The 56,742-nt window shown below is 64.5% G+C and carries 51 protein-coding genes and 1 tRNA gene (1 of these 52 only partly in view); 25 read left to right on the forward strand and 27 right to left on the reverse strand.

The genetic code is table 11. From position 1 onward, the window contains the following. Positions 1–119 precede the first annotated feature (119 nt). Positions 120–196: transfer RNA gene (locus ACODR8_RS13220), tRNA-Arg, on the forward strand. A 10-nt stretch (positions 197–206) separates the two neighbouring features. On the opposite strand, the gene ACODR8_RS13225 is transcribed toward ACODR8_RS13220, so the two are convergent. From ACODR8_RS13225 to ACODR8_RS13270, 10 genes are all read right to left on the reverse strand, one after another. After that, entirely contained in the window at positions 207–1,658 is a 1,452-nt protein-coding gene (locus tag ACODR8_RS13225) for a cobyric acid synthase (protein ID WP_489007676.1), read from the reverse strand. 41 nt (positions 1,659–1,699) lie between these two features. Beyond that, positions 1,700–3,316, reverse strand: coding sequence for a pilus assembly protein TadG-related protein (locus ACODR8_RS13230; protein ID WP_489007677.1), 1,617 nt, complete (start codon positions 3,314–3,316; stop codon positions 1,700–1,702). Next, complete coding sequence (locus ACODR8_RS13235) at positions 3,313–3,750, reverse strand: TadE/TadG family type IV pilus assembly protein (RefSeq protein WP_489007678.1); 438 nt, start codon at positions 3,748–3,750, stop codon at positions 3,313–3,315. Before ACODR8_RS13235 ends, ACODR8_RS13230 begins: the two co-directional genes overlap by 4 nt. 167 nt (positions 3,751–3,917) lie before the next feature. Further along, positions 3,918–4,817, reverse strand: coding sequence for a PAS domain-containing protein (locus tag ACODR8_RS13240; RefSeq protein ID WP_489007679.1), 900 nt, complete (start codon positions 4,815–4,817; stop codon positions 3,918–3,920). 284 nt (positions 4,818–5,101) lie between these two features. After that, a complete protein-coding gene (locus tag ACODR8_RS13245) occupies positions 5,102–5,323 on the reverse strand; it encodes a hypothetical protein (RefSeq protein ID WP_489007680.1) in 222 nt (73 codons plus the stop codon). 30 nt (positions 5,324–5,353) lie between these two features. Beyond that, positions 5,354–6,613 (reverse strand): N-succinylarginine dihydrolase, encoded by a 1,260-nt coding sequence (locus tag ACODR8_RS13250; RefSeq protein ID WP_489007681.1) that lies wholly within the window; start codon positions 6,611–6,613, stop codon positions 5,354–5,356. Next, positions 6,610–7,629, reverse strand: a complete 1,020-nt coding sequence (locus tag ACODR8_RS13255) for an arginine N-succinyltransferase (protein ID WP_489007682.1) — start codon at positions 7,627–7,629, stop codon at positions 6,610–6,612. The genes ACODR8_RS13250 and ACODR8_RS13255 overlap by 4 nt, the downstream gene beginning before the upstream one ends. Then, the gene (locus ACODR8_RS13260) at positions 7,626–8,852 is read right to left on the reverse strand and encodes a hydrolase (RefSeq protein ID WP_489007683.1); all 1,227 of its coding nucleotides are present in this window, start codon (positions 8,850–8,852) and stop codon (positions 7,626–7,628) included. The genes ACODR8_RS13255 and ACODR8_RS13260 overlap by 4 nt, the downstream gene beginning before the upstream one ends. A gap of 96 nt (positions 8,853–8,948) precedes the next feature. Next, on the reverse strand, positions 8,949–9,848 hold the full coding sequence (locus tag ACODR8_RS13265) for a DUF481 domain-containing protein (protein WP_489007684.1): 900 nt from the start codon (positions 9,846–9,848) through the stop codon (positions 8,949–8,951). Between the two features lie 55 nt (positions 9,849–9,903). Continuing rightward, the gene (locus ACODR8_RS13270; RefSeq protein ID WP_489007685.1) at positions 9,904–10,389 is read right to left on the reverse strand and encodes an RNA pyrophosphohydrolase; all 486 of its coding nucleotides are present in this window, start codon (positions 10,387–10,389) and stop codon (positions 9,904–9,906) included. A gap of 217 nt (positions 10,390–10,606) precedes the next feature. Between ACODR8_RS13270 and ACODR8_RS13275 the strand changes: the two genes are divergently transcribed. Together ACODR8_RS13275 and ACODR8_RS13280 are read left to right on the forward strand one after the other, a co-directional pair. Continuing rightward, entirely contained in the window at positions 10,607–11,983 is a 1,377-nt protein-coding gene (locus ACODR8_RS13275) for a cryptochrome/photolyase family protein (protein ID WP_489007686.1), read from the forward strand. 36 nt (positions 11,984–12,019) lie between these two features. Next, positions 12,020–13,285: a class I SAM-dependent methyltransferase gene (locus ACODR8_RS13280; RefSeq protein ID WP_489007687.1), complete on the forward strand. Its 1,266-nt coding sequence runs from the start codon at positions 12,020–12,022 to the stop codon at positions 13,283–13,285. A gap of 87 nt (positions 13,286–13,372) precedes the next feature. Here ACODR8_RS13280 and ACODR8_RS13285 read toward each other — a convergent pair whose 3' ends face one another. The 3 genes from ACODR8_RS13285 to chrA form a co-directional block, all read right to left on the reverse strand. Beyond that, positions 13,373–14,089 carry an SDR family NAD(P)-dependent oxidoreductase gene (locus ACODR8_RS13285; protein ID WP_489007688.1) on the reverse strand — a complete coding sequence of 239 codons (717 nt, stop codon included), beginning with the start codon at positions 14,087–14,089 and terminating at the stop codon, positions 13,373–13,375. Between the two features lie 178 nt (positions 14,090–14,267). After that, a complete protein-coding gene (gene purF, locus ACODR8_RS13290) occupies positions 14,268–15,746 on the reverse strand; it encodes an amidophosphoribosyltransferase (RefSeq protein ID WP_489007689.1) in 1,479 nt (492 codons plus the stop codon). A gap of 147 nt (positions 15,747–15,893) precedes the next feature. After that, entirely contained in the window at positions 15,894–17,090 is a 1,197-nt protein-coding gene (chrA, locus tag ACODR8_RS13295; protein WP_489007690.1) for a chromate efflux transporter, read from the reverse strand. Positions 17,091–17,323: 233 nt separating this feature from the next. Here chrA and ccmC point away from each other — a divergent pair, with 233 nt between their 5' ends. The 8 genes from ccmC (at position 17,324) to ACODR8_RS13335 (ending at position 24,324) form a co-directional block, all read left to right on the forward strand. After that, positions 17,324–18,052 (forward strand): heme ABC transporter permease CcmC, encoded by a 729-nt coding sequence (gene ccmC, locus ACODR8_RS13300; RefSeq protein WP_489007691.1) that lies wholly within the window; start codon positions 17,324–17,326, stop codon positions 18,050–18,052. 4 nt (positions 18,053–18,056) lie between these two features. Then, positions 18,057–18,188, forward strand: coding sequence for a hypothetical protein (locus ACODR8_RS13305; RefSeq protein WP_489007692.1), 132 nt, complete (start codon positions 18,057–18,059; stop codon positions 18,186–18,188). Continuing rightward, entirely contained in the window at positions 18,185–18,631 is a 447-nt protein-coding gene (gene ccmE / locus ACODR8_RS13310) for a cytochrome c maturation protein CcmE (RefSeq protein ID WP_489007693.1), read from the forward strand. Before ACODR8_RS13305 ends, ccmE begins: the two co-directional genes overlap by 4 nt. Positions 18,632–18,767: 136 nt before the next feature. Then, entirely contained in the window at positions 18,768–20,693 is a 1,926-nt protein-coding gene (locus ACODR8_RS13315) for a heme lyase CcmF/NrfE family subunit (protein ID WP_489007694.1), read from the forward strand. After that, positions 20,690–21,217: a redoxin family protein gene (locus ACODR8_RS13320; protein WP_489007695.1), complete on the forward strand. Its 528-nt coding sequence runs from the start codon at positions 20,690–20,692 to the stop codon at positions 21,215–21,217. The genes ACODR8_RS13315 and ACODR8_RS13320 overlap by 4 nt, the downstream gene beginning before the upstream one ends. Then, positions 21,214–21,624 (forward strand): cytochrome c-type biogenesis protein, encoded by a 411-nt coding sequence (locus ACODR8_RS13325; RefSeq protein WP_489007696.1) that lies wholly within the window; start codon positions 21,214–21,216, stop codon positions 21,622–21,624. Before ACODR8_RS13320 ends, ACODR8_RS13325 begins: the two co-directional genes overlap by 4 nt. After that, positions 21,621–22,262 (forward strand): tetratricopeptide repeat protein, encoded by a 642-nt coding sequence (locus ACODR8_RS13330; protein ID WP_489007697.1) that lies wholly within the window; start codon positions 21,621–21,623, stop codon positions 22,260–22,262. Before ACODR8_RS13325 ends, ACODR8_RS13330 begins: the two co-directional genes overlap by 4 nt. Before the next feature lie 130 nt (positions 22,263–22,392). After that, the gene (locus ACODR8_RS13335) at positions 22,393–24,324 is read left to right on the forward strand and encodes a potassium transporter Kup (RefSeq protein ID WP_489007698.1); all 1,932 of its coding nucleotides are present in this window, start codon (positions 22,393–22,395) and stop codon (positions 24,322–24,324) included. 41 nt (positions 24,325–24,365) lie between these two features. On the opposite strand, the gene ACODR8_RS13340 is transcribed toward ACODR8_RS13335, so the two are convergent. Beyond that, a complete protein-coding gene (locus ACODR8_RS13340) occupies positions 24,366–24,839 on the reverse strand; it encodes an Hsp20 family protein (protein WP_182913916.1) in 474 nt (157 codons plus the stop codon). Between the two features lie 521 nt (positions 24,840–25,360). Between ACODR8_RS13340 and ACODR8_RS13345 the strand changes: the two genes are divergently transcribed. The 3 genes from ACODR8_RS13345 (at position 25,361) to dnaE (ending at position 30,882) form a co-directional block, all read left to right on the forward strand. Beyond that, the gene (locus tag ACODR8_RS13345) at positions 25,361–26,611 is read left to right on the forward strand and encodes a lipoprotein-releasing ABC transporter permease subunit (protein WP_119745916.1); all 1,251 of its coding nucleotides are present in this window, start codon (positions 25,361–25,363) and stop codon (positions 26,609–26,611) included. Then, on the forward strand, positions 26,604–27,275 hold the full coding sequence (locus ACODR8_RS13350) for an ABC transporter ATP-binding protein (protein ID WP_119745914.1): 672 nt from the start codon (positions 26,604–26,606) through the stop codon (positions 27,273–27,275). Before ACODR8_RS13345 ends, ACODR8_RS13350 begins: the two co-directional genes overlap by 8 nt. A gap of 73 nt (positions 27,276–27,348) precedes the next feature. Continuing rightward, positions 27,349–30,882, forward strand: a complete 3,534-nt coding sequence (gene dnaE, locus ACODR8_RS13355) for a DNA polymerase III subunit alpha (protein ID WP_489007699.1) — start codon at positions 27,349–27,351, stop codon at positions 30,880–30,882. A gap of 3 nt (positions 30,883–30,885) precedes the next feature. Here dnaE and ACODR8_RS13360 read toward each other — a convergent pair whose 3' ends face one another. From ACODR8_RS13360 to ACODR8_RS13375, 4 genes are read right to left on the reverse strand one after another with little or no spacing between them, the layout of a single operon-like run. Next, positions 30,886–31,953, reverse strand: a complete 1,068-nt coding sequence (locus ACODR8_RS13360; RefSeq protein ID WP_489007700.1) for a PA0069 family radical SAM protein — start codon at positions 31,951–31,953, stop codon at positions 30,886–30,888. A 48-nt stretch (positions 31,954–32,001) separates the two neighbouring features. Further along, the gene (gene moaB, locus ACODR8_RS13365; RefSeq protein ID WP_489007701.1) at positions 32,002–32,529 is read right to left on the reverse strand and encodes a molybdenum cofactor biosynthesis protein B; all 528 of its coding nucleotides are present in this window, start codon (positions 32,527–32,529) and stop codon (positions 32,002–32,004) included. Then, positions 32,529–34,310, reverse strand: coding sequence for a lytic transglycosylase domain-containing protein (locus tag ACODR8_RS13370; RefSeq protein ID WP_489007702.1), 1,782 nt, complete (start codon positions 34,308–34,310; stop codon positions 32,529–32,531). The genes moaB and ACODR8_RS13370 overlap by 1 nt, the downstream gene beginning before the upstream one ends. Continuing rightward, entirely contained in the window at positions 34,307–35,038 is a 732-nt protein-coding gene (locus ACODR8_RS13375) for a uracil-DNA glycosylase family protein (protein ID WP_489007703.1), read from the reverse strand. The genes ACODR8_RS13370 and ACODR8_RS13375 overlap by 4 nt, the downstream gene beginning before the upstream one ends. Positions 35,039–35,166: 128 nt before the next feature. On the opposite strand from ACODR8_RS13375, the gene ACODR8_RS13380 reads away from it, so the two are divergent. The 7 genes from ACODR8_RS13380 to ACODR8_RS13410 are packed head-to-tail and all read left to right on the forward strand — an operon-like array spanning position 35,167 to position 42,982. After that, the gene (locus ACODR8_RS13380) at positions 35,167–36,819 is read left to right on the forward strand and encodes an electron transfer flavoprotein-ubiquinone oxidoreductase (protein ID WP_489007704.1); all 1,653 of its coding nucleotides are present in this window, start codon (positions 35,167–35,169) and stop codon (positions 36,817–36,819) included. Positions 36,820–36,838: 19 nt separating this feature from the next. Further along, a complete protein-coding gene (locus tag ACODR8_RS13385; protein ID WP_489007770.1) occupies positions 36,839–38,458 on the forward strand; it encodes a tetratricopeptide repeat protein in 1,620 nt (539 codons plus the stop codon). Beyond that, a complete protein-coding gene (locus tag ACODR8_RS13390) occupies positions 38,445–39,320 on the forward strand; it encodes a 4-(cytidine 5'-diphospho)-2-C-methyl-D-erythritol kinase (RefSeq protein ID WP_489007705.1) in 876 nt (291 codons plus the stop codon). The genes ACODR8_RS13385 and ACODR8_RS13390 overlap by 14 nt, the downstream gene beginning before the upstream one ends. Next, positions 39,317–40,033: an N-formylglutamate amidohydrolase gene (locus ACODR8_RS13395; protein ID WP_489007706.1), complete on the forward strand. Its 717-nt coding sequence runs from the start codon at positions 39,317–39,319 to the stop codon at positions 40,031–40,033. The genes ACODR8_RS13390 and ACODR8_RS13395 overlap by 4 nt, the downstream gene beginning before the upstream one ends. Continuing rightward, a complete protein-coding gene (locus ACODR8_RS13400; protein WP_489007707.1) occupies positions 40,030–40,398 on the forward strand; it encodes a hypothetical protein in 369 nt (122 codons plus the stop codon). Before ACODR8_RS13395 ends, ACODR8_RS13400 begins: the two co-directional genes overlap by 4 nt. Continuing rightward, positions 40,395–41,780, forward strand: a complete 1,386-nt coding sequence (locus ACODR8_RS13405; protein WP_489007708.1) for an NAD(P)H-hydrate dehydratase — start codon at positions 40,395–40,397, stop codon at positions 41,778–41,780. The genes ACODR8_RS13400 and ACODR8_RS13405 overlap by 4 nt, the downstream gene beginning before the upstream one ends. Further along, complete coding sequence (locus tag ACODR8_RS13410) at positions 41,777–42,982, forward strand: class I SAM-dependent RNA methyltransferase (protein WP_489007709.1); 1,206 nt, start codon at positions 41,777–41,779, stop codon at positions 42,980–42,982. The genes ACODR8_RS13405 and ACODR8_RS13410 overlap by 4 nt, the downstream gene beginning before the upstream one ends. Before the next feature lie 329 nt (positions 42,983–43,311). Here ACODR8_RS13410 and ACODR8_RS13415 read toward each other — a convergent pair whose 3' ends face one another. The 3 genes from ACODR8_RS13415 to ACODR8_RS13425 all read right to left on the reverse strand — a co-directional run bounded on the left by ACODR8_RS13415 (position 43,312) and on the right by ACODR8_RS13425 (position 47,135). Further along, complete coding sequence (locus ACODR8_RS13415; protein ID WP_489007710.1) at positions 43,312–44,502, reverse strand: type III PLP-dependent enzyme; 1,191 nt, start codon at positions 44,500–44,502, stop codon at positions 43,312–43,314. 150 nt (positions 44,503–44,652) lie between these two features. Further along, positions 44,653–45,825 (reverse strand): carboxynorspermidine decarboxylase, encoded by a 1,173-nt coding sequence (locus ACODR8_RS13420; RefSeq protein WP_489007711.1) that lies wholly within the window; start codon positions 45,823–45,825, stop codon positions 44,653–44,655. A gap of 104 nt (positions 45,826–45,929) precedes the next feature. After that, positions 45,930–47,135 carry a saccharopine dehydrogenase family protein gene (locus tag ACODR8_RS13425; protein WP_489007712.1) on the reverse strand — a complete coding sequence of 402 codons (1,206 nt, stop codon included), beginning with the start codon at positions 47,133–47,135 and terminating at the stop codon, positions 45,930–45,932. A gap of 203 nt (positions 47,136–47,338) precedes the next feature. Between ACODR8_RS13425 and ACODR8_RS13430 the strand changes: the two genes are divergently transcribed. Then, complete coding sequence (locus ACODR8_RS13430; RefSeq protein ID WP_489007713.1) at positions 47,339–47,902, forward strand: fasciclin domain-containing protein; 564 nt, start codon at positions 47,339–47,341, stop codon at positions 47,900–47,902. 73 nt (positions 47,903–47,975) lie between these two features. Here ACODR8_RS13430 and ACODR8_RS13435 read toward each other — a convergent pair whose 3' ends face one another. From ACODR8_RS13435 to ACODR8_RS13445, 3 genes are all read right to left on the reverse strand, one after another. Next, the gene (locus ACODR8_RS13435) at positions 47,976–48,323 is read right to left on the reverse strand and encodes a GFA family protein (protein ID WP_489007714.1); all 348 of its coding nucleotides are present in this window, start codon (positions 48,321–48,323) and stop codon (positions 47,976–47,978) included. 458 nt (positions 48,324–48,781) lie between these two features. After that, a complete protein-coding gene (locus ACODR8_RS13440) occupies positions 48,782–50,365 on the reverse strand; it encodes a cisplatin damage response ATP-dependent DNA ligase (RefSeq protein WP_489007715.1) in 1,584 nt (527 codons plus the stop codon). Between the two features lie 127 nt (positions 50,366–50,492). After that, positions 50,493–51,488, reverse strand: coding sequence for a ligase-associated DNA damage response exonuclease (locus ACODR8_RS13445; RefSeq protein ID WP_489007716.1), 996 nt, complete (start codon positions 51,486–51,488; stop codon positions 50,493–50,495). A 149-nt stretch (positions 51,489–51,637) separates the two neighbouring features. On the opposite strand from ACODR8_RS13445, the gene ACODR8_RS13450 reads away from it, so the two are divergent. Beyond that, a complete protein-coding gene (locus ACODR8_RS13450) occupies positions 51,638–52,870 on the forward strand; it encodes a BtaA family protein (RefSeq protein WP_489007717.1) in 1,233 nt (410 codons plus the stop codon). Beyond that, positions 52,867–53,535, forward strand: a complete 669-nt coding sequence (locus ACODR8_RS13455) for a class I SAM-dependent methyltransferase (RefSeq protein WP_489007718.1) — start codon at positions 52,867–52,869, stop codon at positions 53,533–53,535. The genes ACODR8_RS13450 and ACODR8_RS13455 overlap by 4 nt, the downstream gene beginning before the upstream one ends. A gap of 59 nt (positions 53,536–53,594) precedes the next feature. Here ACODR8_RS13455 and hemA read toward each other — a convergent pair whose 3' ends face one another. From hemA to ACODR8_RS13470, 3 genes are all read right to left on the reverse strand, one after another. After that, complete coding sequence (gene hemA, locus ACODR8_RS13460) at positions 53,595–54,821, reverse strand: 5-aminolevulinate synthase (protein ID WP_217674892.1); 1,227 nt, start codon at positions 54,819–54,821, stop codon at positions 53,595–53,597. A 140-nt stretch (positions 54,822–54,961) separates the two neighbouring features. Continuing rightward, complete coding sequence (gene murI, locus ACODR8_RS13465) at positions 54,962–55,765, reverse strand: glutamate racemase (RefSeq protein ID WP_489007719.1); 804 nt, start codon at positions 55,763–55,765, stop codon at positions 54,962–54,964. Positions 55,766–55,816: 51 nt separating this feature from the next. Beyond that, complete coding sequence (locus ACODR8_RS13470; protein ID WP_489007720.1) at positions 55,817–56,266, reverse strand: hypothetical protein; 450 nt, start codon at positions 56,264–56,266, stop codon at positions 55,817–55,819. A 151-nt stretch (positions 56,267–56,417) separates the two neighbouring features. Here ACODR8_RS13470 and plsY point away from each other — a divergent pair, with 151 nt between their 5' ends. Beyond that, positions 56,418–56,742, forward strand: the 5' portion of a protein-coding gene (gene plsY / locus ACODR8_RS13475; RefSeq protein ID WP_489007721.1) for a glycerol-3-phosphate 1-O-acyltransferase PlsY. It continues 275 nt past the right edge of the window; the window shows 325 of its 600 coding nt (coding positions 1–325); the start codon lies at positions 56,418–56,420; its stop codon lies beyond the right edge, outside the window.

Below are 56,742 nucleotides of genomic sequence, written 5' to 3' on the forward strand. Positions count from 1 at the left end.
TCAGCTGGATAGAGCATCAGACTACGAATCTGAGGGTCGGGCGTTCGAATCGCTCTGGGTGCACCAACATTTTGAAGGACGTCCAGTCCGGCTTTACGCCAGGCTTGTATCCTTCCAGCGCACCCGTAGCTCAGCTGGATAGAGCATCAGACTACGAATCTGAGGGTCGGGCGTTCGAATCGCTCCGGGTGCACCACTCCCTGAATCTAAGACAGCGCCATCGCGACCATCGCGTCGATATCGGCATGTTGCTCCAGGAGCGCCGCAACCTCATCCAGCGCATCCTCCACCGTCTGTCCATAATCGGCCAGTGCCGACTGCCCGCCCAGCCGCCGCAACAATGCATCGCGCAGCGGTGCGCTGGCCAGCAACCCATGGACATAACTCCCCAGCACCAGCCCGTCGCGGCTGATCGCCCCATCGGCCCGGTTGCCGTCCAGCACCGCAAAGGGCCGCACGCAGTCCCCCCCGCTGGTCGCGCCCATATGCATCTCATAACCGCTGAAGTCCGCGCCCAGGCCATGCCCCTGCACCAGATCCAGCGCCTTGCCCGCCGACAACAGCGTGTCCACCTCCAGCAGCCCAAGACCCGCTACCCCGCCCGGCGCTCCCTCCAGCCCTTCGGGATCGCTGATCGTCCGCCCCAACATCTGATATCCGCCGCAAATTCCCAGCACCGCGCCGCCGCGCCGGTGATGCGCGCGAATGTCGATGTCCCACCCTTGCGCCACCATCGCGCGCATGTCCGCAATCGTCGCCTTCGACCCCGGCAGGATCACCAGCGCCGCATCGGCCGGGATCACCTGACCCGGCCCGATCATCCGCAACTCGACCGACGGCTCCAGCTTCAGCGGATCGAGATCATCGAAGTTGGAGATGCGCGGCAGCACCGGGCAGGCGATGACCAGCGGCGCATCGGCGGACGGCGCGCGCCGCTCCAGCACGACGGCGTCCTCGCTCGGCAGTCGCGCGACCGCATCCAGCCAGGGCACCACCCCCATGCCACGCCAGCCCGACAGCGCGGCAATCTGCGCATAGCCATCCTCGAACAGGGCCGGATCGCCGCGAAACTTGTTGATCAGGAAGCCCTTGATCATCGCCGCGTCCTCCGGGTCGATCACCGTGCGCGTGCCGACCACCGCCGCGATCACGCCGCCCCGGTCGATGTCGCCAACCAGCACGACCGGCACATTCGCCGCCCGCGCAAAGCCCATATTGGCGATGTCCCCCGCGCGTAGGTTGATCTCGGCGGGCGATCCCGCCCCCTCGACCACCACAATATCGCACTGCGCCTTGAGCCGCCCATAGCTTTCTAAAACCGCGCCCAGCAATTGCCCGCGCGCGCTACGGAAATTGCCCGACCCCAGCGTTCCGCGCACCTGACCATGGACGATCAGCTGCGACGTCCGGTCCGCCTGCGGCTTCAACAGCACCGGGTTCATGTCCGTATGCAGCGGCACGCCGCACGCAATCGCCTGCAATGCCTGCGCCCGGCCAATCTCCCCGCCGTCGCTCGTCACCGCTGCGTTATTCGACATATTCTGCGGCTTGAATGGCCGCACCCTATATCCCCGCCGCACCAGCGCCCGGCACAGTCCGGCGACCAGCACCGATTTGCCCACGTCCGATCCGGTTCCCTGTAGCATGATAGCGCCCATGGCTCCCGCTCCTGACGGCACTGTGCCGTCAGCGCAAGCCGTCAGGCGACGATCGCCGCCATCCCGCATCGCATCTGATGCACCCGCACATCGGCATAGCCCAGTTGCACCCCCAGCGTCGCCGTCACGCTCGCCAATATCCCATCCAGCAAGGGTGCGGTCGTCGCCAGCAGCGTGCCGATGGCAGGCACCAGCGGGCTGAGGCTTAGATTGATGCCCAGCACGGACACCTGCACCTGCGTCCGGCTGGCAAGGCTCGCGGCCAGTCCCTGCGTCAGGTCGTTGGTGCTGACCCGCTTGGCTGTCTGCGCGCTGATCTCCGTGGGCGAAAAATGTACGTTCTGCGGCTGCACACCCCCCAGCGCAACATTCGCATAGCCCGTTACTTTCGTGCCTAGCACTTGCGCCAGCACAGCCGGGCGCGGATTGGCTGGAGCGTTGAAATTGGTCAGCGCCTGCACATCGACATCCGCCAGCGCCGCTGTGCCGATCGACGGCGTCACTGCCAGCGTCACGCCGCGACCCGCCGATCCTGCCGTACAGTCGATGGCCGACAGCCGCGCCTCTGCTGCTGCCAGTTCGACGTAAAGCGGGATACGCACCGACGCGATACCCGACAGCGCCGTCGCCACATTGCTTTCCAGATAGAGGCGGGTCTGCGCCGTGCGCAGCACGACCGACTTGTCCGCTGTCACGCTCAGCAGGGGGGAGCGCGCCTGTCCCTCGCCCATTATGAGCTTGAGGCGCGTGGATGTCAGACCCGGCACGGTCAAGTGCAAATCCATCGGCACCGATGTCCCCGACGGCGGGCTCAGGATCATGCGCAGCATCGAAAAGGCGTCCAGCAACACATTGGGTTGCCCGGTTGCGCTGGCCGCGCCCCGCATCGGGCCAAGATCGATGATATCACTCAACCGCACCGATCGACCCGCGACCTGTCCCGCAATGGCCAACAGCACCGCCGCGCTCTGATTGCCGCCTGCGCTGTCGGCCATCGCGCCGATCACATCGGACAGCGGGATTTCGCTGTCGAACAGCGCGCCATAAGCCTCGCCATCTCGCCCCGTCCGCACCCGCAGTGCGTCGGCGACGCCCAACAGGTCCAGGTTCAGGCTCGCCAGCCCCTGGCTGTCCATCACCGACAGGTTGAGCTGCGTCCCGGCCAGGCTCGACAGCAGCATATTGGGCAGCCCGCCACTGACCGCGGCAAGCCCGGTGCCGAGCGAGAAAGCGGCCGCATCCTGGCGCGCCGCAATCGCCCGCGCGCGCAGGTCGATGCCATCGCGCCCGACCAGCAGCCGGCCAAAGAAGAGTGGTGTGCGCCGTTCCAGTTCGACCCGCATCGCCCCGCCTTCGCCTGCAACGAAGCGATCGGCCACCGGCACAGCGCTATCGGCCCGGTAGCTGCCGCCCTCCAAGCCGACCAGTGCGACACCGCCGACCCCGCTTTGCCCCACCAGCTGTTCCGCTGCGCTGCGCCCGCCACCGACAGCCGCCAGCGCCGCCGCATCGGCAATGCCCTGCAATTGCCGCTTGGCCAGATAGACCGACCCCAGATCGACCGCGACCGTCGCCGCGCCGGCCAGCATGAACAGCGATCCCGCCAGGATCAGGCTGATGCCGCCGCGCGCATCGCGCATCACGCCGCGCTCGGTCACGGCACCGCGATCCGTATAACGGCGCTGCGCTGGAGCGTCGTGGCGGCAAGGGGAATAGGGGTGGCCGCAAAGATCGGCGCGTTGCTAAGATTATAGCTCAGCGTTACCCGATAATAGCCGCCGCTCTCTTCCGTGCCGATGCTGATCGTCTGCGCGGCTGGTGCGGGGAAGGCGGCGCGGCTGGCGGCAATGCTCTGGTCTACCAGGGCGCGTCGTTCGGTTGCGTCCAGGCCCGCCACTGCCGCCCGCGCTGCATCATTGGCCGCCTGTTGCAGGCTGTGGGCGGTCATGAACCAGCTGCCATAGATTAATATGCCAAACAGCAGGCTGATCAGCAGCGGCAGGGCAAAGGCCGCCTCAACCAGGGTACTGCCCCCGTCATGACGGAGCAGGGAGGCGATCGGCCGGAACCGGGGGGAGGGGCTTTGGCGCATAAGGACAACATAGCGTCGCACGCTCAACAGCCGGTTTGATCGGCCTGCGGCGGATAGTACGCAATTCGCGCATATCTCCGCCCCGCCGATCCGCCGCATCAATCGATCCTGATCCACTCTCTCCGAATCGGACCATGAATTTGCGTAAAAGCCGCACCGACCGCGGCTTACGCGCCCTGTATCGCCGCCACACGCTGGCCCGTCATCACGATCACCGCGCCCTCAGTCCCGTAGGTGCCATGGAGTTGCGCGATCGCCGCCTCGACCGGCATCACTGCCCCACCATTGGTCAGCAGCCGCGTCGCCACCCGCCGGTCGCCTTCTCCGCGCAGCACCCGCTCCAATTGCTCGCGAAAATGCGGCCGCGCCGATACTTCCACGACGTCGGGCAGGCACACACTCGACAGCCTCTCTTCGGGCAGGCCGATCATCGTGCAGAATGTCTCGTCGGCAATCTCGATGAACCCGCGAGTCGATACCCGCACATAGCCCACCCCGCCATGCACGCTCATGGCTTTCAGGATCGCGGACTTGACGTCGGCCAGCCGGTGACGGCGCATGTCCGCAGTAATGTCGCGCAGCAGCAGGGCGATGCCGTCGCCGAACGGGAATGTTTCGAAATGCAGCCAGTTGTCGCTGCGAAAGGGGGAGGGGATGTCCGCCGCGCTGGCTTCACCCGACGCCAGGCTGTGGCGGATATGCGCTTCTGTCAGCGCACCGGCAAATTCCGGCAGCGCCTCCCATAGCAACCGCCCTTCCAGATGCCGGTCCCACCTTTTGGTCATCGCCAGCGCTACGCCGTTGACATAATCGATGCTCAGGTCGCTGCGGCACAGGATCAGCCCCTGATGGATATGGTTGGCCAGGTCGCGCATCCGGTCCGGCGCTGGCGCGGGACCATCGCTCACACCCAGACTGCGGAAACTCTCCACCCCCATGAAGATATGCGTCTCGCGACCATGATGGGTGATCATCACCGGTTCCCGCGCGCCGACCTCCCGCCAATGCGCGAAATTGCGTACCAGTTCAGCGGCGGCAACGCTTTGCCCGCGACGGTCATCCAGCATGGCTCCATGGCTCCCTCTTCCTGTGAGGAAGCCAGGATACAGTGCCGGATCAAAAGGTGAATCGACAGACCACTCCGTTTCGGAGGGAAGCGCGATTTAGGGCCGATCGACATTCAGATGATGACGAGCCGAGCCGCAGGCCACCGCAGGTAAAATGGTGGTTTTCCGTGACCCTTGAAACGAGTCACGCGCCTCGTTTCAACGCAGCCTACTAAAAGTAGGTGAGCACCGGAAGCGCGGGAAACCGCCATTTGCAGGCCGTCAGGGCTGAATGTCGATTGGGCCTAGCTGCCGTAGGCGCGCTGATAGTCCAGCGCGTCGAGCATCTTGCCTCCCGCCATGAACACCGCGCCGGTGCAGGCCAGCGCCAGCAACTGCCCGCCAAAGCCGGGATATTGCTGCATATAGACGAGGCCGCGCTCCGCCGCGCCCAGAGCGAGCGCGTAGATGATCAGGAACGCCTCAAACTTGGTCTTTATGGTGAAAAGGCGTTTGATGCGTTCCATTATGATCCCACTTGGCGTTGCGGCCCGCCGCTATGGGATTAGATCGCCTGAAAGCTGCAAATGGTCAACAAGGGTTAACCATGATTGTTCGATCCGCGCGATCAGCCGGGTGTCGGACAGGTCGTCGGGCGCGATCTGTTCGGGCCAATAGTCAGTGACGATCCGCGCGATCGCGTCCAGCTTGCCCTCATCCATCAGGAAGCGCGGGTCGATCGTCGCCGGGTCGGCCACGACCCGCAATCGCAGGCAGGCGGGGCCGCCACCATTGGCCATGGACTGGCGCACATCTACTGGCACCAGTCGCCGGATCGGCCCGTTGCCCGCCACCATCTGCTCCAGCCATTGCCACACAGCCGGGGTCTCCTGCGCCTCGGTGGGCAGGATCAGCGCCATGCCGCCATCGGGCAGCGTCACCAGTTGCGCATTGAACAGATAGGATTTGATCGCATCGGCCAGGCTGACGGCGCTGGCTGGCACCTCGACAATCTCGACCCCCGGCATCGCCGCACGCAGATCGGCATAAAAGCCTGCCTTGTCGGCAAAGGCCAGTTCATGCGCGAACAGCACCCGCTCATTGGCGACCGCCACGACGTCATTGTGAAACGCCCCCGCCGCAATCGCCTCTACGGACTGTTCGACAAACAAGGTGCGCGCCGGGTCCAGCCCATGCAGCCGCGCCACCGCCTTGCTTGCCTCAAGATGTTGGCGCGCGGGGAAGGGGCCACCCGACCGGCCATAGACGAATATCTCCACCCCCGCCGCGCCATGATGGTCGCACAGCCGCATATGATTGGCCGCGCCCTCGTCGCCAAAGGGCGCAGGCACCGGCGCATGGACCGCAAAGGCGCGCGGATCGGAAAAGGCGACCCGCAACTGCGCCAGCGTCTGCGGCCATTCATGGCTGCGATGCGGCATGGTGACGAGGTTCGCGACGGTCAGATGGGTACGCCCGTCCGCCGTATCACTGGCGGGCGATACCGTCGCCGCATTGGCCGCCCACATGGAGGACGCCGACATCGCCGCCGCCCGGATATGCGGCTCGGCAGCGCCAATATCCGTTCCCAACTGCGCCAGCCACGTCCCGTCGGGCCGCCATTGCGGCAGGAACAGCCCCTGGGCCAGCCCCAGCCGGATATTGCCGCGCATCTTCTCGATACCCTGCAACGCCGCCGCACGCGGATAGGCAACCGCCCCCGCATTGCGTGACGAGGCAAGATTGCCCAAACTCAGCCCTGCATAATTATGGCTCGGCCCGATCAGGCCGTCGAAGTTGATCTCGGTAACGCTCATGCCCGTCCCGCCATGGTGAAGCTCTGCCCCGGTTCCAGATGCAGCCGTGCCGCGCTCGCCGCGTCCAGCGACACCGCGCCATCCTCATCCTCGACCACAAAGCCATAGGTGCAACGATAGTCGGCCAGCGTGCCGGTCGACACCAGCATCTTGACGCCGCCCTTTTCATGGCAGGATGACAAAGTGACGTCACGCGCCGCCGCGATCGTTTTGAGCTGGTCGATCTGCCCCACCATCGTCGGCCCGCCGTCGAAAATATCGACGTAGCCCGCATTGATGAACCCCTCCGTCTCCAGCATCCGCATAGCGGCGCGGCCATTGGGGTGGGGCAGGCCGATGACGGCGCGGGCGCTGTCGGTCAGCATCGCGGTATAGATAGGCGTCTTGGGCATCAGGTCGGCGATGAACTGGTTGCCGTTCACCGCATTGAACTCGTCCGCCTCCTGAAAATTCATCCCAAAGAAACGCCCGGCCAGCCCGTCCCAGAAGGGCGATCCACCCGCCTCGTCGATCACGCCCCGCAATTCCGCAATGATCCGGTCGCCAAAACGCGCCCGATGCCCACGAATATAAAGGTAGCGGCTGCGCGCCAGCAACAGCCCCAGCCCCTCGGCCCGCTCGCGCGGATGCAGAAACAGCCCGCCCACCTCGGTCGATCCTTCCAGATCGGTGGTCAGCGACAGCATCTGCGCCCGGAACGTCCGCGCCAGTTCCCGGCTATGCTGGGTCAACACCCCCAGCCGATAGGAATAAAAGGGCCAGCTCTGCCCCACGGTCGAGAAAATCTGGCAGGTGCCGCGCACCTGGCCCGTCTCGGTATTCTCCAGCACCAGCACGATCAGCTCGTCCTTGATGCCCTCGCCCGTGCGGGTCAGCGCCGCCTGCGTCCGCTCCAGCTTGGCTGACAGCGCCTTGCGATCGGGCGGCAGGTTGGTGAAGCCGCCACCGGTCAGCTTGGCCATCTCGTACAATGTCTGCAAATCGTCCGCGCGCGCGGTGCGCATGATGAAGCTCAAGCTATCATCCCCTCTCTTTTATATTGTCCCTGCGCGATCCGCAGCAGCGCCAGCGCGGACAGCTGCGCCCGTTCAGCCAGGCTGTCGGTCAGCAGAAATTCCGCGTCGCTATGGATGCTCCCGCCGCGCGCGCCCATCGTATCGACCACCGGCACGCCGCACGCCGCGATATTATTGCCGTCGCACACCCCGCCTGTATCGCGCCAGCCGATCGGCAGCCCCAGTTCCGCGCCGCATCGCCGTACCAGATCGAACAGCGCCAGCGCCTTGGCATCCATGGGCTTGGGCCGACGGCCAAAGCCACCATGGCAATGCAGGCTGACATCATGGTCGCGCGCCACATCCGCTATCGTCCGGTCCAGCAGCGCCCGCGCAGCGACCTCGTCGGCTGGCGTCGTCGGCCGGAAATTCACCCGCAACACCGCATGATCGGGCACGACATTATTCGGCCCGCCGCCGTCAATCTTCGCCGGATTGCAGGAAAAGCCCTTACCGCTCGCCGCCTTCAGCCGCAGCGCCAGATCCGCCGCTGCCAACAGCGCATTGCGCCCATCATCCGGGTTCCGTCCGGCATGGGCGCTGCGCCCGGTGACGGTGATGGAAAAATTGCCGCTCCCCGCCCGCGCACCTGCCAGCGTGCCGTCCGGCAACGCGGGTTCATAGGTGAAGGCGGCCAGCTTGCCCGCCGCCGCCTGCCGCAGCAGTGCGGCAGACGAGGGGCTGCCCACTTCCTCGTCGCTGTTGATGACGACATCATAGCCCAGCCTTGCCGCTTCGCCTGACGTCTCGAACGCGCAAAGCGCCGCCAGCATCACCGCCAGCCCGCCCTTCATGTCGGCCACCCCCGGCCCGTTCAGCACCCCCGGCTCTAGCCAGCGCAGCGTCTGGAACGGATGATCGATCCCGAACACTGTATCCATATGCCCGGTCAGCAGCAGCCGCACCGGGGCATCCGGCCTAACCGACAGATGCAGGTGCCGACCGGACTCAATGCTGTTGATCCGCCCATCGGCCGCGACCGTCTCGACCGGCGCGGCCTCCACCAGCCGCAATTCGCCCGGCAGCACGGCAAAAGCATCCGCCAGCAACCCGGCCATCACGCCCAGCCCGTCCAGATTGCGCGATCCGCTGTTCACCGCGGCCCAGGCCTGTACCTGCGCCAGCATCGGCGCATCCGCTGCATGGTCCAGCACTGATTGATCGAGCGATGATAAAAGCGTCATCCCGCCGGGTCTATCAGACCCCGCGCCGCGCCTCCACCCCTGTGACAGCGTAGTCATTCTCCACGGAGGTAGGCGTCATTCCAACTCTATTGGCCGCTAAAAATCATAACTCAACGTCACCCGGCTGAGCGTGTTGAAATTGCGCGACGACAGCAACGTTTCCGACTCATACTGAACGTTGTAAGACAGCGCCGCCGACCAGCGCGTCGCTACCTTCGTCTCCATCGACGTCAGTGCATTAAGCGAATAAACGTCGCTTTCGGCATAGCCCGCCGCGGTCTGTTTGAAGGTCAAAGTCGGACTGGCGCGCCAGGCCAGCGCCATCGACCCACGCGCGCCCAGCTTGGTTTCCCGCACCCCGATCAGATATTTGGCGTGCCGCACCGATGGGCCGATATCGACCAGCAGGTCCACCGGCTTGCTCACGATCAGCTTGTAACCCACCCCGACCGATGCGGTGTAGCGCTCATCATAGCCGATCGACGTATCCCGCTCGAACTGCGCCAGCCCATAGGCAAAGCCGCGCGGGTCGAACTGGAACTTCGGCTCATAGCCCGCAAAATAGCGTTCGCGCGACGTCACGCCATTGGCCCGGCGATAATCGGCAGCGGCGCTCAGCTTGTGCGACCATTGGATGCCGTTGCGGGTGGCGGTGGCCGACGCGCTGATGCCGATTTCGCTGGTGGACCCCGTCGATCGAAACCCGCCTGCCTCGACCCGCCCGGTCCATAATTCGGTAAAGCGCGCCTCGCGAATCACCGTGTCATGGGTGGCCTTGGTCCGCTCTTTCCAGCTATTGACCAGCCGCTGTATCTCGTCCGCCGACCCCGGATTGGTCTGGCGGGCTATCTTCGCCACGGTCGCGATATCCGTCTCATTGCCATTGGCGATCGCCGCCTCCAGCATCTCCCGCACCGAAGGCGGCAGCAACGCCGGATCGGCGGCATAGGCCGGAACAGAAAACAGCAGGGCGAAGGGGATCAAACAAGCGCGCATGATCAGTGTCATAGCCGCAAGACAGCGAAGGTTAAGCCCCTAAGCGACGGATCGCTCAGATAAGCGCCCTGAACTCCTGCAAAATGTCACGATACAGCTTGCGCTTGAACGGCACGATCAGCTCCGGCAGCGTTTCCGGGTCGGTCCAGCGCCATTCGCGAAATTCGGGATGCTTGGTCTGGATGTCGATATGCTCATCCTGCCCCAGAAAGCGGGCGAGGAACCAGAACTGGCGCTGGCCGCGATATTTGCCGCCCCACAGCTTGCCGACCAGTTCGGGCGGCAGGTCGTAGAAATGCTCGTCCCTGGCGGTCGCGATGATCTTCACATGATCGCTGACGATGCCGGTTTCCTCGTGCAATTCGCGCAGCGCGGCATCCTTCGCCTCTTCGCCTTCGTCGATCCCGCCCTGCGGCATTTGCCAGGCCTCCACGACATTATCCAGCCGCTGGCCGACGAAAACCTTGCCATCCATATTGACCAGCATGATGCCGACGCAAGGCCGGTATCCGCGTTCCTGTTCTTCGGGCGTCGAAGCCATTTTGTCCCCTGATCACGCTATCCAGACAGCGACATACCCCCCGGAGCCGCCGACATCGTTCCTGTTTATCGCGCCAAGGATAGGGTGGGTGGCAGCATCCGTCCATTGATCGAATCACCTTTGGACGGATTTGACCGCCACAAATATGGCCACCTGCCTTGGCAAGATGCTTTATCGGTCGCTTGGAACCGGTCCCGTCTGGCGGCATTGCAGCACAATGACCACACCCGTCCTGCTCTGGCTCCGCCAGGATCTTCGCCTGACCGATCAGGCTGCCCTGCTGGCGGCCATCGAAGCAGGGCCAGTGATCCCCATCTATATCCTGGACGATGACACGCCGCGCCAATGGGCGATGGGCGGGGCGTCACGCTGGTGGCTGCACCATAGCCTGTCGCGACTGGACGAAAGCCTCCGTGCGAAGGGATCGCGGCTCATTCTACGGCGCGGCAAGTCGGCGGAGATATTGCCGCAGATCGCGGCCCAGGTCGGTGCCGGCAGCGTCCATGCCCTCCATCATTATGAACCCTGGTGGCGCAACGCGGAAAGGGCGGTGGCCAAGACGCTCGACCTGCACCTCCATGACGGCGGCCTGCTGCTGCCGCCGGGCGCGGTGCGGACCGGGGGAGGGGGCATGTATCGCATCTACACGCCCTTTTCCCGCGCGGTGATGACCCACATGCCGCCGCCTGCGCCGCGCCCTGCGCCCGACCATATTCCCGCACCAGCGTCATGGCCCGACAGCGATTCGCTGGACGATTGGGGACTACTGCCGACCAGCCCCGACTGGGCGACCGGCTTTGGGCAGGACTGGACACCGGGGGAGGCGGGGGCGCAGGCCAATCTTGCCGACTTCCGGGACGAATCGCGCGACTATGCCACCGCCCGCAATCTGCCCTCGCTCGAGGGAACTTCGCGCCTCTCGCCCCACCTCCATTTCGGCGAAATCTCCCCCGCGACCGTCTGGCATCAGGTCATGGGTTCGGACGAAGGCACGACAACCTTCCTTAAAGAGCTGATCTGGCGCGATTATGCCCACAACCAGATCGTCGAATTTCCGACCTACGGCTCCGCCAACGCCCGCGGTGAATTTGATGCGCTGCCATGGCGCGACCTGCGGGAGGCCAAGGCTGACTTCACCGCCTGGCAACAGGGGCGCACCGGCTACCCCATCGTTGACGCGGGAATGCGCCAGCTCTGGACCACAGGCTGGATGCACAACCGCGTCCGCATGATCGCCGCCAGCTTCCTGATCAAACATCTGCTGATCGACTGGCGTCATGGCGCGCGCTGGTTCTGGGACACGCTGGTCGATGCCAGCTACGCCAATAACAGCGTCAACTGGCAATGGGTCGCGGGCAGCGGGGTGGACGCCAACATGTTCGTCCGAATCATGGCCCCGCTGGTCCAGTCGGAAAAATTCGACGCCGCCGCCTATATTCGCGAATGGGTGCCGGAACTCGCCGACCTGTCCGACGCCCATATCCATGATCCTGACGCCTATGGCGTCCGCCCGCGCGCCTATCCGGCAAAGATCATCGGCCATCGCGAAGGCCGGGAGCGCGCGCTGGCCGCCTATCGCCACGCCAAGGGGTGATTGCAGCGCGGCGCAGCTTGATGCAAGATTGACGTCATGAATGCAGTCGATCCCCGGCGCGGCAAGCGCCCCCTGTCCGTGCGGCGTCCGCCGCGATCGGGGGCCGTCAGCGCGTTCGCGCGCATGATCGGCCCGCAATTCCACCGCCTGCTCGATCGGATCGACAGTGGACTGCATCATGGCGCGATCGACGCGACCCTGCCGGACGGCACTCGCAGGCTGCTGGGCGGCCGTGCGCCGGGGCCGGAATGTGAGGTGCATCTGCTCCACTGGCGCGCGCTGCTGCGGCTGGCGACCGGCGGCTCATCCGGCTGGTATCGCGCCTGGGCGGCGGGCGAATGGACCAGCCCCGATCCGGTGCCGCTCTTCGCGCTGTTCATGAAGAACGCCGTCGCGCTGGGCAAAGCCGCTCGCCCGCGCGGCCCGGCCCGCTGGGCTGGACGCCTGACCCACTGGGCGCGCCGCAACAGCCGCCGCGGATCGCGCCACAATATCGCCTTCCATTATGATCTGGGCAATGATTTCTATCGACTCTGGCTCGACCAGAATATGCATTATTCCAGTGCCTTGTTTCTGGACCCTGACAGCCGGATCGAAAGCCTGGAGCAGGCGCAGAGGCGCAAGGTCGATGCGATTCTCGACCGGCTGGACCTGACCGATGGCGCATCCCTGCTCGAAATCGGCTGTGGCTGGGGTGGCCTTGCCGAACAGGCGATGGAACGCCACGCGATCAGCTATACCGGCCTCACTTTGTCCATCGAACAGGCCGATTATGCCCACGACCGGCTGGGATCAGGGGCCGACATTTTCCTGACCGACTATCGCGATGCGCAGGGGCAATATGACGCCATCGCCAGCGTCGAAATGGTCGAAGCGGTCGGCCAGCGCTACTGGCCCGACTATCTTGCCGCCATCCACCGCCTGCTCAAACCCGGCGGCCGCGCCGCGATCCAGTATATCCTGATCGATGACGCGATTTTCCAGGGCTATGCGCGCGGCGCAGACTTCATCCAGACCTATATATTCCCCGGCGGTATGCTGCTGTCCGAAAGCCGATTCCGCGCATTGGCGGAGCAGCAGGGACTGATCTGGCAGGACGTCCACCGCTTCGGTATCGACTATGCCGAAACGCTGCGCCGCTGGCGCGAACGTTTCGATCGCGCCATCGACGAAGGCCGGTTGCCCGCCAGTTTCGACCAGCATTTCGTGGCCTTATGGCGCTTCTATCTGATGTATTGCGAAGGTGGCTTTCGCGGAGGCGGGATTGACGTGGCGCAGGTTACGCTGGTCAAGCCAAGTTAGACCGTTATGTGTTCCCGTGCAGGCGGGAACCCAGTCCCGCCGTTGAACTGGCTTCCCGCCTGCGCGGGAACACATAGTCGCTATCCCTCAGCCCTCGACCCGCATCCGGTGCCCGGTCGGCGTATCCGCCACGACCAGCTCGACGATCGCGTCAGCAACCACTTCCGGTCCCTTGAGCGTCGCGGGATCTTCACCCGGAAAGGCGCGCGCGCGCATCGCCGTGCGGGTCGCGCCGGGATCGACGATATGGGTGCGGATGGCGGAGATATTCTTCATCTCCTCGCCATAGGCTCCGACCAGCGTCTCCAGTGCCGCCTTGGACGCGCCATAGGCACCCCAATAGGCACGGGGGGTCACGACCGATGACGTCACCGCCACCACCCGCGCATCCTTGCTCGCCCGCAGCATCCGGTCGAACGCCGCGATCAAAGCTTGCGGTGCGGCGATATTGAGCGTCAGCAACCGCGCAAATTCCTTGGCGTCGATCGCGGGCACCGCCGCCAGCGCGCCCAGCGTCGCCGCGTTCAGCACCAATATGTCCAGCGCGTCCCAGCGCCCGGCAATCGCCTGCGCCAGCCGCCCGATGCTTTCCCCGTCGATCAGGTCCAGCGGCGCGATCGTCGCATGACCGCCAGCCTTGTGGATCGCGTCCTCCACCTCTTCCAGCCCGCCCGTCGTCCGCCCGGTCAGCACGACATGCGCGCCCGCCGCCGCCAGCGCCTGCGCCGTCGCCGCGCCAATGCCACGGCTGGCCCCGGTCACGAGCGCGAGTTTACCGGAAAGAGGAAGGGGAGAAGAGGCCATTATATATCCGTTCGTGCTGAGTAGGGGCTGAGCCTGCCGAAGCCCCGTATCGAAGCATCCTTCGATACGCCACTTCGACTTCACCGAAGGTGAAGTTTACCCAGAGCGCCTGCTGCAAGCAGGCAGTCGAAGGGCTCAGTGGCTACTCAGGACGAACGGTGAGGCAGGAATGAAGGGTTCAGGCGACCCGTTCCGCCAGCAATTCCAGCTGGTCGGTGACCACCACATCATCCTGGTCGGTCAGCGTGGTGGGATAGTCGCCGGTAAAGCAGGCATCGCAATATTGCGGCCGCCCACCTTCGCGCCTGGCTTCGCCCAGCGCCTTGTACAGGCCATCGATCGAGATGAAGGACAGGCTGTCGGCATGGATGAAATCCTGCATTCCGCCCACGTCCAGCTTGTGCGCCAGCAATTTGGTGCGTTCCGGCGTGTCGACGCCATAGAAGCAGCTATGCTTGGTCGGCGGCGATGCGATCCGCATATGCACTTCGGCGGCACCGGCCTCCCGCATCATCTGCACGATCTTCAGGCTCGTCGTCCCGCGCACGATCGAATCGTCGATCAGCACGATCTTCTTGCCCTGGATCAGCGCGCGATTGGCATTATGCTTCAGCTTCACGCCCAGATGGCGGACCTTGTCGCCCGGCTGGATGAAGGTGCGGCCGATATAGTGGGACCGGATGATGCCCAGCTCGAACGGTATGCCCGATTGCTGTGCATAGCCGATCGCGGCCGGGACGCCGCTGTCAGGCACCGGAATGACATAATCCGCCTCGACCGGATTTTCGATCGCCAGCTGCGCGCCGATCGCCTTGCGGACCGAATAGACGCTGGAGCCATCGACGATCGAATCGGGACGGCTGAAATAGACATGCTCGAAAATGCAGGGGCGCGGATGCACGTCGCCAAAGGGGCGATGCGACCGGATTTCGCCCGCATTGGTCACGATCACCAGTTCGCCCGGATCGATCGAGCGGATATAGTCCGCGCCTACCACGTCGAACGCGACGGTTTCCGACGCGAACATGATGGTATCGCCCAGCTTCCCCATGACCAGTGGCCGGATGCCCAGCGGATCGCGGCAGGCGATCATGCCTTCGGGCGTCATGACGATCAGCGAATAGGCACCCTCGACCTGCTTCAACGCATCGATGAACTTGTCGAGCAGGGTGCGATAGCTGGACGTTGCGACCAGATGGATGATGACTTCGGTGTCGGACGTCGACTGGAAGATCGACCCGCGCCGAATCAGCTCCCGCCGCACCTTCATCGCGTTGGAGATATTGCCATTATGGGCAACGGCGAATCCGCCGGAGTTCAGTTCCGCGTAAAGCGGCTGGACGTTGCGCAGCGAAGTCTCGCCCGTGGTCGAATAGCGCACATGGCCGCAGGCGGAACCGCCCGGCAGGCCGCGAATCACCTCGTCCCGGTCGAAATTGCCCGCGACATGGCCCATCGCCCGGTGAGTATGGAAATCATGCCCGTCCCAGCTGGTGATGCCGGCGGCTTCCTGCCCACGATGCTGGAGCGCATGAAGGCCTAGCGCAACGATGGCAGAGGCTGTGTCAGCGCCGGAAACGCCAAAAATGCCGCATTCTTCGCGCAACTTGTCGTCGTCGAAAGGGTTGGTCGTGATCATGGGTGTGAGCGGGTCCATAGCCGATCCTGTCCGACCGCAGGGGCCGGGCTTTGGCGCGCATATAGTCACTCTCGTCCCGTTTGTCGCCCTCCTGTAACAAAAAAGCGTGCCAGGCCGTTCCTTTACCGATCCCGGTGGGGCGAAACGGCCCGAAGGGCCTTACCGTCAGAGCGAAATCAGCCAGCCAGCCGCCGCCCCGCCAGCCAATATGGCGGGCGTGACCCACGCGCCCTTGACCCGCCAGGCGACGACAAGGGCAAGGGCGAACAACGCCGCCGCGATCAGCATATTGTCCACGCGCGCAGCCGTCGCCAGCGCCAGCTGGGCGAAGGTCGCCGCGATGATTCCCACCACCGCCGCCGCCACGCCGGTCAGCAGCCGATGCAATGTCGGATTGGCGACCACCGCCTCCAGCCGCTCATAGAACAGCATCGAAAAGGCAAAAGCCGGCAGGAACATGCCCGCCGTTACAGCCAGCGCGCCCAGCGGCCCGCCCGCGACATAGCCCACAAAGGTCGCGAAGATCACCAGCGGCGCAGGCAGCACTCCTGCCAGTGCTATTCCGTCCAGAAACGCCGAATCGCTGATCCACCCGCGCCCGACCGTATCGGCACGCACATAGGGGATCGCCGTATAAGCGCCGCCAAAGGTCAGCAGTCCGCCCTTTAGCCCGGCAATGAACAGCATCGCCAGCGTCGCGGGCGCGTGGGCGACGACAGGCCCCGCCGCGCTTGTCGCCCCGACGAAATACTGCACGATCATCGCGCCCAATATCGGCGCCAGCAGCAGCAGAATCGCGACGAAGGGCCGCTCCGCCGCCGCATAGGCCAGTCCGCCGGCCAGCAGGATGATCCAGAATGGCACCGCCATCAGTGTCGCGATCAGCGCCACCACGGCTATGCCGGCCAGCAAACGATCCTCGATAATATGCTGGCCGATCCGCACCACCGCGCGCGCAATCACCGCCAGCACGACGATCTGCACGCCCAGCAGCACACCGGTCAGCCCGACATGCCCCGCGATCCAGCCGACATATAGCCAGCCCGCAATCATCATCAGCGCCAGCCCCGGCAGCATGAATCCGAGCCCTGCCAGCAATCCGCCGATGCGTCCGCGCGCCATCATCCCCAAATGGACGCACAGTTCATGCGCTTCGGGTCCAGGCAACACCTGCAAAACCGCCAGCAACCGGTTGAAGCGCGCGGGCGCGATCCAGCGTTCCTCCTCGACCAGCGCCTGGCGCACCATGGCGATCTGCGCCACCGGCCCGCCAAAAGCGAGCGCACCGAAACGCAGGAATTTCAGGAATAAGGCGATCAGGCTGATCGGCGGCGGTCGGGTGGTGTCCATCGGGTCGGTCATGAAAACGCTCCTGACGCCGCAGGCACGGCGAAGGGAACGGACTTGGACGGACCCCGTCTGACCGGGCGTCCGTGTTGGCCCGATGCGCCAAGCTATCGGCGAAGGCAGCAAGCGATGTCAATATCGTCCCGGCACCGGCCACATCCAATCTCACCTCTCCTTCCATCGGCCCGTCCATCGGCAAAAAGCCCTACTGGCCATGCTGCGCCCGCGCGGCTAAAGACGCAGCCCTGATGCATCGTTTCGCCAATCCCGCCCGCTTCCTCAAGATAGCCCGGCCGCTCACCGGCTGGCTGTTCTGGTCCGGTCTCGTCCTGCTGCTGGCGGGCTGCGCCTGCGGCCTTTTACTGACGCCCGCCGACTATCTTCAGGGGCAGACGGTGCGAATCCTCTATATCCATGTCCCCGCCGCCTGGCTGGGGATGGCAGGCTGGACCGGTATCGCTGTCTCGGCGTTGATGCAGCTTGTCTGGCGGCACCCGCTCGCCGCCGTCGCAGGCCGCGCCATCGCCGCGCCCGGTGCGCTGTTTACGGCCATCTGCCTTGCTACCGGATCGATCTGGGGCCGTCCGACCTGGGGAACATGGTGGGAATGGGACGGGCGCATGACCTCCATGCTCGTGCTGCTATTCCTCTATTTGGGCTATATCGCCCTGGCCAACGCCAGCGCGCGTCAGGGGGCAGGGCAGGGCGGGGTCAGCAATGTCACCGCCATTTTCGGCCTGGTCGGCGCGATCAACATCCCGATCATCAACCGCTCGGTCGTCTGGTGGAACAGCCTGCATCAGGGACCATCGATCACCCTGCGCGGCTCCAGCATCGACATGGCCTTGCTCTGGCCGCTGGGCCTCACGCTGCTGGGCTTTTCTCTCTGGTTCGGCGCGATCGTGCTGATGCGGATGCGGGCGATATTGGCACAGAACAAAATGGAGGCGCGGATGCAGCGCCTTGCAAGAGGATAGCCCCATGCACCAATGGACCTTCGTCATCGCCGCCTATGCGGTGACCTTGCTGGGGACAGCGGCGGTCAGCCTGATCAGCTGGCGCGCCATGCACCGCGCTGAGGCTCAGGCCGAAACGCTGACGGGGCGGCCATGAAAGCCAAGCATCAAAGGCTGATCCTCGCGCTCGTCGCGCTGGCTGCGCTGATCGGCGCAGGCCTGCTCGCCGCCTCCGCGCTCAAGGACGAAGCCGCCTATTTCTTCGCGCCTGGCGACGTCAAGGCCAAGGGCGTCGAGCCCGGCAAGGCGATCCGCCTCGGCGGCATGGTGGTCAAGGGCAGCCTGAAACGCGCGGCCGACGGCGTCACCATGTCCTTCGACGTCACCGACGGCAAAGCCACCGTCCCCGCCACCTTCAGCGGCATCGCGCCCGACCTGTTCAAGGAGGGCAGCGGCGTCGTCGCCGAAGGATCGTTCGACGCCAAAGGCACCTTCATCGCCACCAACCTGCTCGCCAAGCATGACGAACGCTACATGCCCCGCGAACTGGAAGGCATGAGCTACAACGAAACCACCCGCGAATTGCAGGTGGATAAGTGAACCATTCTCAAACCTCCGTTCGCCCTGAGCGAAGTCGAAGGGTTCGACCGACCGCAGGGAGGTCACTTCGCTACGCTCAGTGTAAGGCTTCGACTTCGCTCAGCCCGAACGGAATTTTCATCGTGGCATCCTTTTCATGATCGCTGAAACCGGCCTCGCCGCGCTCTGGCTCGCCGCGTCCCTCGCGCTGCTCCAACTTGTCCTGGCCTTCGTGGGGCTCAAGGGCAACAAGCCCGACCTGCTCGCCGCCGTCCGTCCCGCCGCCGTGGCGCAGGGCGTCCTTACCGCGATCGCCTTTGCCCTGCTCATCACCCTCTTCATGCGCTCGGACATGTCGGTGCTGCTGGTCGCGACCAACAGCCATTCGGCCAAGCCCTGGCTCTACAAATTCGCCGGGACTTGGGGCAATCATGAAGGATCGATGCTGCTGTGGGTCACGGTCATGGGCGTCGCCGGGGCTGCGGTTGCCCTGTTCGAGCGCGCGCTGCGCCGCGACACGCATATGGCGACTTTGGGCGGGCAAGCCGCGATCAGCCTGGGCTTCTATGCCTTCCTGCTCTTCTCCTCCAACCCCTTCGCCCGCATCGACCCCGCACCAGCGGATGGGCAGGGGCTTAATCCCCTGCTGCAAGACCCAGGCCTCGCCTTCCATCCGCCCACCCTCTATCTGGGCTATGTCGGCTTATCCGTCGCCTTCTCCTTCGCCATCGGCGCGCTGCTGACGCGGCAGGTCGACGCATCCTTTGCCCGTGCGATGCGGCCATGGGTGCTGGGCGCCTGGGTATTGCTGACGCTGGGCATCACGGCAGGCAGCTACTGGGCTTATTATGAGCTGGGCTGGGGCGGCTGGTGGTTCTGGGATCCGGTCGAAAACGCTTCGCTCATGCCCTGGCTGGCGGCAACCGCCTTGCTCCACAGCGTCACCGTGCTGGCCACTCGCGATGCCCTGCGCGCCTGGACGGTGATGCTGGCCGTGGTCGCCTTCTCCATGTCGATGGTCGGCACCTTCCTCGTCCGCTCCGGCATCCTGACCAGCGTCCACGCCTTTGCGGTGGACCCGACGCGCGGCAGCTTCATCCTGGGCCTGCTGGCCCTCTATATCGGCGGCGCGCTTGCCCTGTTCGGCTGGCGCATCGGCGCGGTCCGCGAAGGCGCGCCGTTCGAACTGGTCAGCCGCGAAACCATGCTGGTCATCAACAATCTCTTGCTGACCGTAATATTGGGCCTTGTCCTGATCGGCACCCTCTATCCGCTGATGACCGAAGCCTTCGGTCACAAAGTTTCGGTCGGTGCGCCCTATTTCGATCGCATCGCCGGGCCGATCGCGCTGGCACTGATGATCGCCATGGCCGCAGGCCCGCTGGTGCGCTGGCGACGCGATCAGGCGCGGGTCGTCGGCAAACGTTTGCTGATCCCGTTTGGAATCGCTTTACTATTGTCCAGCTTAGTGTCGGCTTTGGCCTGGGGCCGCATCGGCATCCTCCCATTCCTGGGCCTCGTCATCGCCGGATCGGTCGCCGTGGCCAGCCTCGCGCCCCTGTGGAAGCGCAACCTGCGCCGCACCCCGCTCTTTACCTATGGCATGGTCATCGCCCATCTGGGCTGCGCCGTCAGCTTAGGGGGCATGGCCAGCGACTCCGCCTTCACCGTCGAAAAACTGGTCGCCGCCCGTCCCGGCGACACGATCGAGACCGCAGGCTGGCAGCTCCGCTTCCTCCAGATCCAGCCACTCGCGGGCGACAACTGGACCGCGCTGCAGGCCGACATGGAAGCCCGCCGCAACGGCGCGCCCGTCACCATCCATCCCCAGTCCCGTTTCTTCGCCTCGCCCCCCACCTCGACCAGCGAAGCCGCGTTGCTCACCCGCTGGGACGGCCAGCTTTACGTCGTGCTGGGCGAAGAGGTAGAGGGTGGCCGCTGGCAGCTGCGCATCTGGTGGAAGCCCTTTGTCACCCTCATCTGGCTCGGCGGCATCATGATCGCGCTGGGCGGCGCGCTGGCGCTGCTCGGCCGCGAACGGAGGGGCTGGCTGATGAAATGGCGGGCGAGGGCAGCGGCATGAGGAAGTTGCTCATCTGGCTCCCGCTTGCCCTGTTCCTGGGCTTCATCGCCCTGTTCGCCAGCGGCCTGTTCCAGCCTGACGACCGCATCATCCACTCGCGCCTCGTCGGCCAGCCGCTCCCGGCCTTCAAGCTGCCCGCCGCCGCCAGCGACCGCCCGTCGCTCGCCAGCGCGCAACTCGCCACTGGCCAGCCACGCCTGCTCAACATTTTCGCCAGTTGGTGTGTCCCCTGCGCCGCCGAAGCGCCCCAGCTCGATGCGCTCAAGGCCGCCGGTGTCCAGATCGACGCCATCGCCATCCGCGATGCCCGGCCCGATGTCGATGCCTTCCTGAAACGCAACGGCAACCCCTATGTCCGCATCGGCCTCGACGCCCGCAGCGAAGTGCAGATCGCGCTCGGCTCTTCGGGCGTCCCGGAAACCTTCGTCATCGATGGCAAAGGCCGCATCGCCTATCAGCATATCGGCGAAATCCGCGCCGATGATGTGCCGATGATCCTCGACCGGCTGAGGGCCGCACAATGAAGCTGATCCTTCTCCTCTTCGCGTTAATCGCGACTCCGCTGGCCGCCCAGACCGCGCTCCCGCCCGCGCCCTATGCCGACCAGCAGCTCGCCGACCCGGCAATGGAGCGCAAGGCCAAGGCACTGATGGAAACCATCCGCTGCCTCACCTGCCAGAGCCAGTCGATCGCCGACAGTAACGCCAGCATGGCTGGCGACATGCGCTCGCAAATCCGCGAACGGATCATGGCGGGCGAACAGCCAGAAGCGATCCGCGCCTGGCTGATCGCGCGCTATGGCGACTGGGTCAGCTACGAACCCACCGCCGCGCCGATCCTCTGGCCGCTCTGGGCCGCGCCGCTCGTGCTGCTGGGGCTGGGCGTCCTGCTCCTGCGTGGCCGAATCAAGCGAAAGGCGCGATCATCATGACCGGCTGGTTCCTTGCCTTTGGCCTGGCTGCCCTGGCCTTCCTCGCCATGCTGCTCATCGGCCGCATCCCCCGATCGGCGCGCGAAATCAGCGCCGCGGCGCTGCTGCTCGGTCTGGCGGGCTATGCCTGGCAGGGCAATCCGGGGCTGGCTGGCGCGCCGCGTGCCGTCAAACAGGTGAACGAGCCGTTCGACGAGAATCTGGCCGCACAACGGCGCGGCCTTGCCGAACGCTATGGTCCCGCCGGGCAATGGCTGGTCATGTCCGATGGCCTGGGGCGGCAGGGCAAGACCAAGGAGTCGGCCAATATCCTGCTGGCGGGCCTGCGTCAGACGCCCAACGACGCCAATCTCTGGCTGGGCCTTGGCAATGCTCTGGTCTCCCATGCCGATGGCGTGGTGTCGCCAGGAGCGGACTTTGCCTATCGCCGCGCACTCACCCTCGATCCCGATGGACCCGCGCCACGCTATTTTTACGGCCTTGCCCTTGCCCGCAATGGCCAGTTGCAGGCCGCGCGTGACCTTTGGGCGCCACTTGCCGCCGCTACGCCGCCGGGCAGTGCGATCAGGACGGAACTGGAAGCCAATATCGCGCGTATCGATTCGCTGCTGGCCGGGAATGGTCCCGTCAGTCCATGACCGGCCTTCAGGCCGCATTGCGCGGTTCTGGGAGCCGTGATAGGGCGCGGCGGTTTGCGGGGTGGCGGGATGTTCCGTGATCGCCCTTGAACGGGTGTCGAACAGAGCATGATAATTCGGCTTTTCCTTCGTGGCTGATCTCCTTCCCAACACCGCACCATCGTCCTCCACGGACGATCATGATGGCGGCCATGGCCATTCGCGGCAGAAAGCAACGATCAAACTGGTCGTCGGCGCGATCGGCATCGTGTTCGGCGACATCGGCACCAGCCCGCTCTACGCCTTCCGCGAAACCTTCGCCGGGCATCACCCGCTCACGCTGGACCCGGACCATATATTGGGCGTCATCAGCCTGATGTTCTGGTCGATGATGCTGGTCGTGACGCTGAAATATGTCAGCATCATCATGCGCGCCGATAATAAGGGCGAAGGCGGTAGCCTGGCCCTGCTGGCGCTGATCAACGGCCAGACCAAGACGCAGCGCTGGTCGCGCGGCATCGTGCTGCTGGGCGTGTTCGCCACCGCGCTTTTCTACGGCGACTCGATGATTACCCCGGCGGTGTCGGTGCTGTCGGCGGTGGAGGGGCTTGCGGTCTATAATCCCGCATTGGCACCCGCGATTCTGCCTGTGGTCATCGTGATTCTGCTCGGCCTGTTCTGGATACAGGGTCTTGGCACCAACAAGGTCGCGACCCTGTTCGGTCCGATCATGCTGCTCTATTTCGTCACGATCGCGGGCCTTGGCATCCTCTCCATCGTCAAGACGCCGGGAATCCTCTTCGCCTTCAACCCCTATTGGGCCGTGATGTTCTTCGTCACCGACCCCTTGCCCGCCTTTCTGGCGCTGGGGTCGGTCGTGCTGGCGGTCACCGGGGCGGAAGCGCTCTACGCCGATATGGGCCATTTCGGCCGCAACCCGATCCGGGTCTCCTGGCTGGCCTTCGTCCTGCCCGCGCTGATGCTCAACTATATGGGGCAGGGCGCACTGCTGTTTCGCGAAGGGGCTGCCGCGCTGCACAGCCCCTTCTACAATCTCGCGCCGCAATGGGGCCAATTGCCGCTGATCATGCTGGCCACCATGGCGGCGATCATCGCATCACAAGCCGTCATCTCCGGCGCTTTCTCCGTGACGCAGCAGGCGATCCAGCTGGGCTTCATGCCCCGCCTGCGCATCGCCCATACCAGCGCCGCGACCGCAGGCCAGATCTACATTCCCCTGATCAACTGGGGTCTGATGGTTATGGTCATCCTGCTGGTGCTGACCTTCAAGACATCGTCCAACCTCACCGCAGCTTACGGCATCGCGGTCACCGGCGCGATGTTCATCGACAATGTGCTGCTGACGGTGGTGTTGTATCGTCTGTGGAAATGGAAATGGTATTATGCCGCGCCGGTGCTGGGGATATTCTATCTGGTCGATGGCGCCTATCTCGCCGCGAACCTGACCAAAGTGCCGGACGGCGGCTGGTTCCCGCTGCTGATCGGCTTCGTCATCTTCACCCTGCTGACCACCTGGTCGCGCGGTCGGCGTCTGGTGCAGGATCGTCTGCGCGAAGCGGCTATGCCGATCCCGGTATTCGTCGCCTCCGCCGCCAATAGCGCAGTGCGCGTTCCCGGCACGGCGGTGTTCATGACGTCTACGCCCGACGGCGTTCCCCACGCGCTGCTCCACAACCTGAAACATAACAAGGTGCTGCACGAACGAGTGATCCTGCTGACCGTCAAGATCAGGGATGTGCCGGTGGTCGAGGATGACGGGCGCTGCAAGCTGGAGGATCTGGGCCGGGGCTTCTTCCGCATGGTGCTGCAATTTGGCTTCATGCAGGAACCCGACGTTCCCGCCGCGCTCAAAAATGTCGCTGGCTGTGGTCAGGCGTTCAAGATGATGGACACCAGCTTCTTCCTGGCGCGCCAGACGCTGCTGCCCTCGGCCAAGCCGGGTATGCCGCTGTGGCGGGAAAAAATCTTCGCCTGGATGCTGCGCAACGCGGAAAGCGCGATGGAATTTTTCCGCCTGCCTACAAACCGCGTGGTCGAACTGGGCAGCCAGGTCGAGATATAAAAAGGGCGCAGCCTTTGGCAGGCTGCGCCCCGACTTGCCTATCAGGCCGCGTCACGATCCTTGGCGGTGATCTCCACAAGCTGACCGCCATTGATGGCAATCTTCTTGGGCTTCATCGCTTCAGGCACCTCGCGCAGCAGGTCGATCACCAGCAGCCCATCGGCCAGGTCGGCCTTTTCCACCCGCACGAAATCGGCCAACTCGAACCGCCGCTCGAAGCTGCGGTTGGCGATGCCGACATGCAGATATTTGGACCGGTCGGCTGGCGACCCTTCATCCTTGCGACCGATCACCTGGAGCAGATTCTGCTGAGCGGTGATGTCGATCTCGTCAGGACGAAAGCCTGCCACGGCCAGCGTCACGCGATAGCGATCTTCCGAGAGCCGTTCGATGTTGAAGGGCGGATAATTGTCGCCCTGGCTCAAGCGTGCGTTGTTTTCGATCAGGTCGAACAGGCGATCGAACCCAACGGTCGAGCGGCGATAGGGGGTCAGGTCAAAGTTACGCATCGTCATAATCTCCCAAAGAGCAAAATGAACCTGCCGAACCCGAAACCGGCGTCCGGCAATACTGCGTCCAGCCCCATATGGCGGCCGGACACGCTTGATATGGTTCGGGCTTTTTGGGTTTCAAGAGGATTTATGCGTGCCAAACTCGGCACGGAGGGGCAAGGGGGTGGACAGTTTGTCCTATCGCCAGGGCGCGATAAAAAGTGCAGACAAAAAAGCGCCCGGACCGTGGTTTCACGATCCGGGCGCTTAATGGACGATTGCTCGTCTCCCCCTTGGCCTGCCTCAACCGCTTCTCAGCCCCCTAAGCTCGAAGCGGGATGCAGTATCCCTGAACCACGGCCTTTTACCTGTGCTTCGAGTGTCTTGCTATGACTGCTGCGGGGCGGAGTCACGGGCAAAATCGGGCGCGTGTGATTTTGCGCCGATGCCTGTGGCCACGATGCAACAATTTGGCAATGCTTGCCGTTCAGGGACGCTATGCCTAGACGATCAGCCTGTCCCTTCATAAAGGCCGCCCGCGCCACATGATTCTATCCCGCTACGAACGCATGATCGCCAAACGCTACCTGTTGCCGGGCAAGGGGGAGGGGTTCATCTTCCTCGTCGCCGGGATCAGCCTGGCAGCCGTCATGCTGGGTGTCGCTGCGCTCATCATCGTCATGAGCGTCATGAACGGCTTTCGCGCCGAACTGTTCGACAAGATTGTCGGCCTCAACGGCCATGCCGTGGTCCAGGGCTATGGCGGGCGGTTGCCCGACTGGAAATCGGTTCTGGCAGAGGCCAAAGCGACACCGGGCGTCACCAGCGCGACGCCGATGATCGAACAACCCTTGCTCGCCACCTTTAACGGTCGGGCCGAAGCCGTGCTGGTGCGCGGCATGACCGTGCCGGACATCCGCACCAACAAGACGCTCAAGGGCAAGGTGATCGCCGGCAGTCTGGACAATCTGACCGCCAATAGCGGCAAGATCGGCATCGGATCACGCCTGGCCGAAAATATGGGTATCCAGTTGGGCGACAGCCTGACCGTCATCAATCCCGCAGGCCGCTCCACCCCCTTCGGCACGGTGCCGCGTCAGGTCGCCTATCAGGTCGCCGCCATTTTCGAGGTCGGCATCTATGATTATGACAAGGCGTTCGTCGTCATGCCGATGGAGGACGCCCAGACGCTGCTCCTGCTCGGCGATGTCGTCGGCATGATCGAGGTCGAGACGGTTGATGCGGACAAGGTCGGTCAGATATTGGAGCCGCTTGCAGGCAAGGTCGCGGGCCGCGCCGTCATCACCGACTGGCGACAGATGAATGCCTCCCTGTTCGAAGCGCTGGCGGTCGAGCGGGTGGCGATGTTCGTGGTGCTGTCGATCATCGTGCTGGTCGCGGTGTTCAACATCCTCTCCTCGCTCATCATGCTGGTGCGCGCCAAGACGCGCGACATTGCGATCCTGCGGACGATGGGGGCCAGCCGCGCCGGGCTGGTGCGGATTTTCATGACCGTGGGCGTCACCATCGGCACGCTGGGCATGGTCGCGGGGCTGATCCTCGGCTTCACCTTCCTCTTCTTCCGCCAGAATGTGGTCAACGCGATCCAGTTCGTGACGGGGCAAAATCTGTGGGATCCCTCGATCCGTTTCCTGACCGAATTGCCATCGCAGGCCGATCCGGTGGAGATCGCCACCATCTGCATCATGGCGCTGCTGTTCAGCTTCCTGGCCACGCTCTATCCGGCCTTCAAGGCCGCCAATACCGATCCGGTGCAGGTTCTCCGCTATGAATGATATTCTCAAGGTCACGGGCCTGACCCGCAGCTTCACCCAGGGCGGTGAGACGATCCATGTCCTGCGCGGTGTCGATCTGACTGTGGGGCAGGGGGAGATTGTCGCGCTGCTGGGACCGTCAGGCTCCGGCAAATCTACTCTGCTCCAGGCGGTTGGTTTGTTGGAGGGTGGCTTTGACGGTTCGATCCGCATCGATGGCGAGGAAGCGGCAAAACTTGATAATGACGGCCGCACCCGCTTGCGTCGCGACGCCATGGGCTTTGTCTATCAGTTCCATCATCTGCTGCCCGATTTCAACGCGACCGAAAATGTCATCCTGCCGCAGGTGATCCGCGATACGGACATGGCGGTCGCACGCACCCGCGCGGAATCGCTGCTGACCTCGCTTGGCCTTGGCCATCGCCTCGACCATCGCCCCAGCCAGTTGTCTGGCGGCGAACAACAGCGCGTCGCTGTCGCCCGCGCCCTTGCCAACCGGCCTGCTTTGGTGCTGGCGGACGAACCGACCGGCAATCTGGACGAGCGCACCGCCGACGTCGTGCTGGCCGAATTTCTACGGCTGGTGCGAGAGGAAGGATCGGCGGCACTGGTCGCCACCCATAATGAACGGCTTGCGGCCAAGATGGACCGGGTGGTCCGGCTGCATGAGGGCGTTTTGGAATAGCCCTCCAATCTTACCCACAGACTTTTCTCCAGCAGGGCTGGTCACGAACCACGCCTTCTGGATAGTATGTCCTATGCCCCACGCCGCTTTCGTTCCGCTCCGCATTTTCTCCTCCTACACCATGCTGGAAGGGGCGATCGATCCCAAGAAGATCGCCAAGCAGGCCAAGGCGCTGGGCTTCCCCGCCGCCGCGATCACCGACCGCAATGGCCTCTACGGCTCGATGGCTTTCTCCGACGCCTGCAAGAGCGAAGGCGTCCAGCCGCTGATCGGCGCGATGCTGGGCATATTGCGCCCCGGCCGCCCGGCCAATGCCGCCCCGGTCCATGACTGGCTCGCGCTCTATGCGCAGGACGCGACGGGCTATGACAATCTGTGCGCCCTGGTGTCGATGGCGCATCTCGACCGGCCATTGGAAGAAGTGCCGCATGTCGGGCTGGACGTGCTGGAAGGGCGCACTGACGGGCTGATCGCGCTGACCGCAGGCGGCGAGGGCGCACTGGCGCGGCTGTTCGCCGAGGACCAGCCCGACGCGGCGCTGGACTATGCGGAGCGGTTGGAAGCGCTGTTCCCCGACCGGCTCTATATAGAAATCTGCCGTCGGCTCGATCCGGTCGAGGGGAAGGCGGAGCCGGAGTTGCTGGAGCTGGCTTATGCCCGCAACCTGCCCTTGGTCGCGACCAACCCAACCTGCTTTACCGAGCCGCATTTCCATGCCGCGCATGACGTCATGCTCTGCATCGCCGACAGCGCTTATGTCGATATGCCCGACCGGCGCACCAGCTCGCCCGACGCCTGGATGAAACCGGCAGCGGAAATGCGGCGCCTGTTCGACGATTTGCCCGAAGCATTGGCCAACACACTGGTCGTCGCCCAGCGCTGCGCGGTTGCAGCCCCCAAACGCAAGCCGATCCTGCCGAGCCTGGCCGGCGATGTCGAGGGCGAAGCGCGGATGCTGCGCGATCTCGCCAGTGCGGGTCTCGACGCGCGACTGGCGAAGCTGGGGATCATCGATGAGGCAGCCCGCCAGCCCTATCTCGACCGGCTGAAGTTTGAGACCGACATCATCATCCAGATGGGCTTTCCCGGCTACTTCCTGATCGTTGCCGACTTCATCAAATGGGCCAAGGATCATGATATTCCGGTGGGTCCGGGCCGTGGCTCCGGTGCAGGCTCGGTCGTCGCGTGGGCGCTGCTGATCACCGATCTTGATCCGCTGCAACTGGGCCTGCTGTTCGAGCGCTTCCTGAACCCGGAACGTGTGTCGATGCCCGACTTCGACATCGACTTTTGCGAAACGCGGCGTGGTGAGGTGATCCGCTACGTCCAGCAAAAATATGGCGTAGATCATGTCGCGCAGATCATCACCTTCGGAAAGCTGAAAGCCCGCGCGGTCCTCAAGGATACCGGCCGCGTCCTCCAGATGAGCTATGGCCAGGTCGATCGCCTCGCCAAGCTGGTCCCCAATCACCCGACCGATCCCTGGACGCTGGAGCGGTCGCTGAACGGCGTGGCGGAGTTTCGGGCGGAATATGACAATGACGCGCAGGTCAAACGGCTGATCGACTATGCGATGAAGCTGGAGGGCTTTCCGCGCCACAGCTCCACCCATGCCGCAGGCGTGGTGATCGGCGACCGCCCGTTGCAGCAGCTGGTGCCGCTCTATCGCGATCCGCGATCCGACATGCCGGTGACGCAATTCGACATGAAATATGTCGAGGGGGCGGGCCTTGTGAAGTTCGACTTTCTGGGCCTCAAAACCCTGTCTGTGCTGCAAAAGGCGGTGCAATTGCTGGCGGCGCGGGGCGTGACGGTCGAGTTGGATACGCTCAGCTGGGACGATAGCGCCGTCTATGACCTGCTCCAGCGTGGCGATACGGTGGGCGTGTTCCAGCTGGAATCCGAAGGGATGCGCAAGACGCTGGCCGCCGTCCGCCCAACCAATTTCGGCGACATCATTGCGCTGGTCTCGCTCTATCGTCCCGGCCCGATGGACAATATCCCGATGTTCGGGCGCCGCAAGAACGGGCAGGAGGAGATTGAATATCCCCATATCCTGCTGAAACCGATCCTTGAAGAGACATACGGCATCTTCGTCTATCAGGAACAGGTGATGCAGGCCGCGCAGATATTGGCCGGTTACAGCCTTGGAGACGCCGACCTGTTGCGCCGCGCGATGGGCAAGAAGGTGAAGGCGGAGATGGACGCGCAGCGTTCGCGTTTCGTCGAGGGGTGCGCGGCCAGCGACATCAAGCCCGCCAAGGCGAACGAATTGTTCGACTTGATCGACAAGTTCGCGGGCTATGGCTTCAACAAGTCGCACGCGGCGGCTTATGCCTTGCTCGCATACCAGACGGCGTGGTTGAAGGCGCATTATCCGGCGGAATTCTACGCCGGGTCGATGGCCTTCGATATCCATCTGACCGACAAGCTGACCATATTTGTCGACGATATGCGCCGCATGGGGCTGACCTGTCTGCCACCCGACATCAACCGTAGTCAGGCGGACTTTTCGGTCGAGCCGATCGCGCATGAGGGCGATGATCCACGTCTGGGCTATGCGGTGCGCTATGCGCTGGGCGGTCTGAAAGGCGTGGGTGAGAAGGCGATGGACCAGCTGGTCGCCGAACGCGACGCTGGTGGACCGTTCAAGAGCCTGGACGATATAGCCGACCGGATCGAACCGCGCCTGCTCAACCGGCGACAGCTGGAGAGTCTGGCGGCGTCGGGTGCGTTTGATGCGATCCATGCCGACCGGGCGGGCGTTCACGCAGCGGCGGAAACGATATTGAGCGTCGCGTCGAGCGCGGCGCAGGCGCGGGAAAGCGGGCAGGGCGGGCTGTTCGGCGATGTTGAGACGCCCCATGCGGATGTCCGCATCCCACCGCATCAGGCATGGTCGGTGGCGGACCGGATGGCGCAGGAGAAGGAGGCATTCGGCTTCTATTTCTCCGCCCACCCGGTCGATCGCTATCGCCATTTGGCCGATGCACGGGGGGCCAAAAGCTATGGTGCGATCTGCGTCGAACCCCTGACCGGGGAGGCGCGCGCCACCGGCGTCATGGCGGCGATGGTTGAGGATGTGCGCTGGCGCGAGACCAAGCGCGGGGCGCGCTATGCCAATGCCACCTTCTCCGACAGTAGCGGCCAGTTTCAGGCGAGCTGCTTCGAGGAGGACGCCTGCAAGGCGATCGAGGAACTGGCGCGCGATGGCGATTGTGCGCTGCTTTATGTCGAACTGGACAGGTTGCCGGGCGAGGAAACCCCGCGCGTGACCGTGCGCAAGATCGAACCGTTCAAGCTGATCGCCAGCGCTTCGCGGATGGAGCTTGTGGTCGATACAACTGATCCGGCAGCGGTCGAGGCACTGGCTGCATTGATGGCGCAGAGCCGGGGCGGACGGAGCGAATTATTCCTGCGCACGCCCGCTGCGAACGGTCAGGCGGTGCGGCTGTTCCTGGGCGATGATTTCCTGCTGGGCGCGGATCAGGTCGATGCCATGTCGGTAATTCCCAACCTGACCATCCACCGGTTCGAGCGGATGGAGGCGACGCAGGATGGCTATCGCACCCGTAACCGGCGGGCTGGGATGCGGCTGGTCGGCTGATCATCATAGCAGCCGCATCTGCGCGCCTTCGGGCGGGCGGAACAGATCGGTACGCAGGGTCAGCCGTTCCGCCCCCAGCCCGGCGCGCTTGTGGGCCTTGATGAAGCGCGAGCGGATAAGGTCGGCCCACACGCCTTGTCCGCGCATCCGGCTGCCGAAATTGGGGTCATTGTCGCGCCCGCCACGCAATTCGCGGATGATGGTCATTACCCGCGCCGCGCGATCGGGATAATGGGCGTCGAGCCAGGCGCGGAAAAGCGGCGCGACTTCATGGGGAAGGCGGACGGGGATATAAGTGACTTCGCGCGCACCGGCGGCGGCGACGCGGGCGACGATATTCTCAATCTCATGATCGGTGATGGCCGGGATGATCGGGGAGAGGCTGGCATAGACCGGCACGCCAGCCTGCGCCAGTTGCCGGATTGCCTCCACCCGGCGTAGCGGATGCGGCGCGCGCGGTTCCAGCGTGCGGGCGACCGCCGGGTCCAGCGTCGTTACCGAAATCGCGACCGACACCAGCCTGTCGCGCGCCATGGCGGCGAGTAGATCGATGTCGCGCAGGATGCGGTCGGACTTGGTGGTGATGAACAGGGGGTGGCGGCATTCCGCCAGCAGCTCCAATATCGCCCTCGTAATCCTCCAATCCTTCTCGATCGGCTGGTAAGGATCGGTATTGGTGCCGAGAGCAATGGGCATGACGGCGTAATTTTTCTTCGACAGTTCGGCGCGCAGCAATTTGGCGGCGTCCGGTTTGGCGAATAGCTTTGTTTCAAAATCCAGCCCCGGCGACAGGTCATGATAGGCGTGGGACGGGCGTGCGTAGCAATAGATGCAGCCATGTTCGCAGCCGCGATAGGCGTTGATCGACTGGTCGAAACCAATGTCGGGTGACGTGTTGCGGGTGATGATCGTGCGGGGATGTTCGATCGTCACCTGCGTTCGGCGGCGGGGGACCGGGCCGTCAATATCGGCCACGGCGTCGAGCCAGTCACCGTCGGTTTCGCGTTGGGGCAGGGAAAAACGCACACTTTGCGTGTTGAGTGTTGCGCCTCTTCCTTTCTCTATTCCCATGAAGGAATAAGAACATAAAAGGAACAAAAGGTCAACCGGAAGTTCCGGTCAGCGCTCCGTCAGGCGGGGCATCAGTTCGACGAAATTGCAGGGGCGGAAGCGGCTGTCGAGCTGACTGGACAGGATGCCGTCCCATGCGTCCTTCACCGCGCCGGTCGAGCCGGGGAGCGCAAAGATGTAGGTGCCGCGCGCGACGCAGGCCGTGGCGCGGGACTGAATGGTGGAGGTGCCGATCGTCTGGTAGCTGAGCCAGCGGAACAGTTCGCCAAAGCCCGGAATTTCCTTGTCCTGCACCTGAGCCAGTGCTTCGGGGGTGATGTCCCGGCCAGTGACGCCGGTGCCACCGGTGGTCAGGATGACGTCGATGTCCGGGTCGTCGATCCAGGCATGGAGCCGGGCGACGATGGCGGATTTGTCGTCGCGCTCGATATAGCGGGCAGCCAATATGTGGCCCGCACTTTCGAGTCGTTCGACCAGCGTGTCGCCGGAACGGTCGTCCGCCGCGCTGCGTGTGTCTGATACGGTGAGGACGGCGATGCGGACGGGGATGAAGGTGCGGCTGTCGTCGATCGGCATCAGTCTGCGCCGCCGCCCATGCTGGCGCGACCGTCAGACTGGCTGAGGCGGACCAGCTTAACACCCTTGGCATTGGGAAAGGTCGGCCACATCCCCTGCGCCATGCCGGTCAGGCAGTCGGCGGTTCCCTTTGCCTGGATCTGGTACATCCAGTAATTGCGCATGACGATGTTCACATAGGCGCGGGTTTCATAATAAGGCAGCGATTCCATGAACAGCAATGGATCGCCCTTGTCCTTGACCTGCGCGTTCCAGCGTTCGACCGGCAGCGGCCCGGCATTGTAAGCGGCCATCACCTTGGGCAGCAGTCCGCCGGTGGCGCTCATGTCGCGCAGCGCTTCGAGATAGCGCTGGCCAAATTCCATGTTGGTGGATGGCACGAAAAGTTGTGCCGCCGACGCCAGTCCCATGTCGCTGCCGGTGCCGGGGCGCACCTGCATCAGGCCGCGCGCGCCCGCGCTGCTGACGACATCGGACCGGAAGCCCGATTCCTGCAAGGTGTGGGCGTAGATCAGCGAGGGATCGACCCGCCAGCCGCCATCTGGGCGCCAGTCGGGCGCGGGGAAACGGGCGAAGCTGGCCGGTTGCTTGCCCGCAGGGCCATTATGGGCAAGCCAGAGCTGGGTCGCGGGCAGGTTAAGCGCGCTCGCCAGGCGAAGCAGCGCGTCATATTGGCCGGTGCCGCCGATCTTCGCCTGATAGCGGAGCATTTCGTCGGCGCGGCCAGTATCGCCGATCGCGGCGAGGGCGATGGCGGCGCGGGCGTTGGGGCTGTCCTTGAGCGCCAGCCATTCAGCCTGGCCGAAACGGGTCGCGACCGGCGGCGCGCCGAGCGGCATCCCCAGCGATTCGCGCGCCAGAAGCCCATAGAAGGTTTCGTCCGAACGGGCGGCGAGTTTGAGATAATTGGCGACCTTGGGCGCTTCGCCGCAGACCATATAGGCGCGCGAGGCCCAATAGGCGCCAGCGGCGCGCATGTCGGCATTGGTGGCAAAGGCCGCGACATTGGCGAAGGCCGGGGCGGCGGCGCGGCAGTCATTCTGACGCCATGCGGCAAGGCCTGTGGTCCAGTGCGCTTGTACCGTCCAGTCGCCCCCGGTGCGCGTTTCGAGCGCGCGGGCGGCCATGCGGCGGGCATTGGCGTCGTCATTTTCGATATAATAGGCCCAGGCGACCCGCTGGCGCACTTCGGTCAGCCCTTCGGGCGTCAGGCCGGTTTCGCCAGCGGCCAGCAGCGCTTCGGCCCCGACCGGATCGTCGGCCTTGACGAAAGCCTGTATCTGACCCGCCAGCGCGATCGCCAGAGTGTCCGTCTTGGTCGATCCGACATATTCGCGCCGGGGGGCGGACCCCAGCCACACCATTTTCTGCACTTGCGGCAGAGTGGGCAGCATGGTTGCGCCGCGCTTTTCGGCGAGGCGGGAAAGCTGGTCCGCCTTGGGCAGCCAGGCGGCCTTGTTGATGAGGTCGAGCAGGTCGAACAGTTCAACCTTGGGCGATCCCTTGGCGAGATAGAGTTCGGACAAAGCGAGAGGACGCACGGCGTCCTGCGCATCCAGCGCATTAATCAGCGTTCTGGCTTCGGCCCATTGCTGGCCCTGAAGGGCGGTGAAGATGGCGCGATAGCTGGCCTTGGCGCCGTCGCCAATCTGAAGCGGGGAAGCGGGCGCGGCGGTGATTGCGGGAGAAATCGGGGCGGTCTCGGCACGGGCGGGCAGCGTTGCAGCCAGTCCCATCACCATCAGGGCCAGGCTGGACATTTGGGTCGCGGCACGAATCACGGGCGGACTTCCTCGATCAGGCTTTGCAGGGCGCGCCAACATTCCGCTTTCGCCGCTGGCTGGGTCAGCAGCAGGCGGGGATGAAATGTGGCGACGGCAGGCACAATGCCGCCTTCATGGTTAAAGTCGCGTAAACCATCGGCGGGCGTGGCGGCATCCGTCGGAAGCAGCGCACGGATCGTCCGATCGCCCAGCAATAGCAGACGGCGGGGCCGGGCGAGGGCGACATGGGCGCGCATCCGGTCGGCCACGGTGGAAAGATCAGCCGCCTCCACCATGCCGCCAGGCGGACGGGCGGTGAAGAGCGAGGCGAGATGAATGGTGGAGCGGTCCAGCCCGATCGCGCGCAGCATCGCGTCGAACAGGGCGCCAGCGCGATCGGCCAGCAATTGCCCCGCCGCCATATCCGCCGGATCGGGCAGGTCGGTCACGACCATCAGCGATGCGCCTTCGCCACCGGTCGGCAATATGGGTGCGCCGGGCCAGCGCCTTTCGGGCTGGGCAGGATCGGTCGCAAGCCAGCCAAGGAACGAATCGAGGCTTTGGGGCTTTTTTTCAATGGTGGCCGACGCCGCGACGGCGCGAATCGTCGCTTTTGGATCGGTGGCAGTCACAGGGCGCAACCAGTTGACCGGCGCTTCCGTCACGGCGCCATCTACGCCCGCGAGCGTCCACCACGCCATATAGGCGTCGGCAGCCGCCGCATGATCCTGCAATTCACCCCGCATACGATCATCTAGGGCCAGAGGTTGACGAGGGGGTCAAGATTCTTCATCGCCTTGGCTGGTAAAGTGTTGGAGTAATAAGGCGACTGGATGGACGGGGTGCAGCCCGCCGGTCGCCCATTGGAGGGTTTATGAGCGAACGGGAATCGATGCCCTATGACGTGGTCATCGTCGGTGGGGGACCGGCGGGATTGTCAGCGGCAATCCGGCTGAAACAGCTGGCCAATGACGCTGGGCAGGAACTGGCCGTGTGCGTGCTGGAAAAGGGGTCGGAAATCGGCGCCCATATCCTGTCGGGCGCAGTGATCGACCCCAGGGCGCTGGACGAATTGCTGCCAGAATGGCGCGACATGGGCTGTTCGCTGGCCGAGACGCCGGTGACGGATAATCAGCACTGGTTCCTGACCAAAAGCGGCAAGATGGCGATGCCGCACATCATGACACCGGGATGGATGCATAATAAGGGCACCTATACCGGATCGCTGGGCAACCTCTGCCGCTGGCTGGCGGAGCAAGCCGAAGGGCTGGGCGTAGAAATCTTCCCCGGCTTTGCCGCAGCTGAAATTCTCTACCATGAGGATGGCAGCGTGAAGGGCGTGGCCACCGGCGACATGGGCGTCGACCGTGAGGGTAATCATAAGGGCGATTATCAGCCCGGCCTGGAGCTGCACGCGAAATATACCTTCTTTGCAGAGGGCGCGCGTGGCCATCTGACCAAGATATTGAAGCGCCAGTTTGCGCTGGACGCAGACTGCGAGCCGCAGGTCTATGGGTTGGGCATGAAGGAATTGTGGGACATTGATCCTGCTATGCACAAGCCGGGCCTGGTCATCCACTCGCAGGGCTGGCCGCTGACCGATGCCTATGGCGGCGGCTTCCTCTATCATCAGGCCAATGGCCAGGTGGCGTTGGGCTTCGTCGTCGGGCTGGGCTATCGCAACCCGCATCTTTATCCGTTCGAGGAGTTCCAGCGCTGGAAGCAGCACCCGGAAATCCGCAAATTTCTCGAAGGCGGGCGGCGCGTCTCCTATGGCGCGCGGGCGATCAACGAGGGTGGCTGGCAGTCGATTCCCAAGCTGGTATTCCCCGGCGGCGCGCTGATCGGCTGTTCGGCGGGCTTCGTGAACGTGCCGCGGATCAAGGGCACGCATACGGCGATGAAGTCCGGGATGCTGGCGGCGGAAGCGGCCTTTGCCGCGGTGCAGAGCCAGCGCGGCAGCGACGTGCTGAGCGATTATGAAGATGTGCTGCGCTCCAGCTGGATCGCCGACGAACTGAAGCTGGTCAAGAATGCCGAGCCGCTGCTGAGCAAATTCGGCGGCACGATTGGCACCGTGCTGGCAGGCATCGACATGTGGATGCGGACGCTCAAGATCGGCCTGCCCTTCACGATGAAGCACAAGCCGGACAATGAGAATATCTGGCCCAAGGATGCCTGCGAAAAGATCGTCTATCCCAAGCCCGACGGCGTGGTGAGTTTCGATCGGTTGTCGTCGGTGTTCCTGAGCAACACCAATCATGAAGAGGACCAGCCGGTCCATTTGCAGCTGAAGGACCCTGCGATCCCGATCAGCTACAATCTGCCCCTTTATGACGAGCCGGCGCAGCGTTATTGTCCTGCTGGCGTCTATGAAGTGGTCGGTCAGGAAGAGGGCAATCCCCGCTTCCAGATCAACGCGCAGAATTGCGTTCATTGCAAGACGTGCGACATCAAGGACCCGACCCAGAATATCAACTGGGTCGTCCCCGAAGGCGGTGGAGGACCGAACTATCCCAATATGTAAGCGCCTGATCCCGTTCGTCCTGCTGACAGTCCCGGTGGCGATGCCCGCCGGGGCGTCGGTCGATCCCCAGGGCGCGCTGCACGCCTATGCGCGGGCGCGGCTGGCCGACGGGGATGGGGCGATGGGGCTGGCGGTGGACAGCTATCGCGCGGCGCTGACGCTTGATCCGGCCAGTGTTGAGGTGGCGCGGCGATCCTATGTCCAGGCGCTGGAAAGCGGCGACCGGGCGCTGGCGCTGCGATCGGCGGCGTTGCTGGAGCCGCAGGGGGCGCTGCCGCGCGACGGCACGCTGTTGCTGATTGGCGAGGCGCTGGGGCGCAAGGACTGGACGGGCGCGCGGACGCTGACGGCGCGGATGGTGGAGGAAGGGAATTTCTCCTTCCTCGCGCCCATCATCACTAGCTGGATCAGCCTGGGCGAGGGGCATTATGCCGCGCCGGTGGTGGCGGGGCAGGACCGTTATGCCGCTCTGGCGCAGCGTTATGTCGATGAGCATGTGGCGTTGCAGGCGCTGGGGCGCGGCGATCTGACGGCGGCGGTCCCGGCGATCCGGCGGGCGATCGTGCTGCGTGGCGGGGAGGGCGCGGCGTTGCGGCTGACGCTGGCGGCGCAACTTGCAGGGCGGGGCGCGAAGGCCGAGGCGCTGATGCTGTTGCCGCCGGGCGAAGCGGCGTTTGCGCGGGCGCGGGCCGATCTGGCGCGGGGCAAGGTGAAGGCGGCGGCTATCACGCCGGTACAGGGCTATGCCCGGCTCCTGTTGCGGCTGGCGGCCGATGTGGCGGCCGACCATAGCGGGACGGGGCTGGGCATCCGGCTGGCGCGGATCGCGACCTTTGCCGATCCGGCCGGGGCGGAGGCGCAGTTGGCAGCGGCGCGGCTGCTGAGTGTGAGCGGTCTGGCGCAGAGCGGCGTGGCTGAGGCGCGGAAGGTGCCGGTCAATGGCTGGTACGGCGCGCTGGGCCAGGCGGTGCTGGTCGATGCGCTGGCGGGGGCGGGTGAGACGCAGGCGGCGCTGGCGCTGGCACGATCGCTGGCGGCGGAACCGGGCGCGGGAAGCGATAGGCAGGTTCGGCTGGGGCGGTTGCTGGCGGATCTGGAAGATTTTGACGGCGCGGCGGCGGCGTTCCGGGCGGCGCAGGCGGGCTATGGCGAGGGCGAACTGCCCTGGGCGCTGTTGCTGTTCGAGGGTAGCGCACTGGAACAGGGCAAGCGCTGGGACGAGGCGCGGGTCGTGCTGGAGCGCGCAGCGGCGCTGGCCCCCAATGAGCCGATGGTGCTGAACTATCTGGGCTATGCGCAGATCGAGCGGCGGCAGAATGTGACGGCGGCGCTGGAATTGATCCGCAAGGCCAGTGCGCTGAAACCCCAGGATGCCTCGATCGCCGACTCGCTGGGCTGGGCGCATTATGTGACTGGCGATGTTGCAGGCGCAGTGCCGGTGCTGGAGCGGGCGGCGGCTGGTGCGCCGGGCGATGCGACGATCAACGAACATCTGGGCGATGCGCTGTGGAGCGCGGGACGACGGTACGAGGCGCGCTACGCCTGGGCAGCGGCATCGCTGTTCGCGCAGGGGGATGGCGCGGCGCGGATCGCGGCGAAGGTCGAGCAGGGATTGAAGCCAGAATATGCCGCACCCTGATCTGGACGCGGGCCTGATGATCGAAACCGCCTATGCCAAGGTGAATGTCGCGCTGCATGTGCGGGCGCGGCGGGACGATGGTTATCATGCGCTGGAAAGCCTGTTCGCCTTTGCCGAGCATGGCGACCGGTTGAGCGCGGTGGCGACCGATGACGGGGCGATCGATCTGGTGATCGACGGGCCGTTCGGCGGGGCGCTGGAGGCGGGACCGGGCAATCTGGTGGTGAAGGCGGCGCGGGCGTTGCAGGCCTATCTGGGCGAGCAGCGCGGCGCGGCGATCCGCCTGACCAAGATTTTGCCGGTGGCGTCGGGCATTGGCGGCGGGTCGGCAGATGCGGCGGCGACGCTGCGGTTGCTGGCGCGGTTGTGGGACGTGCGGATCGAGGCAGAGGAACTGGCTGGGCTGGCGCTCGATCTGGGGTCCGATGTTCCCGCCTGCGTCGCCAGCGTGACGCAGATGGTGACGGGGCGCGGCGAAGGGCTTCGGCGGCACCCTGTCGAGGGGCTGGAGGGGATGGCGATGCTGCTGGTCAATCCGGGGGTTGGCGTTTCGACGGCACAGATATTCAGCGGTTGGGACCGGGTGGATCGCGGGCCGCTCGATGCGGCGAGTCTGGAGGCGCTGGTGGCGCAGGGGCGCAATGATCTGGAAGCGCCCGCGATGGCAGCGGCACCGGTGATTGCGCAGGTGCTTCGCGCACTGGAGGGGCATCAGGGGCTGCGGCTGGCGCGTATGTCCGGGTCGGGCGCGACCTGTTTTGCGCTGTTCGACAGCGATGCGGCGATGGCCGACGCGGCGATGGCGGTGCAGGCGGCGCATCGCGACTGGTGGATGATGGAAACGCGGATCAGGACGGCATGAGCGAGGCTTTCACTCAGATTGACGGTGGCGGGCTGGACGTACTGATCATCGCGGATCATGCGTCGGCGCGGGTGCCGGATGATATTGACCTGGGCATCGACCCCGCATTGCTGGCCAATCATATCGCTATCGACATCGGCGTGGCGGAGGTGAGTGCGCTGCTGGCGGCGCAACTGGGCTGCACCGCGATATTGGGCGGGGTGTCGCGGCTGGTGATCGACCTTAACCGCGAGGCGGATGCGCCGGGCCTGTTGCCGGTGATGAGCGACGGCCATGCCATATCCGGCAATCGCGACGCCGATCTGGCGCAGCGGATGGTGCGGTTTCACCATCCCTATCATCATCAGGTCGAGCGGCTGTTGGCGGCGATGACCGCGCCGTTCATCCTGTCGGTGCATAGCTTTACGCCGCATCTGGCCAGCGATCCGGGGCAGAAACGGCCCTGGGAGATTGGCGTGCTCTATAATGAGGATGATCGCGCCGCGCGGATCGCGATCCCTTTGCTGGAGGCGGCGGGGCTGATCGTCGGAGACCAGCTGCCCTATTCGGGCAAGCAACTCAACGCGACGATGAACCGCCATGCCGAGGCCAATGGCATCCCCTATCTGGGGATCGAGATGCGGCAGGATCTGGTGGGGGACGCAGCGGGACAGCGGCGCTTTGCCGATATTTTGGGGCCGGTGGTGCTGGCGTGCCGGGGGGCTTTGACGTGAGATTTTTACTGGCCGGATGCCTGTTGCTCGCGGCCTGTGGCGGGGAAACGGGCAAGCTGGGCAATGAGGTGCAACCAGAGCAGGCTACGGGGACAGTTGATGACGGCAAGGCGGATTGCGCGATCGGCGCGGATGCAGCCTGGGCGCGGGATTGCCTGATCGAGCGGGCGGGCGAGATATTGACGATCCGCCATCCCGATGGCGGGTTTCGCCGCTTCCGGGTGCTGGCAGATGGGCGCGGTCTTGAGGCGGCGGACGGGGCGGAGATGGCGCAGTTGCAGATCGTCGAGGCCGGGCTGGTCGAAATCCGCATCGGCGGCGATCGCTATCGCCTGCCCGTAAAGGTCGCCGGATCGGCGCCATGAGTGCCGGAACGCCGATCCTGACCGTCGCGCAGATGCGCGCAGCGGAACAGGCTTTGTTCGATGCGGGCGTCGATGATTATGGATTGATGGAGAAAGCGGGCGCGGCGGCGGCGGAGATTATCTGGCGCGCAGGCGGCCTGCGCGACACGCTTATCCTCTGCGGGCCGGGCAATAATGGCGGCGATGGCTATGTGATCGCCCGGCTGCTGCGCGCGCGGGGCGTGCCTGTTCGGGTGGCGGCACTGGGGGAAAGCGGCACGACCTCCAGTCGCCGGGCGCTGGCGGCGTGGGATGGGCCGCTGGAGACGTTGGCGACGGCTGCGCCTGCGACGCAACTGGTCGATGCGCTGTTCGGCACGGGCCTGTCGCGGGGGCTTGATCCGGCGGTGGCGGCCCGGCTGTGCGACCTGACCGGGGCGGCGAGCCGCAGCTATGCCATCGACCTGCCGAGCGGCGTGGATACGGACAGCGGCGCGCTGCTGTCGGCAGTGCCGCATTTTGGCGTCTGTATCGCGCTGGGGGCGCTCAAGCCTGCGCATCTGCTCTATCCGGCGGCGGGGCATATCGGGCGGCTCGTTTGCGCGGATATCGGCATTCCGGCGTCGGACAGGGTTCATCGGCTGATGCCGCCTCGTCTCGCCGCGCCGGGAGCGGAGGATCATAAATATACGCGCGGGCTGGTCGCTGTGGTCGGGGGCGCGATGGCCGGGGCAAGCCTGCTGGCGGCGCAGGCGGCGGCGCGATCGGGCGCGGGGATGGTGCGACGGCTGGCGGCGGATGACCTGCGCCATGGGGCCGACGCTATCGTGACGCAGGAGGCCGGGACGGCCGAGGCGCTCCGCGATGGGCTGAACGATGCGCGGCTGGCGGCGGTGCTGGCCGGGCCGGGTCTGGGGCGCGACGCTGTGGCGCGAGCGCGGCTCGATGCTGTGCTGGGCTGTGGACATCCGCTGGTGCTGGATGCGGATGCGCTGACCCTGATCGGGGTCGATCAGATACCAGACGGTGCGATCCTGACGCCGCATGAGGGCGAATTTGTGCGGCTATTTGGGAACCTGCCAGGTAGCAAGATCGACCGGGCGCGGGCGGCGGCGGAGCGCAGCGGCGCGGTGGTGATCTACAAGGGGGCGGACAGCGTGATCGCAGCACCCGACGGGCGGGTGGCGGTGGCGTCCGGCGCGTCGCACTGGCTCTCTACCGCCGGGACTGGTGATGTGCTGGCTGGGCTGGTCGCCGGACGGCTGGCGGTGACCCGCGATCCATTTCGCGCGGCGGGCGAGGCGGTGTGGCTGCATGGCGATGCTGCGCGGCGGGCGGGCGCGGCTTTTATCGCCGATGATTTGCTTGCCGCGCTGCCAGCGGCTATCGCCGCGCGATTGTGACCGACACTGACCCAGACATCATCATCCGCATCGCCGCCAGGGGCGATGGCATCACCGCCGATGGCCGCCATGCCGCGCTGACCGCGCCGGGCGACCGGCTGCTGGCCGATGGCACGACCATCGCCGGGCCGCATCGCGTCGAGCCGCCCTGCTTGCATTTCCCGACCTGTGGCGGGTGCGAATTGCAGCATGTTGACGAAGTGAGCCTGGCCGATTTCGTCACTGGGCGCGTGGTTGGCGCGCTGGCGGGGCAGGGCGTCGTGGCGCAAACGGTGCTGCCACCGCATATTTCGCCACCGATGACGCGGCGGCGGGCATCGCTGCGCGCGGCGCGGGCGGGCAAGACCATCACCATCGGCTTTGCCGAAGCGGGCAGCCATACGCTGATCGACCTTCAGATGTGCGCGGTGCTGGACCCGCGCCTGTTCGCGTTGCTGGCACCATTGCGCGGGCTGCTGCGGCTGATCCTGCCGGACAAGCGGGCGGCGCATGTGCGCATGTCGCTGATCGACCAAGGCCTCGACCTGCTGCTGGAGGGCGTGAAGGTCGAGGGGCTGGCGGCGGACGAAGGGCTGGGCGACTTTGCGCGGACGCATGGGCTGGCGCGGCTGACGATCGACGAGGGCGACGGGCCGCAGACACGCTGGGAGCCGGAGGCTGCGACGGTGACGTTCGGCGGCGTGCCGGTGGCGTTCCCGCCCTTCTCCTTCCTGCAAGCCACGCCCGATGGCGAGGCGGCGCTGGTCGCGATGGTGCGGGACGCCATGCCGAAGATCGGCGCAGTGGCCGACCTGTTTTGCGGGCTTGGCACATTTGCTTTGGCTTTGGGCGCGGCGCGGCCGGTCTATGCGGCGGAGGGTGCGCGCGACGTGGTGCTGGCGCTCAAGCTGGCGGGACAGCGGGCGCAGCGGCGGATGGTGGCGGATCATCGCGATCTGTTCCGCCGTCCGCTTACGCCGGACGAGTTGAACCGCTTTGCCGCCGTGGTGATCGATCCGCCGCGCGCCGGGGCGAGGGAACAGGTGATGCAACTGGCTGCATCGGGCGTGCCGGTGATCGCCTATGTGTCTTGCAATCCGGCGAGTTTCGCACGGGACGCTGCGCACTTGCTGGCAGGCGGATATAGGCTGGATCAGGTCCGCCCGGTCGGCCAGTTTCGCTGGTCCACCCATGTCGAGATGGTCGGGATATTCCGCCGATAAGTCATTGTCCTGTCGCGAGGGTGACGCCGCGCCGCCACGCCTTCGGCCCGCTACCTCCCCTTGTAGTGCGGAGGAATCCCATATGACCTTTCGTTTATTTCTCAACGTCATCCTGAACTTGTTTCAGGATCCATCGTGCGCCAAAAGCTGCCGCTCGTGACGAGAAATGGACCCTGAAACAAGTTCAGGGTGACGAGTTAAGGTGAGCAGGGTTCCATATGCGATAGCCCTTCTCTTCCAGGTGAGGATTTGGCAGTTAAAAACTGTCCCTCGCTGCGGGGGGATGCAGCGAGGGACAGGCACCCTCTCCAAAGGGGAGCTTGAGCCTTTTAGCCCAGCTTGATGACAGTCGCGCGACGGCGGGCGGGCGCGGGTTCGGCGTAGAGGCTGGCCATCGGCTCGTCCGCTACCTCGACCACCGTTTCCGCCGTGAAGCCGTTGAAGCCGGTGCGCATGGCGCAGCCATAGGCACCCAGCATCCCGATTTCGATATAGTCGCCGGTTGCGACATCGTCGGGCAGCATGAACGGACCGACCATATGGTCCATATCGTCGCAGGTCGGACCATAGAAGGAAAAGCCGGTCATCGCCGCGTCGCTTTCCTCGTCGCGCAGCAGCACGACGGGGAAACGCCAGCCGATATGCGCGGCGTCGAACAAGGCGCCATAGGCACCGTCGTTGATGTAGAGTTCGGTGCCGCGACGGCGCTCTACCCGGACGATGATGGAGCTATATTCGGCGGACAGCGCCCGGCCGGGTTCGCACCACAGTTCGGAAGAATAGCTGACCGGCAGGCTTTCAAAGCCACGATGGATCGCGTCGAAATAATTTTCGAGCGCGACCGGCTCCATGCCCGGATAAACCGACGGGAAGCCACCGCCGACATCGATGATGTCGACCGTGACCGCCGCATCGACGATCGCCGCGCGGACCCGTTCGATCGCGTCGCTATAGGCCTGTGGGCTCATCGCCTGGCTGCCGACATGGAAGCAGATGCCAAGGGCATCGGCGGCCTGGCGGGTGGCCATCAGCAATTCGCGGGTTTCGCCCAGTTCCGCGCCGAATTTCGACGCGAGGGACAGTTCGCTATGTTCCGACGACACGCGCAGGCGGACGCACAGTTCCAGATCGGTTGCGTCGCCTGTGGCGCGCATGATCTTTTCCAGCTCGTCGATCGTGTCGAGCGAGAAGGTGCGCACGCCATGGATGGCATAGGCTTCGGCAATGGCTTCTTCAGCCTTGACCGGATGCATGAAGCAAAGCTTCGCGTTCGGCAGAGTTTCCGCGACAAGGCGCACTTCCGCGATGGAAGCGACGTCAAAGTGCGAGATACCGCTGTCCCACAGCGTCCGAAGCAAATCGGGCGAGGGATTGGCCTTTACAGCATAGAGCGAGCGCCCCGGAAACTTCTCCACGAAGAATCGGGCAGCGCGGGCCGCAGCCTGCGGGCGAATCAGCGTTACCGGTGCTGCCGGTGTGAGGGTGGTCGCTACCCCCAGCGCGCTAGGATGCTTGTGCAATTCAAGGGACCTCCAGTGTCGTTCATGGGCATAAAAAGCTGCCTTGCGGTGGAAGTCCCATGGGGCAGCGGACGGTCGCTATATGCGTAGGGGTCCCCCCTGTAAAGCGCATGTGTAAATTTTGTTGCGCGGGGGGCCATGAAGCGTGGCTCAAGAGAGGCGGGCCTTGAAATCCTGATAGGAAAAGGTGCGAATTTCCCTGAGTTTGTCGGTGGTTGAGTCCCAGAGCCAGATGGCGGGCAGGGGAACGCCGTTGAAGGTGTTGGTCTTGACCATCGAATAATGTGCCTGATCAAGGAAGGCGATCCGCGCGCCCGGTTCCGCGCCGCCGGGGATTCGATAGTCGCCGATGATGTCGCCAGCCAGGCAGGACGGTCCGCCCAGGCGCGTTTCGGGGCCGTCGGAGGGCTCATGGAGCATGGCAGGTCGATAGGGCGCCTCGATCACGTCGGGCATATGGCAGGTGGCGCTAATGTCGGTGATGGCGACTTCCATGCCATTGTCGATGACGTCGAGGATTTCGCCGACAAGGATGCCCGCGTCGAGCGCCATCGCTTCGCCGGGTTCGAGATAGAGGGTGAGGCCGGTCTGCGCCTTGATGCCCTGGAGGAAGGCGATGAGGTCGTCGCGCTGGTAATCGGCGCGGGTGATGTGATGGCCGCCGCCGAAATTGAGCCATTTGAGGCTGGAGATGTGCGGCAGGATATGCGGCTCGACCGCGGCCCATGTGCGCTCCAGCGGGGCCAGATCCTGTTCGCACAGATTGTGGAAATGGATGCCGTCCACACCAGTCAGATGATCGGGCGTCAGCTGGCTGACCGGGAAGCCCAGGCGGCTGTGCGGCTGGGACGGATCATATTTGGCGACTTCGCCTTCGGGGTTTTGCGGGTTGATGCGCAGGCCGATGTCGAAAACATGTCCGGCAGCGCGGGCGGCGTCGATCTGCGGCCGGAAGCGGGCGATCTGGCCTGGGCTGTTGAAGATGACATGGTCGGAAATGGTCAGGATTTCGGCGAGGTCGGCGGGTTTGTAGGCGGCGCAATAGGTGGCGACTTCGCCCTGATATTCCTCGCGACCGAGGCGGGCTTCGTAGAGGCCCGACGCGCAGACGCCGTCGAGATATTCGCCCACGACGCTGCCCAGCGACCACATGGAAAAGGCCTTGAGCGCGCCCAATATCCTGATCCCCGCGCGGTCGCGGACATCGGCGAGGATGGCAAGGTTACGCCGGATCGCGGCCTCATCCACCACGAAGGCGGGGGATGGGACGCGATACAGGTCGAAATGCGCGAAGGCGGCGGGATCGCCGGCTTTGGTTTCCATGAAACATCCTCCGCCACCTCGTCACCCCAGCGAAAGCTGGGGTCTCACTTCTTTGTGGCGCAACAGAAAAGGGCGATCCCAGCGTTCGCTGGGATGACGGGGTGTCAGAACGCCAGCGGCGCGTCCAGTTCCTTTACCTGCCAGGGCAGGCCATGCTTGTTGAGCATGTCCATGAAAGGATCGGGATCGAACTGTTCGATGTTGAACACGCCTTCGCCGCGCCATGCGCCGGTCAGCATCATCGCCGCACCGATCATCGCGGGGACGCCGGTGGTGTAGCTGACCGCCTGATTGCCGGTTTCAGCGTAAGCATCCTCATGATCGCAGATGTTGAGGACATAGACGGTTTTCTGGACGCCATCCTTGGTGCCGGTGGCGATGTCGCCGATATTGGTCTTGCCCTTTGTCGTCGAACCCAGGCTCGACGGTTCGGGCAGAACGGCCTTGAGGAACTGGAGCGGGATGATCTCCTTGCCCTCATAGATGACCGGGTCGATGCGGGTCATGCCGACATTCTGGAGGACTTCCAGATGCTTGAGATAGGCGTCGCCGAACGTCATCCAGAAGCGGATGCGTTTGATTTCGGGATAGAATTTGGCGAGGCTTTCCAGCTCCTCATGATACATGAGGTACATATTCTTGGGACCAACCTGATCAAAATCGAAGCTCTGCTTGTGGCTGAGCGCCGGGCCTTCGACCCATTCCCCGCCTTCCCAGTGACGCGACGGCGCGGTCACTTCGCGGATGTTGATTTCCGGGTTGAAGTTGGTGGCGAAATGCTGGCCATGGTCGCCGCCATTGCAGTCGAGAATGTCGAGCGTGTCGATGGTGTCGAGCAGATGCTTCTTGATATAGCTGGCGAACACGCTGGTCACGCCGGGGTCGAAACCCGACCCCAGCAGCGCCATGATGCCCGCTTCCTTGAAGCGGTCCTGATAGGCCCACTGCCAGCCATATTCAAATTTGGGCGTGTCGCGCGGTTCGTAATTGGCAGTGTCGAGATAGTCGGTCCTGGTCGCCAGACAGGCGTCCATGATGTTGAGATCCTGATAGGGCAGCGCCAGATTGACGACCAGCTTGGGCTGTACCTTCTCGATCAGCGCGATGGTAGCGGCGACATCGTCGGCATCCACCTGCGCCACATCGATGGTCACGCCGGTGCGGGCCAGCACTGATTCGGCGACCTTCTCGCAACTGACGATGCGGCGGCTGGCGAGGGTGATGTGCGAGAATATATCGCTGTTCATCGCCATCTTATGCACCGCGACCGACCCGACGCCGCCCGCGCCGATGACCAGAACCTTGCTCAATCTCGTCTCCATATGCTGTGCGCGGGCGTCCCGCGAAAGCGCCCATATAGGGGCTTGGGATGACAGCGCAAAGACGCAGTGCAATTGCCTTATCTTCGCCCATGCCCTTTAGGTCATGCCTGCATCCATCAGCCCGCCTCAGGCGTATCAGCGCCGCACCCCGACACTATTTGGGATGCGGAGATAGAAGAAGGATGCCCCCCATGAAATTTTCCCCCATGACGATCGCCCTCGCCAGCATCATATTGACGGCCAGCGGCGGCGGGATCGCCCAGGCGCAGATGGCCAAGAACCCGATGGTCGGCGGCGCTGCCATGTATCCCACCAAGGATATTGTCGATAATGCCGTCAACTCCAAGGATCACACTACGCTGGTCGCTGCGGTGAAGGCCGCAGGTCTGGTCGATACGCTCAAGAGCGCCGGGCCGTTCACCGTATTCGCGCCGACCAACGCCGCCTTCGCCAAGCTGCCCGCAGGCACAGTCGATACGCTGCTGAAGCCGGAGAATAAGGCGGCGCTGACCGGTGTGCTGACCTATCATGTCGTGCCGGGCAAGATGAACGCAAAGGACATCGCCGCCAAGGCCGCGGCCAATGGCGGCAAGGCCGTGCTGACCACCGCGCAGGGCGAAACCCTGACCGTGTGGCAGAAGGGCAATGACTGGTATGTCACCGACGCGAAAGGCGGATCGGCCAAGATCACCATCGCCGACGTCAATCAGTCCAACGGCGTCATCCACGTCATCGACACGGTATTGATGCCCTGATCCCTGTCAAAATGATGTGATGGCCGACGGGCCGATGGCTGCCCCCTTGCCATCGGCCCGTTTGTTTTGCGGGTTAGAAACTCGCGCCGTCGACCTTGGTGATGGTCAGAGCGTCGATGTCGATCGACGGGACGCAACGCAGGTTGATCGCGCGCATCGGTGCCGTGGCGGATTGGCCGAGCGCAAAGGGCTCGGTTCCGCAGGTGCGGCAGAATTGATGCGTGATGGCGTGCTTGTAGAAATGATAGTCGGTCACATGGTCTGCGCCGCTGTCGATCATGAACTGGTCGGCAGGGACGAAGGTGAGGACCAGCCCCTTGGCATGGCAATGGGAACAGTTGCAGGTCATCGCTTCGGTCGGCGCGTCGGCGGCGACGGTGAAGGTGACTGCGCCGCAGTGGCAGTGTCCGGTGTAGGGCATGGGGTGGGTTCCTTCGTCGGACTAACTTCAAGGAAATAAGGAAAACAGCATTAGTTTAGCAAAATGGCTGACATCATGTCCGCCAAATGCGTCTGCGAGATATCCAGATGAAGATAGGGTATAAGCAGACCCCCAGCCAAACCGCAAAATTCCATTGGGCATCTTGGCGGATACGACAGCGTTGCTCTGGGCAATGCGCGGTTATGAGAGCCACGAGAAATACGATTGTCAACCATACTAATGCATAACATATGGTCGCGACGATTAGATCGCGCTTGCTCAACGATTTCCGGGTCATGCGGCGTTGTAGCGGAGAAAAGTAGCGCCGCAAATCTTCAATTTCTGATCCCAACATCCGTTCGCCCTGAGCCTGTCGAAGGGCCGCACTTTTCTCGCTACGTTACAAAGAAGGACGAGGCTTCGACAAGCTCAGCCCGAACGGGTGTTGGGATAGCGGGTCAGCGGACCAGTTTCTTCAATCCCTCCACAGTATCCGCCTCCGCCGCTGGTTTGTCGCGCCGGATACGGGCGATCCTTGGGAAGCGCATGGCGAGGCCCGATTTGTGCCGCTTACTGTCGTGGATGGAGTCGAACGCCACCTCCAGCACCAGCGTCTTTTCCACCTCCCGCACCGGGCCGAAGCGGGCGACCGTGTTCTGGCGGACGAAGCGGTCCAGCCATTTCAATTCCTCGTCAGTGAAGCCGCTATAGGCCTTGCCCACCGGATGCAGCTCTCCGTCCGCCGTCCAGCAGCCGAACGTATAGTCCGAATAGAAGGAGGAGCGTTTGCCGTGGCCGCGCTGGGCGTACATCATGACGCAGTCGGCGGTCAGAGGATCGCGTTTCCATTTATACCAGAGCGCCGCCTTGCGCCCGGCGACATAAGGGCTGTCGCGGCGCTTGAGCATCACGCCTTCGATCGCGGCGTCGCGGGCGCCGGCGCGGATGTCGGCGAGGGCGTCGAAATCGGCGGCGTCGATGATGGCGGACAGGTCGAAGCGGGTGGTATCGAGACTGGGCATATAGGCTTCGAGCCGGGCGCGGCGTTGCGCCCATGACAGGGCGCGTAGATCCTCCTCACCCTCTAGCAGCAGGTCGTAGAGGCGGACGAAGGCGGGATAGTCGGCCTGCATCTTCGCGCTGACCAGCTTGCGGCCGAGCCGTTGTTGCAAGGCATTGAAGGAGGCAGCCTCTCCACCCTGAAACTCGCCGCGTACCAGTAACTCGCCATCCAGCACGGCATGGCCGGTGAAGGCGGCGGCGATTTCGGGGAAGCTGGCGGAGATATCGTCGCCCGCGCGGCTGTAGAGGCGGGTGTCGCTCCCCGTGCCGACGATCTGGATGCGGATGCCGTCCCATTTCCATTCGGCGGCATAGTCCGCCAAGTCCACGCTGTCGGCTTCGAGCGGGTGGGCGAGCATGAACGGGCGGAAGAAGGGTGTTCCTGCCGGATCGGGGCGGGCGGCGCGGCCTTCGGCCCAGTCGAACAGGGCGGTGTAGGGCGGCGAGAGGGCGTGCCAGACCTGTTCCACATCATCGACGTCCAGGCCGAACGCCTGCGCGAAGCCGGTCTTGGCCAGGCGGGCGGAGATGCCGACGCGCAAGCCCCCGGTGGCGAGTTTGAGCAGGGCGAAGCGGCCTGAGGCGTCGAGATGGTCCATCATCTGCGCCAGCGCATCGGGCGCGGCGGCGCGGCTGGTGGCGTGGAGGCGATCGACCACGGTCGCGAGCGTCAGCGTGCCATCGTCCAGATCGGGCGGTTCGCCAGGCGGCGGGGGCCAGAGCAGGGCGACGGTTTCGGCAAGGTCGCCAACATAGTCGCGGCTCATTTCATAGAGAACAGGATCGACGCGGGCGCGGATCATCTCACCAATGGCGGAGGATTTGACCGCCTTTAGGTCCAGATTGCCGGTGAGCGCAGCCAGCGCCCAGCCGCGATCCGGGTCCGGCGCGGCGCGGAGATAGGCGGCGATCAGCGCGAGTTTGCCGTTGCGCGAGCGGGTATAGACGAGCGCGTCGAGGAGTTGGGAGAAGGGTCTCATCGAGAGGCACCCCGATCCGTTCGGGCTGAGCGAAGTCGAAGCCTTCTACTGAGCGGAGCGAAGGGGCTTCGACTTCGCTCAGCCATACCCTTCGACAGGCTCAGGGCGAACGGCTTATAAAAGGTGGTCACCCTTCCTCCTCCTCATCGTCCCGCCCGACCAGTGCTAGCGCCCGCGCCCTGATCTGGTGGGTCATGCACCAGTGGAGCAAAGCTTCCTCGCGCCCGTGGGTGATCCAGGTTTCGGTGGGGGCCACCTCGCGGATCGTGTCGGTCAGTTCGTCCCAGTCGGCATGGTCGGACAGGATCAACGGCAGTTCTACATTCTTCTGCCGGGCGCGCTGGCGCACGCGCATCCAGCCGGACGCCATCGCGGTGATCGGATCGGGCAGGCGGCGGCTCCAGCGGTCGTTGAGGGCGGAGGGCGGGGCGACGATGATCGCGCCGCGCATATCCTTTGCCGCGACGCCGGTGGCTGGGCGCAAATCGCCCATCTCGACACCGAGTTCGACATAAAGATTGCACATGCGTTCCATTGCGCCGTGGAGGTAGATCGGGTCGTGGTGACCGCGGCCGCGCAGTTCGCAGATGAGCCGCTGCGCCTTGCCCAGCGCATAGGCGCCGACCAGCACGGAGCGGTCAGGATTGGCGTGAAGCGCGGCGAGCAGCCGGTCGATCTCGCTGCCCGTATCAGGGTGGCGGAAAACGGGCAGGCCGAAGGTCGCTTCGGTGACGAAGATGTCGCAGGGGACCGGCTCGAACGGCAGGCAGGTGGGGTCGGCGCGGCGCTTGTAATCGCCGGTGACGACGACCCGCTCGCCCGCATGGGTCAGGACGATCTGCGCCGATCCCAGCACATGGCCGGCGGGCATATAGCGGATGGTGACGCCGCCCAGCCGGATTTCCTCGCCATAGCCGACCGGGGTGCCGGACGCGGTGCCATAGCGCAGCGCCATGATCGCCAGCGTTTCGCGCGTTGCCCAGACATGGCCATGGCCGCCGCGCGCATGATCGGCATGGCCGTGGGTGACCAGTGCGCGTTCGCGGGGGACGGACGGGTCGATCCACGCATCGGCAGGGCGGACATAAATGCCGGTGGGGTGGGGTTCGATCCAATGGGCCATATAGGTCCAGAAGATGTGAGAGCGCCGCCGGTTCCGCAAGCTGGTCCCCAACATTCTAGTCACACCGACGTAACGCTATCGTCACGGTGGCGACGCGCAGTTGCCCTATGGGCCACGCCACGACCCGATAGCGAGGAGGCTTGAACAGCATGGCGGCACCGGCCCATAAAAAGATCACGCGCGCGGTGCATCGCCACCGTCATCTGTCGAAGCAGGGGCTGCTGGAGCGGGCCTTTACCTTTGCGTTCCGGGGGCTGGTCTATGCCCAGATTTGGGAGGACCCGGCAGTGGATATGGAGGCGCTGGCGATCACGCCCGACTGCCATGTCGTGACGATCGCATCGGGGGGCTGCAATGTCCTGTCCTATCTGACCGCCGATCCGGCGAAGATCACCGCCGTGGATCTGAATACCGCGCATATCGCGCTCAACCGATTGAAGCTGATGGCGGCGCGGACATTGCCTGATCATGCGGCCTTTCACCGTTTCTTCGCGCAGGCGGACAGCCGCGAGAATGTCGCGGCCTATCGCGACGTGGTGGCCCCGCATCTGGACGAGGCGACGCGGCGTTACTGGGAAGGGCGCGACCTCATTGGGCGGCGGCGGATCGGCGGGTTCGCGCGCGGCATTTACAAGCATGGCCTGCTGGGGCGCTTCATCGGTGCGGCGCATCTGCTGGCGCGGCTGCATGGCGTCAATCCCCGGCGGATGCTGGACGCCACGACGCTGGCCGAGCAGCGGGTGATTTTCGAGGCGGAGCTGGCGCCGATTTTCGACAAGGCATTTGTGCGCTGGCTGACCAGCCAGCCCGCATCGCTCTTTGGTCTGGGCATCCCGCCCGCGCAGTTCGAGGCGCTGGCGGGCGATGATCGGATGGACGCGGTGTTGAAAGCGCGTCTCAAAAAACTGGCCTGTGATTTTGATCTCAAGGATAATTATTTCGCGGTGCAGGCGTTCGGGCGGGGCTATGCCGCCAATGACGCTGCAAGCGAGGGGCCGTTGCCGCCCTATTTGCAGGCCGCCAATCATGACGCGGTGCGGGCGCGGGCGGACCGGGTCGATGTGCGGCACGTCAATTTCACCGATTTCCTGCGCGAACAGCCCGCCGCGTCGGCGGATCGCTACATATTGCTCGATGCGCAGGACTGGATGGACGACGATCAGCTGAACGCGCTGTGGGCGCAGATCACGCGGACGGCGAAACCAGGCGCGCGGGTGCTGTTCCGCACGGCAGGGGAGCCAAGCATCCTGCCCGGACGGGTCGTGGACGCGGTGATGGACCAGTGGGCGTATCAGGCCGATGCGTCACGCGATTACACCGCGCGCGACCGGTCGGCCATTTATGGCGGCGTGCATCTCTATGTGCTGAAGGACGCGCAATGAGCGACCATGGGCGGTTGATGGACGGCACCTATCGGTGGCAGCGGCATATCTATGATATCACGCGCAAATATTATCTGCTGGGGCGGGATGGCCTGATCGCCGATCTGGCCCCGCCGTCGGGTGGCAGCGTGCTGGAAATTGGCTGCGGCACCGGGCGCAACCTGATTGCGGTGGGGAAGGTCTGGCCCCATGCGCGGCTCTATGGCGTCGATATTTCGCAGGCGATGCTGGGTACGGCGCAGATTGCTGTGGAGCGGGTGGGCATGGCCTGCCGCGTCAGGCTGGCGCGGGGCGACGCGGTGGATTTCGACCCGCAAGCGCTGCTCGGGCGGGCGACGTTCGACCGGGTGTTCATCAGCTATGCGCTGTCGATGATCCCCGACTGGGAGGCAGCGTTGCGCCAGGCCGCGCTCTGTGTCGCGCCGGGCGGGCGGCTGGAGGTCGTCGATTTCGGGCAGCAGGAGCGGCTGCCGGGGGCCTGGCGCGCGGCCCTGTTCGGCTGGCTGGCGCGTTTCCATGTAACCCCGCGCGCGGTGCTGGGCGATGCGATCGAGGCGGTTGCGCGGGACGTTGGCGGCGAGCCGAGCGTGCGGGCGCTATATCGCGGTTATGCGGTGCGGGGTGGGGTCGCGATAGGGCAGATGCCCTCATCCAACTTCGCCTAGCCTCACTCCGTTCGGCAAGGCTTCGTATCCTTCTCCCTTAAGGGAGAAGGATTTGGCGCTCACGCCGCTTTGCGTTCCGCGAGTTCCAGGTCCAGGCGCGACCAGATTTCCACCAGCGCCTTCACCAGATCGCGCATCATCGCTTCGGTGTGGGCGGGGCCGGGGGTGAAGCGGAGGCGTTCGGTGCCGCGGGGGACGGTGGGGTAATTGATCGGCTGGACATAGGCGCCATATTCGGCGAGCAAAATGTCGCTGATCCGCTTGGCCTTGACCGGGTCACCCACCATCAGCGGGACGATATGGGTGACCGTATCCATGACGGGGAGGCCGGATTCGGCCATGAGTTGCTTGAGCAGGGCGGCGGACGCCTGCTGGCCCTCGCGTTCCTCGCTGGAGCCCTTTAGATGGCGCACGCTGGCCAGCACGCCCGCGACCAGCACGGGGGAGAGCGAGGTGGTGAAGATGAAGCCGGGCGCATAGCTGCGGATGACATCGACGATCATCTGGTCAGCGGCAATATAACCGCCCATGACGCCGAACGCCTTGCCCAGCGTCCCTTCGATGATGGTCAGCCGGTCCGCGACAGCATCCCGTTCCGAAATGCCGCCGCCGCGCGCGCCATACATGCCCACGGCATGGACTTCGTCGAGATAGGTAAGCGCGTTGAACTCGTCGGCCAGGTCGCAGATCGCGGCGATCGGCGCGACATCGCCGTCCATCGAATAGACGCTTTCGAACGCGATCAGCTTGGGGGCTTCGGGATCTTCGGCCTCCAGCAATTCGCGCAGATGATCGACATCATTGTGGCGGAACACGCGCTTTTCGCAGCCCGAATTGCGGATGCCCGCGATCATGCTGGCATGGTTCAGCTCGTCGGAAAAGACGATGCAGCCGGGCAGCAGCTTGGCCAGCGTGGACAGCGTCGCCTCGTTCGAGACATAGCCCGACGTGAACAGCAAAGCCGCATCCTTGCCATGCAGGTCGGCCAGTTCGCCTTCCAGATCGACATGATAATGAGTGTTGCCACCAATATTGCGGGTGCCGCCGGACCCGGCGCCGACATCGTGCAGCGCCTCTTCCATCGCCGCTACGACCTTGGGATGCTGGCCCATCGCGAGATAGTCGTTGGAACACCAGACGGTGATAGGCTTGGGGCCATTATGGCCGTGAAAGCAGCGCGCATTGGGGTAGGCACCCCGGTTGCGGAGGATGTCGATAAAAACCCGATACCGGCCTTCTTCATGGAGACGGTCGATCGCCTGCGCAAAGATATGCTTGTAGTTCACGCTCGCCCTATCCCTTGACAACCCGCATCCTTTGGTCGGCCATTTACCGGCAGATGGCGCGCTTTACCAGCGCTAACCGTTCGCAGACATAGGGAGAAATACCGATCAGTGATATTGGACCTTTTGTCCAAGAGACGGAATCAAAGCTGTTCGATCCGATTGAGGCCATAGCGGGCGAGCGCCGGGGCCAGCGCGCGGACATGATCATCGACCCGTGTGAACACGGCGATGCCCGGCGCTGGCGCGTCAGGCCAGGGCTGGCCCTGCGTCAGAAAGGCGATGCGCCGGGCGATCCCCTCGCCGCCATGGACGAAGGTCAGCGGACGGGACGCTGCGGCGGCCAGTTCCGCCTCTACCAGCGGAAAATGGGTGCAGGCCAGCGCCACGGTATCCATCCGGTCGCCGCCCGGCTGGTCGGTCAGGCCCGCCAGCGCGGCGCGGGCAATGGCGGGATCGAGCGGTTCACCACGCAGCTTGGCTTCGGCCAGTTGCACCAGCGCAGCGCAGCCATGGCGCAGCATGATGCAATCCGCGCCATGTTCCGCCGCCAGCCGATCGACATAGGGCTGACGCACCGTGGCGTCGGTCCCCAGCACACCGAACACACGGGTTCTGGACGCCAACGCGGCCGGTTTTATCGCCGGAACGGTGCCGACCACCGGAATGTCGAGCGCGGCGCGCACATGGCTGAGGGCGATGGTCGATGCGGTGTTGCAGGCGATGACGGCCAGGCGCGGGCGATATCGCTCCACCAACCGCCCCAGCAGCGCCGGCACCCGCGCGGCGATCTCCGCCTCGCTCTTGGTGCCATAGGGGAAGCCCGCGCTGTCGGCGGCATAGACGACCGGCGCAGTCGGTATTAGTGCGCGAGCGGGGGCCAGGATGGACAGCCCGCCGACGCCGGAATCGAAAAAGAGGATGGGAGCTTGTGGCGCGACCGTCATTATGGAGCGACATGTCGCGGGATCGGGCGAGGGTGTCAACGCCCGTTCGGTTCAGTCCTTCCCGTCGGGCAGGTCAGCCAGCAGCTTACGCAGCGCCGCCACACAGGCGTCATATTGGTCTTTCGAGCCAGCGGCGCGCATCAGTTCCAGGTCGCTCCGCAACTGTTCGATGCGGCTGACTGCCATGGCCAGTTTCACCCCGTCGATCTTTTCCTTCAGTTCCACGACATTTTTAAGCGAATCCGTACCCGTCCAGTCCGGTTGCCGCTGGGCCAGCGTATCGACCGCGTCGAGCAATTTGCCGATCTGCCGTCCATAGCTTTCCTGCGCGACGATCGCCTGTTCGGTCTGCGGCGCGCTCGAATTCTGCTCGTTGACGATGATATTGCCGAAGGACCAGCCGCTATTGATCGACTGCCACAGCTTCTGCGGCGCCAGCGCCATGGCCGTCCAGTTGTGGACAAAGCTGTTCAGGGGATCGAACGAGGCGCTGTCGGTCATGGCAAGTCCAGCGGGAGGGTGCGGCAAGGATGACGGCGATGCAGGCACAAATCAAGCGAAGTGGCTATGACGCTCTGCTTGCCCATTGCCCGCGCCGCCTGTCACGCTATGGTCGCCTGACCATCTTATCTGCCCTTTTATCGGCGAGACCATGACACCTCCCTGGCTGCTTCCCCTGTTCGTTCTGCTGCTTGGCTATGCGCTGGGTTCCATCCCCTTTGGCCTGCTGCTGACCCGTTTTACCGGCGCTGGCGATTTGCGGCAGATTGGCTCCGGCAATATCGGCGCGACCAATGTGTTGCGGACGGGGCGCAAGGGACTGGCGGCGGCGACGCTGTTGCTGGACCTGCTCAAGGGCGCGGCGGCGGTGCTGATCGGCGCGGCTTTGATAGATGGTGGCGGGCCGATGGCGGGAGCGGCGGCCTTTATCGGCCATTGCTATCCGGTCTGGTTGCGCTTTGCCGGGGGCAAGGGCG

Source organism: Sphingobium sp. FG58 (assembly GCF_057809055.1).

What these genes read in the sequence shown, in the direction of transcription:
- ccmC (WP_489007691.1), top strand. Translation starts at nt 17,324, where the DNA reads ATGCATCGTTTCGCCAATCCCGCCCGCTTCCTCAAGATAGCCCGGCCG.
- ACODR8_RS13225 (WP_489007676.1), bottom strand. Translation starts at nt 1,658, where the DNA reads ATGGGCGCTATCATGCTACAGGGAACCGGATCGGACGTGGGCAAATCG.
- ACODR8_RS13420 (WP_489007711.1), bottom strand. Translation starts at nt 45,825, where the DNA reads ATGGAAACCAAAGCCGGCGATCCCGCCGCCTTCGCGCATTTCGACCTG.
- moaB (WP_489007701.1), bottom strand. Translation starts at nt 32,529, where the DNA reads ATGCCGATCGACGACAGCCGCACCTTCATCCCCGTCCGCATCGCCGTC.
- ACODR8_RS13330 (WP_489007697.1), top strand. Translation starts at nt 21,621, where the DNA reads ATGACCGGCTGGTTCCTTGCCTTTGGCCTGGCTGCCCTGGCCTTCCTC.
- ACODR8_RS13320 (WP_489007695.1), top strand. Translation starts at nt 20,690, where the DNA reads ATGAGGAAGTTGCTCATCTGGCTCCCGCTTGCCCTGTTCCTGGGCTTC.
- ACODR8_RS13265 (WP_489007684.1), bottom strand. Translation starts at nt 9,848, where the DNA reads ATGCGCGCTTGTTTGATCCCCTTCGCCCTGCTGTTTTCTGTTCCGGCC.
- ACODR8_RS13435 (WP_489007714.1), bottom strand. Translation starts at nt 48,323, where the DNA reads ATGCCCTACACCGGACACTGCCACTGCGGCGCAGTCACCTTCACCGTC.
- ccmE (WP_489007693.1), top strand. Translation starts at nt 18,185, where the DNA reads ATGAAAGCCAAGCATCAAAGGCTGATCCTCGCGCTCGTCGCGCTGGCT.
- ACODR8_RS13235 (WP_489007678.1), bottom strand. Translation starts at nt 3,750, where the DNA reads ATGCGCCAAAGCCCCTCCCCCCGGTTCCGGCCGATCGCCTCCCTGCTC.
- ACODR8_RS13350 (WP_119745914.1), top strand. Translation starts at nt 26,604, where the DNA reads ATGAATGATATTCTCAAGGTCACGGGCCTGACCCGCAGCTTCACCCAG.
- ACODR8_RS13360 (WP_489007700.1), bottom strand. Translation starts at nt 31,953, where the DNA reads ATGGGAATAGAGAAAGGAAGAGGCGCAACACTCAACACGCAAAGTGTG.
- murI (WP_489007719.1), bottom strand. Translation starts at nt 55,765, where the DNA reads ATGACGGTCGCGCCACAAGCTCCCATCCTCTTTTTCGATTCCGGCGTC.
- ACODR8_RS13240 (WP_489007679.1), bottom strand. Translation starts at nt 4,817, where the DNA reads ATGCTGGATGACCGTCGCGGGCAAAGCGTTGCCGCCGCTGAACTGGTA.
- ACODR8_RS13445 (WP_489007716.1), bottom strand. Translation starts at nt 51,488, where the DNA reads ATGGCCCATTGGATCGAACCCCACCCCACCGGCATTTATGTCCGCCCT.
- ACODR8_RS13285 (WP_489007688.1), bottom strand. Translation starts at nt 14,089, where the DNA reads ATGGCCTCTTCTCCCCTTCCTCTTTCCGGTAAACTCGCGCTCGTGACC.
- ACODR8_RS13270 (WP_489007685.1), bottom strand. Translation starts at nt 10,389, where the DNA reads ATGGCTTCGACGCCCGAAGAACAGGAACGCGGATACCGGCCTTGCGTC.
- dnaE (WP_489007699.1), top strand. Translation starts at nt 27,349, where the DNA reads ATGCCCCACGCCGCTTTCGTTCCGCTCCGCATTTTCTCCTCCTACACC.
- ACODR8_RS13325 (WP_489007696.1), top strand. Translation starts at nt 21,214, where the DNA reads ATGAAGCTGATCCTTCTCCTCTTCGCGTTAATCGCGACTCCGCTGGCC.
- ACODR8_RS13440 (WP_489007715.1), bottom strand. Translation starts at nt 50,365, where the DNA reads ATGAGACCCTTCTCCCAACTCCTCGACGCGCTCGTCTATACCCGCTCG.
- ACODR8_RS13280 (WP_489007687.1), top strand. Translation starts at nt 12,020, where the DNA reads ATGAATGCAGTCGATCCCCGGCGCGGCAAGCGCCCCCTGTCCGTGCGG.
- purF (WP_489007689.1), bottom strand. Translation starts at nt 15,746, where the DNA reads ATGGACCCGCTCACACCCATGATCACGACCAACCCTTTCGACGACGAC.
- ACODR8_RS13450 (WP_489007717.1), top strand. Translation starts at nt 51,638, where the DNA reads ATGGCGGCACCGGCCCATAAAAAGATCACGCGCGCGGTGCATCGCCAC.
- ACODR8_RS13305 (WP_489007692.1), top strand. Translation starts at nt 18,057, where the DNA reads ATGCACCAATGGACCTTCGTCATCGCCGCCTATGCGGTGACCTTGCTG.
- ACODR8_RS13470 (WP_489007720.1), bottom strand. Translation starts at nt 56,266, where the DNA reads ATGACCGACAGCGCCTCGTTCGATCCCCTGAACAGCTTTGTCCACAAC.
- ACODR8_RS13380 (WP_489007704.1), top strand. Translation starts at nt 35,167, where the DNA reads ATGAGCGAACGGGAATCGATGCCCTATGACGTGGTCATCGTCGGTGGG.
- ACODR8_RS13405 (WP_489007708.1), top strand. Translation starts at nt 40,395, where the DNA reads ATGAGTGCCGGAACGCCGATCCTGACCGTCGCGCAGATGCGCGCAGCG.
- ACODR8_RS13245 (WP_489007680.1), bottom strand. Translation starts at nt 5,323, where the DNA reads ATGGAACGCATCAAACGCCTTTTCACCATAAAGACCAAGTTTGAGGCG.
- ACODR8_RS13260 (WP_489007683.1), bottom strand. Translation starts at nt 8,852, where the DNA reads ATGACGCTTTTATCATCGCTCGATCAATCAGTGCTGGACCATGCAGCG.
- ACODR8_RS13315 (WP_489007694.1), top strand. Translation starts at nt 18,768, where the DNA reads ATGATCGCTGAAACCGGCCTCGCCGCGCTCTGGCTCGCCGCGTCCCTC.
- chrA (WP_489007690.1), bottom strand. Translation starts at nt 17,090, where the DNA reads ATGACCGACCCGATGGACACCACCCGACCGCCGCCGATCAGCCTGATC.
- ACODR8_RS13375 (WP_489007703.1), bottom strand. Translation starts at nt 35,038, where the DNA reads ATGCGGGGTGAATTGCAGGATCATGCGGCGGCTGCCGACGCCTATATG.
- ACODR8_RS13395 (WP_489007706.1), top strand. Translation starts at nt 39,317, where the DNA reads ATGAGCGAGGCTTTCACTCAGATTGACGGTGGCGGGCTGGACGTACTG.
- ACODR8_RS13455 (WP_489007718.1), top strand. Translation starts at nt 52,867, where the DNA reads ATGAGCGACCATGGGCGGTTGATGGACGGCACCTATCGGTGGCAGCGG.
- ACODR8_RS13345 (WP_119745916.1), top strand. Translation starts at nt 25,361, where the DNA reads ATGATTCTATCCCGCTACGAACGCATGATCGCCAAACGCTACCTGTTG.
- ACODR8_RS13390 (WP_489007705.1), top strand. Translation starts at nt 38,445, where the DNA reads ATGCCGCACCCTGATCTGGACGCGGGCCTGATGATCGAAACCGCCTAT.
- ACODR8_RS13250 (WP_489007681.1), bottom strand. Translation starts at nt 6,613, where the DNA reads ATGAGCGTTACCGAGATCAACTTCGACGGCCTGATCGGGCCGAGCCAT.
- ACODR8_RS13340 (WP_182913916.1), bottom strand. Translation starts at nt 24,839, where the DNA reads ATGACGATGCGTAACTTTGACCTGACCCCCTATCGCCGCTCGACCGTT.
- ACODR8_RS13430 (WP_489007713.1), top strand. Translation starts at nt 47,339, where the DNA reads ATGAAATTTTCCCCCATGACGATCGCCCTCGCCAGCATCATATTGACG.
- ACODR8_RS13275 (WP_489007686.1), top strand. Translation starts at nt 10,607, where the DNA reads ATGACCACACCCGTCCTGCTCTGGCTCCGCCAGGATCTTCGCCTGACC.